Origin of the sequence: Pseudomonas sp. AB6 (assembly GCF_034314105.1) — a bacterium.
Lineage (GTDB): Bacteria > Pseudomonadota > Gammaproteobacteria > Pseudomonadales > Pseudomonadaceae > Aquipseudomonas.
Window position 1 is genome coordinate 717,501 of record NZ_JAVIWJ010000001.1, and the last position, 57,509, is coordinate 775,009.

Sequence of the window (57,509 nt, forward strand, 5' to 3'; positions counted from 1 at the left end):
CCTCATGTATCACTGTAGGGGGTAGAGCACTGTTTCGGCTAGGGGATCATCCCGATTTACCAACCCGATGCAAACTCCGAATACCTACAAGTGCCGAGCATGGGAGACACACGGCGGGTGCTAACGTCCGTCGTGAAAAGGGAAACAACCCAGACCGTCAGCTAAGGTCCCAAAGTCATGGTTAAGTGGGAAACGATGTGGGAAGGCTTAGACAGCTAGGAGGTTGGCTTAGAAGCAGCCACCCTTTAAAGAAAGCGTAATAGCTCACTAGTCGAGTCGGCCTGCGCGGAAGATGTAACGGGGCTCAAACCATGCACCGAAGCTACGGGTATCACTTAGGTGATGCGGTAGAGGAGCGTTCTGTAAGCCTGTGAAGGTGAGTTGAGAAGCTTGCTGGAGGTATCAGAAGTGCGAATGCTGACATGAGTAACGATAATGGGTGTGAAAAACACCCACGCCGAAAGACCAAGGTTTCCTGCGCAACGTTAATCGACGCAGGGTTAGTCGGTCCCTAAGGCGAGGCTGAAAAGCGTAGTCGATGGAAAACAGGTTAATATTCCTGTACTTCTGGTTATTGCGATGGAGGGACGGAGAAGGCTAGGCCAGCTTGGCGTTGGTAGTCCAAGTTTAAGGTGGTAGGCTGGAATCTTAGGTAAATCCGGGATTCTAAGGCCGAGAGCTGATGACGAGTGTGCTTAGGCACATGAAGTGGTTGATGCCATGCTTCCAAGAAAAGCTTCTAAGCTTCAGGTAACCAGGAACCGTACCCCAAACCGACACAGGTGGTTGGGTAGAGAATACCAAGGCGCTTGAGAGAACTCGGGTGAAGGAACTAGGCAAAATGGCACCGTAACTTCGGGAGAAGGTGCGCCGGTGAGGGTGAAGCATTTACTGCGTAAGCCCACGCCGGTCGAAGATACCAGGCCGCTGCGACTGTTTATTAAAAACACAGCACTCTGCAAACACGAAAGTGGACGTATAGGGTGTGACGCCTGCCCGGTGCCGGAAGGTTAATTGATGGGGTTAGCTAACGCGAAGCTCTTGATCGAAGCCCCGGTAAACGGCGGCCGTAACTATAACGGTCCTAAGGTAGCGAAATTCCTTGTCGGGTAAGTTCCGACCTGCACGAATGGCGTAACGATGGCGGCGCTGTCTCCACCCGAGACTCAGTGAAATTGAAATCGCTGTGAAGATGCAGTGTATCCGCGGCTAGACGGAAAGACCCCGTGAACCTTTACTATAGCTTTGCACTGGACTTTGAATTTGCTTGTGTAGGATAGGTGGGAGGCTTTGAAGCGTGGACGCCAGTCTGCGTGGAGCCAACCTTGAAATACCACCCTGGCAACTTTGAGGTTCTAACTCAGGTCCGTTATCCGGATCGAGGACAGTGTATGGTGGGTAGTTTGACTGGGGCGGTCTCCTCCTAAAGAGTAACGGAGGAGTACGAAGGTGCGCTCAGACCGGTCGGAAATCGGTCGTAGAGTATAAAGGCAAAAGCGCGCTTGACTGCGAGACAGACACGTCGAGCAGGTACGAAAGTAGGTCTTAGTGATCCGGTGGTTCTGTATGGAAGGGCCATCGCTCAACGGATAAAAGGTACTCCGGGGATAACAGGCTGATACCGCCCAAGAGTTCATATCGACGGCGGTGTTTGGCACCTCGATGTCGGCTCATCACATCCTGGGGCTGAAGCCGGTCCCAAGGGTATGGCTGTTCGCCATTTAAAGTGGTACGCGAGCTGGGTTTAGAACGTCGTGAGACAGTTCGGTCCCTATCTGCCGTGGACGTTTGAGATTTGAGAGGGGCTGCTCCTAGTACGAGAGGACCGGAGTGGACGAACCTCTGGTGTTCCGGTTGTCACGCCAGTGGCATTGCCGGGTAGCTATGTTCGGAATAGATAACCGCTGAAAGCATCTAAGCGGGAAACTAGCCTCAAGATGAGATCTCACTGGGACCTTGAGTCCCCTGAAGGGCCGTCGAAGACTACGACGTTGATAGGTGGGGTGTGTAAGTGCTGTGAGGCATTGAGCTAACCCATACTAATTGCCCGTGAGGCTTGACCATATAACACCCAAGCAATTTGCGATGAAGCAGATTGAGGTGTGTGAAGACGACACAACCGAAAATTGGCAAACCCACAGATCTATCACATCCCCATTCGCTGAACCGGGCGTCCTGAAAGGGATACGCGGGTCGGCTACCGAATTTCTTGACGACCATAGAGCATTGGAACCACCTGATCCCATCCCGAACTCAGTAGTGAAACGATGCATCGCCGATGGTAGTGTGGGGTTTCCCCATGTGAGAGTAGGTCATCGTCAAGATTAAATTCCAGAACCCCTGATCGCTTACGCGTTCAGGGGTTTTGTTTGTGCGCAGAAATAAACCGAGGCAGATCCAATCCATAAAAAAACCACCATAAAGGTGGTTTTTGACTGCTTCCGAATTCAGTCGCCCCGATATTCGCAGCCACTGGTACACGTCTCGTGAATACGAATGGCCGAGAGTTCTGGGAGTAGAGGCTTCAGCTGCTCCCAGATCCATTTAGCCAACACTTCGCTGGTTGGATTTTCAAGACCCGGAATGTCATTTAGATAATTGTGATCGAGACGATCGTACAGCGGTTTAAATATCGCTTTGATTTCGGAAAAGTCGCGAATCCAACCGGTATGAGGATCAACCTTGCCAGCCAGATAGACAGCGACGCGGAATGAGTGTCCATGCAGACGGCCGCACTTATGACCTTCTGGTACATGAGGCAGGCGATGTGCGGATTCAAACGTAAACTCTTTAAAAATTTCCACAATGCATTGAGCTCTAAAAAGGCATTCGCCAGGGCGAAAAAAGATTAGTAGTCTAGCAGCAATGCTTTACTAGAAGGCTAAGCAATGAGTCACGGCTTGATGTCCGAAAAAGGGCTAACCCCCGCGCTCAAAAGGCGGTCTCGTGCGCGAATTATTAATGTATGGGCCGTAAATCTGTAGTTGCGGGCCTCACCCTCGGCTGGTCGTATAGTGACCATTTATATTTTTTTGTACCCATAAATAGCGTTTCTTGACGACCCTGCAGTTGAAGCTCAACTTTTTAACGCTGGGGCCGCTAACTAGACGAATGTATTGACTAAAACGCTTGACCTTAAATAAGAGTTGAAACTTATGCGTCTCAATTTGAAGACCAAAGTGCTGTCGCTGGCTGTGCTGCCCGTGCTCATTTTCGCGCTAGTCATAAGCGTGACCACCGTCATTATGTTGCAGGATCAAGCCAAAAGAGAAGTTGACGATACCCGCGAGCGACTTCTTAACGACGCAAAGGCAAATTTGCAGAATTTCGTCGCGGTAGCGCTGGGTGCAGTCAAGCCCCTTTACGACGCCTCCGCGCAAGGCGATAAGGTGGCCCGCGCACAGGTCGTGAAAATGCTCTCGGCAATTTCTTACGGCAAGGATGGCTACTTTTTTGGCTATGATTCGGAAGCCGTACGCCTGTTCAAAGGCAGCAGCTCTGATGACATAGGTAAAAGCTTCAAAGACGTTCGTGATGCCAACGGCGTCTACTACAACCGAGACTTAGTGGCGGTTGGCAAAGCCGGTACGCATTACTTGCAGTACTCCTCATCAATGCCCGGTAAATCCCATGAATCCATGCCAAAGTTGGGCTACACCGAGTACCTGCCTAAATGGGATATGGTGGTCGGCTCATCGGTCAGTTTGGCGGGTATCGACGCCCAAGTGGCGCTTGTCGAGAAGAACGTTGATGATCGCATGCACAGCATGTTGATAAGTATCGTTGGCATTGCCCTGTTAGTACTGCTCATCATTGCCATCGTCGGCGGCCTATTGGCCGGTACGATTGTACGGCCAATAGGCCTGATGAAAGCCAATCTTGACGACATTGCCTCGGGTGAGGGAGACCTGACTCGTCGACTAAGCGTTTCAAGTGACGATGAGTTAGGGAAATTAGCAGGTTCTTTCAACCGTTTCGTCGACAAAATTCATGGCTTAGTGTGCCAAATTGCTGAAATGACCGATCAGTTATCAGGACTGGTAACGGAAGTATCAGACCAAGCTCATCGCTCAGAAAAAGCAATGGACCGTCAACGTCAGGAAACTGATCAAGTAGCCACCGCCATCAATGAAATGTCTGCGGCCGCACACGAGGTAGCAAAAAGCGCTCAAGGGGCCGCTATTGCCGCTCAGCAAACTGATGCGGAGGGGCAGGCAGCAAAGCGCGTTGTGGATGGCAGTATCAAGCAAATTCATGCGCTGGTTAAAGACATCCGCAGCAGTGGCACGTCCCTCGATAGTCTGCAGAATGATGTCTCTTCGATCGTGAATGTGTTGGGCGTCATTCGCTCTATCGCCGACCAAACCAATTTATTGGCACTTAACGCGGCCATTGAGGCGGCACGGGCAGGAGAGGCCGGACGGGGGTTTGCGGTCGTTGCTGACGAAGTGCGGGCACTGGCCAGTCGCACCCAGCAGAGCACACAAGAAATTCAGACCATGATTGATCGTCTGCAAACCGGCACAAAAGGGGCGGTTGAGGCCATGCGTCGTTCCAGTGAAGCGGGTGATGGCACTTCCGCGCAGGCTAATGAAGCGGGTGTTTCGCTGGACACCATTGCGACGCTGATCGGCACCATCAACTCGATGAACGCGCAGATTGCTAGCGCCGCTGATGAGCAAACCGCTGTGGCCGAAGAAATCAACCGCAGTGTGCACCAGATCGCTGAGGCGGTAGACAGCGTTGCTGACCAGACCCAACAAAGTGCACAAACGTCCCGTAATCTTGCAGACCTCGGACAACGACTTGGTAAGCTCGTCGGCCAATTTCGTATTTGATTTTATTTGGGTAGCGCCGCAATGGTTCTACCCATGCCTTATTGGTTATTTTGTGTCGTTTCTCCTACCGTCCAGGGACAGTACAAAGCTACGGCACTCGCTCGAAGATTGGCTGACTAAACAGTAAGTCGCATTTGTGCGGAGTCTTACTGACATGGATCGGACATGAACGAAACCACGCTGCAACACAAAACCTTCCTGGTGCTGATGGTAGTAGTCACCATCGCTTTTATTTGGATTTTGATGCCGTTTTATGGTGCGGTCTTTTGGGCTGTGATTCTCGGCATCATCTTCGCGCCTCTGCAACGACGGTTGCTGATGAAGTTTGGCTGGCAACGCAACCTGACATCGCTGTGTACCTTGACCGTATGCCTGCTAATCGCAATTTTGCCGGTCATCATTATCAGCACCTTGCTGGTTCAAGAAGGAGCCATGGTTTATAACAACATCGAGAGTGGGCAATTGGACATTGCCAAATACCTGGCGCATTTCAAAGACGCGTTGCCGCCGTACTTCAGGCACTTGCTCGACCGGGTTGGAATGGGTGACCTTAATAGCTTGCGGGATAAAATCGTCAAGGTATCCATGGAAGGTAGCCAATACTTGGCGACCCAGGCATTCAGCTTCGGTCAGGGCACGTTCAACTTTGTGATCAGCTTTTTCATCATGCTGTACTTGCTGTTTTTCTTCCTGCGCGACGGGCATGACCTGGTCCGTAGAATTCGTCTGGCTATCCCACTGGCAGAGCCGCAAAAGCGCCGGTTACAACTCAAGTTCAATCGGGTTGTGCGGGCTACGGTGAAAGGTAACGTCGTCATGGCGGTGGTTCAGGGGGTGTTAGGTGGACTCATCTTCTGGGTCCTCGATATTCCCAGCGCCTTGCTGTGGGCCGTGTTGATGGCCTTTCTTTCATTATTGCCAGCGGTGGGGGCGGGTATCGTCTGGGCGCCAGTGGCTGCTTACTTCTTGCTCAGCGGCCTGATTTGGCAGGGGGTGGTGCTTACGTTGTTTGGTATATTCGTCATCGGCTTGGTGGACACCGTATTGCGCCCGATTCTGGTGGGTAAGGACACGCGGATGCCGGACTACTTGATCCTGATTTCGACTCTAGGCGGTATGGCGGTCTTCGGGATTAACGGGTTTGTTATAGGGCCGATGGTTGCCGCTTTGTTCATGTCTACGTGGGCTCTGTTCACCGAGGCGAAACAAACCGTGCGTCTGCCCGGATAGCGTTCCAGCAGCCAATAAAAAGCCCTGCATTGCAGGGCATTTTTTGTAGGTGCGTCCCAATCAGCTAAGCAGTTGCAAGCCGGCGTGATGCACCATGTCCAGCAACGGTTGTGGGTACACGCCGAGGATGAACGCCAACACCGCGATTACCAGCAGCATCACGCCGCCAGTACGTTGTGCCCAGTTGAACGGGGCATCGTGACGGTGCAGGGTAGGTTCCACCAGAAACAGCGTGACCATCACTCGCAGGTAATAGAACAGGCCGATGGCGCTACCAATCACTAGCGTACCGGTCAACCACCACAGGTGCGATTCGACACCGGTGGCGATGATGTAGAACTTACCAATGAAGCCAACCGTCAGTGGGATACCCGCCAGCGACAGCATCATTACGGTCATCACTGCCGTCAGGTACGGACGCCGCCAGAACAGACCACGGAATTCGAACAGCGCGTCGGCATCGCGACCGCTGTAAGGCGAGGACATCAACGTCACGACACCGAAAGCGCCCAAGGTCGTAATGACATACGTCACCAGGTAAACACCTATGGCTTCGACAGCAATGCCCTTGCTGGCCACCAACGCGATCATCAGATAACCGAAGTGAGCGATGGACGAGTAGCCCAGCAGTCGCTTGAGGTTGGTCTGAGTCAACGCCAGTAAGTTACCGATCAGGATCGACGCAACGGCAATCACCGCCATCACCGTGTACAGCACACCGCTGCCGGCCGCCGGTGAGATCTGGAACAGACGGACCAGCACCGCGAACACCGCAACTTTACTCGCGGTTGCCAGGAACGCCGCTACCGGGGCAGGGGCACCTTCGTACACGTCCGGGGTCCACAAGTGGAACGGCACCAGCGACAGTTTGAACGCCAAGCCGATCAACATCATCGCCAAGCCCATCTGGGCGATCGGGCTAGGCAGACCGGTAGCCGCCAACGCGTGGCCGATACCGCTGAAGCTCAACGAACCCGCTTCGGCATACAACAGCGCCATGCCGAACAGCAGAAACGCAGAACCGGCAGCCGACAACACCATGTACTTGATGCCGCCTTCGAGAGAACGCTTGTTGAAGAAGGCGTAAGCGACCAAACCGTAAACCGGTACCGACAGCAGTTCGAGGCCGATAAACAAGCTTGCCAAGTGTTGCGCGCTGACCAATACCAAGCCACCGGCCGCAGCCATCAGGATCAGCAGGTAAAGTTCTTCTCGGTTACCCGGATAACCTGTGGACTTCTCGCCCAGATAAGCATGAGCCAAAGTGACACAGGCCAGCGTAGACGCCAGGATTAGGGCCATGTAAAGGCAAGCAAAATTATCGATCTGCAACAGCGGCGTGACCGCCAGCGGCGCTACTTTCAGTGCCGGGTAAATTGAAAGCAGCGCAAGATTGAGGCCACCCACGGTGAGCAGAAAGGTCTGCGAGTGATTGCGACGCCATGCGATGCCCAACATCACCACAACGGCGGTGAGGCTGGTAATCAGCAGCGGCGCAAGCGCAATAAAGTGTTGAATCGTAAGGTCCATAGCGCTCTTACCGTGCCGAAGCAAGTTGAGTGAAGGCGATGCCAAGCCATTGCTGCACGCCATGCATCGTGGCAGCAGAGGTGTCGAGGAACGGTTGTGGGTATACGCCGATGTATACCAGCAATGCCGCTAAGCCGAGCACCATGAGCAGCTCGCGTGCGTCCATACCGTGCAAGACTTCTTCCGACTTGGAAGGGCCGAAATAGGCACGGTGGATCATGATCAACGAGTAGACCGAACCGAACACCAGGCCCGCCGTTGCTATGCCGGTGATCCAAGGGGAGTGGACGAAAGTGCCGATCAGAATGAGGAACTCCCCGACAAAATTACCGGTACCGGGCAGGCCGAGCGACGCGGCAGCGAAGAACAGGCTGATAGCCGGCAAGTAAGCTATGCGCGACCAGATACCCCCCATTTCACGCATGTCACGGGTGTGCAGACGTTCGTACAACTGGCCGCTGAGAATAAACAAGGCGGCTGCCGAAACACCGTGAGCAAGCATCTGAATCACGGCGCCTTGCAGCGCCTGCTGGCTGCCGGAATAAATCCCGATCAGTACGAAACCCATATGCGACACGCTGGAGAACGCAATCAGGCGCTTGATATCGGTTTGGGCGAACGCAAGGAACGCGCCATAGAAGATACCGATCAGGCCCAGCGTCATGGCAATGGGGGCAAACTCTGCCGAAGCATTGGGAAACAGCGGCAGAGCGAAGCGCAGTAGGCCATAGGCTGCCGTCTTCAACAGAATACCGGCAAGGTCAACAGAACCTGCGGTCGGAGCCTGTGCGTGGGCATCCGGCAGCCAGGAGTGGAACGGCACCACCGGCAGTTTCACCGCAAACGCGACGAAGAAGCCCAGCATCAGGATGTATTCAGTGCCCGGTGCCAGTTTGGTTTTCAACAATTGGGTGTAATCAAAGGTGATCACCCCGGTACTGTTGAAGTGGACCATCACCAAGCCGAGGATCGCCACCAACATGATCAAGCCGCTGGCCTGAGTGAAGATGAAGAACTTGGTCGCTGCGTAGATTCGGGTTTTCTTGCCGTCTGACGAACTATGACCCCAAAGCGCGATGAGGAAATACATCGGCACCAGCATCATTTCCCAGAAGAAGAAGAACATGAACAGGTCGATAGCGAGGAATACGCCAATCACACCGCCCAGAATCCACATCAGGTTGAGGTGGAAGAAACCGACGTTACGTTGGATCTCCTTCCACGAACACAGCACCGACAAGATACCGAGCATGCCGGTCAACAGCACCATCAGCAGCGACAAGCCATCGAGCGCCAAATGCACGCTGATGCCGAAGCGGGCGATCCACTGCTGCTTGAATTCAACTGCCCACGTAGGATCGACGCCGGGCGCCGGGGCAAAATGGAAGTCACCGGTGCCCCACAGCCAAAGGCCGAGAGCAAGTTCCAGAGACATGGTCAGTAGCGCGATCCAACGTGGCAGGGTGGCGCCGAAGCGCTCACCTTGCCAACACAGCAGGCCACCGATAAAGGGGATCAGGATTAGCCAAGGCAGAATCATGACGGGCTCATTTCCTTTCGCAAATTCGCAAGGTTCATATCAGACCGCAACCAGCACGATGGCGCCGAGCACCAATACAGCGCCTGCAGCCATTGAAGCAGCGTACCAACGCAATTGACCGGTCTCGGTGCGGCTCATGGCGGTGTTGCCGCCTTTAACCACTCGCGGGATCAAGCCAATCATGTGGTCGAGCGGGTCTTTGCGCAGCACGTGGCTGATCATCAGATACGGCTTGACGAAGAGTTTGTCGTATAACCAATCGAAGCCCCATGCGGCGAACCACCAGGCTGACAGGAAACGCCCCAGCTCGCTTTTAGCAACGGCCGTTGCAATGCGGCGCTTGCCGAGGAACAGCATCGCCGCCAGCAGAATACCGGCCAGGGCGATGGCGCCCGAGGCGATTTCCAAACTGTCTTTGGCAGCGCCACCGGCATGCCCAACGCTTTGCGGCAGCACGCTGGCCAGCGGTGGAGTGATAAGCGCGCCGACGAAGGTCGACAGCACAATCAGCACCGACAGCGGCAACCAATGCGCAATGCCTTTACCAGCGTGCGCTTCAGTTTTCGCTTCACCGTGGAAGGCAATAAAGATCAGACGGAAGGTGTACAGCGACGTCATAAACGCCCCGAACAAACCGGCATACAGGAGCCCGTGATTACCGCTGGCGAACGCTTCCCAAAGAATTTCATCCTTGGAGTAGAAGCCCGCGGTGATCAGAGGCAGAGCCGACAACGCGGCGCCGCCCACGATAAAACTGGTGTAAGCCAGCGGCAGCTTTTTCCACAGACCGCCCATCTTGAAGATGTTTTGTTCGTGGTGGCAGGCAACGATCACCGAGCCGGACGCAAGGAATAGCAGCGCCTTGAAGAACGCGTGGGTCATCAGGTGGAAAATCGCACCCTCCCAAGCACCAACGCCCAACGCCAGGAACATGTAGCCGATTTGGCTCATGGTCGAGTACGCCAGGATACGTTTGATGTCGGTTTGGACCAGCGCCGCAAAACTCGCCAACACCAGCGTGACACCACCAACGATACCGACCAAGTGCAGAACGTTCGGTGCCAGCTCGAACAGACCGTGGGTCCGGGCTATCAGATAAACACCGGCAGTCACCATGGTTGCCGCGTGGATCAACGCAGAAACCGGGGTCGGGCCTGCCATCGCATCCGCCAGCCAGGTTTGCAACGGCAGTTGTGCGGATTTACCCACTGCACCGCCGAGCAGCATCAAGGTGGCAAATACGATCCAGAAATCGCCAGTGGTGAAGTGCTGTGGTGCACGGACCAGCAGTTCCTGAATATTCAAGGTTCCCAATTGCTGGAACAGGATGAACAAACCGATGGCCATGAAGACGTCGCCGATTCGGGTCACGATAAAAGCTTTTAGAGCGGCATTACCGTTGTTACGGTTGCTGTAGTAGAACCCGATCAACAGATAGCTGCACAGTCCTACGCCTTCCCAGCCCAGATACAGGAACATCAGGTTATCGCCGAGGATCAGGAACAGCATGCTGGCGATAAACAGGTTGGTGTAAGCGAAGAAGCGCGAGTAACCGGCCTCACCGCGCATGTACCAGGACGCGAACACGTGAATCAGGAATCCAACGCCAACCACCACGCCCAACATGGTGACCGCCAGGCCATCCAGGTACAGGGCGAAGTTGGGTTCCAGACCATCCACCGACATCCAGCGCCACAGTACGTAGGTGACATGGCCACCCTCAGGCGGTGAAACGTTGAACTGGAAGATGACCCAGGCGGCAACAATAGCCGACAAGCCGATAGAGCCAACGCCAATCAGCGCGGCCAGATTTTCGGAGATTTTCCCGCGAGAAAACGACAGCAGCAGGAAACCAATGAGGGGGAATACGAATGTCAGAAAGAGAAGGTTCATCCGCGCATCTCGCTGGCAGCGTCGATATCGAGAGTGTGGAAGCGGCGATACAACTGCATCAGGATCGCCAGACCAATACTGGCCTCGGCGGCCGCAAGGCTGATCACCAGAATGAACATGATCTGTCCATCCGGCTGTGCCCAACGGCTGCCGGCGACGACGAAGGCCAGCGCTGACGCGTTCATCATGATCTCCAGGCTCATCAGCACGAAGAGAATGTTGCGCCGCACCATCAGGCCGACCAGGCCAAGGCAGAACAGGATGCCGGCAACCGCCAGACCATGCTCTAGAGGTATTGCATTCATGGCTTAGCTCCTTCGCTCTCACTGCGGCCAAGATGGAATGCCGTCACCGCTGCTGCGAGCAGCAGCATGGAGGCCAGTTCAACCACCAGCAGGTAAGGACCGAACAGGCTAATGCCCACGGCTTTGGCGTCTACAGTGGTGTGCCCGATGGCGGCGCCGGTGGAATTGTTGAACAGCACATACAGCAATTCAGCCAACAACAAAACGCCGAGAATAACCGGCCCCGTCCAGATGCCGGGCTTGAGCCAGACACGTTCTTGCTGCACCGAGGCAGGCCCCAGGTTCAGCATCATCACCACAAACACGAACAGGACCATGATGGCGCCAGCGTAAGCGATAACTTCCAAAACCCCGGCAAACGGCGCGCCGAGGCTGAAAAACGTCATTGCCACGGCAATCAGCGAAATGATCAGGTAGAGCAGGGCGTGCACCGGGTTAGTGTTGGTGATCACCCGAAGGGTGGACACAACAGCGACGCCGGACGCGAAATAGAAAGCGAATTCCATCTTTCTTCCTTAAGGCAGCAAGCTCTTCACGTTGATCGGCTGGGCTTCATTCTGCGCGGAGCCTTTAGGCTTACCGGCGATGGCCATACCGGCAACGCGATAGAAGTTGTAATCAGGGTTTTTACCAGGGCCGGAGATCAATAAATCTTCCTTCTCGTAAACCAGATCCTGACGTTTGAACTCGGCCATTTCGAAATCCGGTGTCAGCTGGATCGCAGTGGTCGGGCAGGCTTCCTCGCAGAGGCCACAGAAAATGCAGCGCGAGAAGTTGATGCGGAAAAACTCCGGATACCAGCGACCGTCGTCGGTCTCGGCTTTTTGCAACGATATACAGCCGACCGGACAAGCCACGGCGCACAGGTTGCACGCTACACAACGTTCTTCGCCGTCAGGGTCGCGGGTCAGGACGATACGGCCACGGTAGCGGGGCGGCAGGTACACCGGTTCTTCCGGGTATTGCAATGTGTCGCGCTTGCGGAATGCATGTGAGAACACCATCACCAGGCTGCGAAGCTGGGTGTAGGTGCCATGCACGATGCCAATTAGATACTTGAGCATGGGTTATATCCTCACTGAACCGCGCCAGCGGGCGTGTTTAACAACACGATCGCAGCGGTCACCAACAAATTGATCAGGGTCAGCGGCAGGCAGAATTTCCAGCTGAAATCCATCACCTGGTCATACCGTGGGCGCGGAATAGAAGCACGCAACAGAATGAACAGCATGATGAAGAACCCGGTCTTCAAGGCGAACCAAATAAAAGACAGCGAAGGCAGAATGTTGAACGGACCATGCCAGCCGCCGAAGAACAGGGTCACCAACAATGCCGAGATCAGCACAATGCCGATGTACTCACCGACAAAGAACATGCCCCACTTCATACCTGCATATTCGATGTGGTAACCGTCGGCCAGTTCCTGTTCGGCTTCCGGTTGGTCGAACGGGTGACGGTGAGTCACGGCGACGCCAGCGATGAAGAAGGTACAGAAGCCAAAGAACTGCGGAATGATGAACCACAGGTGTTGGGCTTGGTACTGGACAATATCGCCCATGTTGAACGAGCCGACCTGCACCACGATACCCATCAACGACAGGCCCATGAATACTTCATAGGACACCGTCTGGGCCGAAGCCCTTAGGCTGCCGAGCAAGGCAAACTTGTTATTGCTCGACCAGCCAGCAAACAACACCGCGTAGACGGACAGACCGGCCATGGCGAAGAAGAACAGGATGCCGATGTTCAGGTCAGCAATGACCCAGCTTTCGGTGACCGGGATAATCGCGAAGGCGATCAACAAGGCACTCATGGCCACTACCGGGGCCAAGGTGAAAATCACCTTGTCGGCGAACGGCGGTGTCCAGTCTTCCTTGAAGAACATCTTGATCATGTCGGCAGCGATTTGGAACGCACCGAATGGGCCTACTCGGTTCGGACCGTAACGGTCTTGCCAAAGGGCGAGCAAACGACGCTCGACCCAGCTCAGCAGTGCGCCACTGACCACCACGGCCAACAGAATCACAATGGCTTTGACGACCGCGATGATCGAGTCGATCACGACAGGGGTAAACCAAGTCATAGTGCTGCCTCCTGCAGACCATCAACGGTTTTGCCAAACAGCGCTGGCGGAATCCCGGCGAGACCCGAAGGCAGCGCCACCAGACCGGCGCCCAACTCTTCGCTGATCCGCAGGGGCAAGCGTAGGGTCTTACCCTCGATATTCACGCTCAGCAGCGCGCCTTCATTGACACCCAGACGATCAGCTTCCGACTTGGCGAGCGCGACGTAGGCGGCGGGAATGCGTTCCTGAACAGGTGCGGCCTTGGACGAGGTTTCGTCGCTGCCGAACAGGTGATAGAACGGCACCACTTGCCACGTTCCGCGAGCCGGCGAAAACGCACCGGGTACGCTGGCGAACCAGGACAAATTGTCGCCTTGGGTTTCGATCAAGCGCGCACCAGGGTCACCGGCGCGCAAGTGGCCACCAACTTCGTCCTGAAACTTGTTCCACGCTTGTGGCGAGTTCCAACCCGGCGACCAGGCGAACGGCACCTGTTGGCGAGGTTCAACCGAGCCCGAATAGCCTTCCATCGAGAACGAGAACGCGGTGTCTTTGTCCTGCGAGGTGCGCGGTTCATGCACGCTGATGTTCGCGCGCATGGCGGTGCGGCCGCTGTAACGCAACGGTTCGCGAGCCAGTTTCAAGCCTTTGATGCGGAACGATGCGGACGGTGCTGCGTTGATGATTCCGGCCAACTGGGAAGTGCTGGCAGCAACTGCGGCGGTGACGTGATCAAGCAGAGTCCAGTCAATCGGCTTGTTCAGCAGTGTCGAGCGCAGGGCGTGCAACCAGCGCCAGCCTTCATGAATCAGGATGCCAGCGTCTAGGTAGGTTGGGTCATACACTTGGAAGAAGCGCTGGGCGCGGCCTTCCTGGCTAACCAACGTACCGTCGCCTTCGGCAAAGCTGGCCGCCGGTAAGACTAGATCAGCGCGATCGCTGGTTGGGGTTTTCTGGTGATCAGCAACGATCAGTACCTTAGTGGCCTTGAACGCAGCGTCCACCGTAGGGGCGTCGACACGGGTAAACAGGTCATTTTCCAACACCACCATGGCGTCGGCTTTACCGCAAATCACCGCCTGCAATGCGTCGTCGAGGGACCCGCCGCCGAGCATTGCCAGGCCAAGGCTGTTGGCTTCCGGCACGATCAGGCTGATCGAACCTTGCTTGTCTTGCAGCTTCAAGGCTTTGGCAATGTTTGCCGCCGCTTCGATCAACGCGATCGAGCCCAAGGAGCTTCCGGAAATGATCAACGGACGCTTGGCGGCGAGTAGCGCCGTGGCGATACGCTGGGCCAGTTCAAGGGCATCGCTGTCCAAGCCTTCAACCGCTGGCGCACTGGCGTCAATGGCATGGGCGACGGCGAAACCGATACGGGCCAGATCGTCCGGCGCTGCGTGGACGCATTCTTCGGCAACATCATCGAGACGGGTCTCGGCAAGGCTGGCAATAAACAGCGGGTTCAGCGCGTGCTGACCGATGTTCTTAACCGCAGCGTCGAGCCACGGCTGGACTTTCATCGCCGCGGCCATGTCTTCAGATTTGCCTTTGACCGCTTGACGCAGGCCCAACGCCATTCGGGCTGCGGTTTGGGTCAAGTCTTCGCCGAGAACGAAAATTGCATCGTGATCTTCGATGTCGCGCATAGTCGGGATCGGTAGCGGGCTGTCTTTCAAAACCTTGGCGATCAGTTGAATACGCGTCAGCTCGCCGGCTTCGATACCCGAGTAGAAATGCTCCGCACCGACCAGTTCGAGAAGCGCGTAGTTGCTTTCGAGGCTGGCACGCGGTGAACCGATGCCCACGATATTGCGACCGCGTAGCAAATCAGCGGCCTTATCGAGGGCGGCATCGAGGCCCAACTTGACCATGCCATCAGCCAACAGCGGCTGGCGCGGACGGTCTTCGCGGTTAACGTAGCCATAACCGAAGCGGCCACGGTCACACAGGAAATACTGGTTTACCGAACCGTTGTAGCGGTTTTCGATACGACGAATTTCGCCATAACGTTCACCGGGGCTGATGTTGCAACCGCTCGAACAGCCGTGGCAAATGCTCGGCGAGAACTGCATGTCCCATTTACGGTTGTAACGCTCGGAGTGAGTCTTATCGGTGAACACACCGGTCGGGCAAACCTCGGTGAGGTTGCCGGAGAACTCGCTTTCCAGCGCGCCGTCTTCAACGCGACCGAAGTACACGTTGTCGTGGGCACCGAATACTCCGAGGTCAGTGCCGCCGGCGTAGTCTTTATAGAAGCGGACGCAACGGTAGCAGGCGATGCAGCGGTTCATCTCGTGAGCGATGAACGGGCCGAGTTCCTGGTTCTGGTGCGTGCGCTTGGTAAAGCGATAGCGACGTTCGTTGTGTCCCGTCATTACTGTCATGTCTTGCAGGTGACAGTGACCGCCTTCTTCGCAGACTGGGCAGTCGTGCGGATGGTTGGTCATTAGCCATTCGACGACGCTGGCGCGAAACATTTTCGCTTCCTGGTCGTCGATGGAAATCCAGCTGCCGTCGGTGGCGGGGGTCATGCAGGACATGACGATACGACCACGGGTGTCGTTCTCGTCGGTGAACTGCTTGACTGCGCATTGGCGACAAGCGCCAACGCTGCCAAGGGCGGGGTGCCAGCAGAAATAGGGAATATCGAGGCCCAGCGACAGACATGCCTGTAACAGGTTGTCTGCGCCATCGACCTCGAGCGCTTTGCCGTCTACGTGGATAGTGGCCATGGTTCAAAGTTCTTCGTTGGCCCGGTGTCAGCGGGCGTGGCTAATGGAATCTCGGTGCTACCCGTATCAAACAGCCCGTCAGGACGTCATCGGGTACGAGGTCGGCGGCTTTATGGGCTGCCGACCTTTTCTATCTTGTTATGCGCCAACCACTGTCGGACTGATCACCTGAGTCAGGCTGCCCGCACGTGCTGGCGCGATACCGGCTTCGAATTCCGACCGGAAATACTTGATGGCTGCGCCCAGCGGTTCCACGGCGCCCGGTGCGTGGGCACAGAAGGTTTTGCCAGGGCCGAGGAAGTTGACCAAGCCCAACAGCGTTTCGATATCGCCCGGTTGACCTTCGCCGTTTTCGATGGCGCGCAAAATCTTTACGCTCCATGGCAAACCATCACGGCATGGGGTGCAGAAGCCGCAAGACTCTTGGGAGAAGAACTCTTCCAGGTTGCGCATCAGCGATACCATGTTGACCGTGTCATCAACGGCCATCGCCAGACCAGTGCCCATCCGCGTGCCGACTTTGGCGACGCCACCGGCATAAAACAGGCAGTCCAGATGCTCAGGTAGCAGGAACCCCGTACCGGCGCCGCCTGGTTGCCAGCACTTGAGCTTAAAGCCGTCGCGCATGCCGCCCGCGTAATCTTCGAACAACTCACGAGCCGGCAAGCCGAAAGGCAGTTCCCACAGGCCAGGGTTCTTTACTTTGCCGGAGAAGCCCATGAGTTTGGTGCCCATGTCTTCACTGCCTGGGCGCGCGATCGCCTTGTACCAATCGTTGCCGTTGGCGACGATGGCCGGGACGTTACACAGGGTTTCGACGTTGTTCACACAGGTCGGCTTGCCCCACACGCCAACGGCAGCGGGGAAGGGCGGCTTGGAGCGTGGGTTGGCGCGACGGCCTTCCAGGGAGTTGATCAGTGCGGTTTCTTCGCCGCAGATGTAACGCCCGGCGCCGGTGTGGACGATCAGTTCGAAATCGAACCCGGTGCCCAGAATGTTTTTGCCAAGGAAACCAGCCGCTTCGGCTTCTTTTACTGCACGGCGCAGGTGCACCGCTGCAGTAGTGTATTCGCCGCGCAAGAAGATGTAGCCGCGATAGGCTTTCAACGCCCGGGCGCTGATCAGCATGCCTTCGATCAGCAGATGGGGCAGTTGCTCCATCAACATCCGGTCTTTCCAGGTGTTAGGTTCCATTTCATCCGCGTTGCATAGCAAGTAACGGATATTCATGGAATCGTCTTTTGGCATCAGGCCCCACTTTACGCCGGTGGGAAAGCCCGCACCGCCGCGACCCTTAAGGCCGGATTCCTTCACCGCTTGAACGATTTCGTCCGGCGATAGCTCGGCGAACACTTTGCGGGCGGCAGCGTAGCCGTCCTTGCGCTGGTATTCATCCAGCCACACCGGCTCGCCGTCGTCGCGCAAGCGCCAGGTCAGCGGGTGAGTTTCCGGCGCACGCGCAATTGTGTTGGCGGGGCCGAAGGAAGTGATGGTCATAGGTAACCCTCCAACATTTTGGCCACGCCGCCAGGTTGCACGTTGCCAAATGTATCGTCATCGACCATCACGGCCGGGGCCTTGTCGCAATTGCCCAGGCAGCAGACAGGCAGCAAGGTGAAGCGGTCGTCGGCCGTGGTTTGTCCTGGAACAATGCCCAGCGAAGACTGGATCTCACTCAGCACCGACTCGTGGCCAGCGATGAAGCAGACCATGCTGTTGCACACACGGATTATGTGGCGTCCTACCGGTTGGCGGAAGATCTGACTGTAGAACGTCGCCACGCCCTCAACGTCGCTGGCAGGAATGCCAAGGAGTTCACCGATGGCATAGATAGCGCCGTCCGGCACCCAGCCACGCTCCTTTTGAACAATTTTCAACGCTTCGATAGACGCCGCTCGCGGGTCTTCGTAGTGATGCATCTCGTGCTCGATGGCCGAGCGCTCGGTTTCGCTCAGGGCGAAACGGTCTGTCTGGATCAGCGTGCTATTCATGCTTAGCGGTCCACGTCGGCCATAACGAAATCGATACTACCCAGATACGCAATCAAGTCCGCGACCATGCTGCCTTTGATCACCGAAGGGATCTGCTGCAGGTGCGGAAAGCTTGGGGTGCGAATTCGGGTACGGTAGCTCATGGTGCCGCCGTCGCTCGTCAGGTAATAACTGTTGATACCCTTGGTCGCTTCAATCATCTGGAACGCTTCGTTGGCCGGCATTACCGGCCCCCACGAAACTTGCAGGAAGTGCGTGATCAAGGTTTCGATGTGCTGCAAAGTGCGCTCTTTGGGCGGCGGCGTCGTCAGCGGGTGATCCGCTTTGTACGGGCCTTCCGGCATATTGCGCAGGCATTGGCCGATGATTTTGAGGCTTTGGCGCATCTCTTCAACGCGCACGATGCAGCGGTCGTAGGCATCGCCATTGGCCGCGAGCGGAACTTCAAACTCGAAGTTTTCGTAGCCTGAATACGGACGCGCCTTACGCAGGTCGAAGTCCAGGCCCGTCGCACGAAGGCTCGGGCCGGTAACGCCCCACTCCAGCGCTTCTTTGGTGTTGTAGGCCGCAACGTTCACCGTACGACCCTTCAAAATGCTGTTGTCCAGCGCGGCTTTTTGATACTCGTCCAGACGCTTTGGCATCCAGTCGATGAAGTCCTTGACCAGCTTTTCCCAGCCACGAGGCAAGTCGTGGGCGACGCCGCCGATGCGAAACCAGGCCGGGTGCAGACGGAAGCCGGTGATAGCTTCGATTACGGTGTACGCCCGTTGACGGTCGGTGAAGGTAAAGAACACCGGGGTCATTGCTCCTACGTCCTGGATGTAAGTCCCGAGGAACAGCAGGTGACTGGTGATACGGAAGAACTCGACCATCATGATGCGAATGACGTCGACTTTTTCTGGCACCTTAATGCCGGCCAGCTTTTCGACTGAGAGTACATACGGGAGGTTGTTCATAACCCCGCCGAGATAGTCGATGCGGTCCGTGTATGGAATGTAGCTGTGCCAGGACTGGCGCTCGGCCATTTTCTCGGCACCCCGGTGGTGGTAACCGACGTCCGGAACGCAGTCGACGATTTCTTCACCGTCCAGTTGCAGGATGATGCGGAACGCGCCGTGGGCAGAAGGGTGGTTCGGTCCGAGGTTGAGGAACATGTAGTCCTCGTTCGCGCCCGAACGCTTCATGCCCCAGTCTTCAGGGCGGAAGCGTGCGGCTTCTTCTTCAAGCTGTTGTTTAGCCAGGTTCAGGCTGAACGGGTCGAATTCAGTGGCGCGTGCCGGGAAGTCTTTGCGCAGCGGGTGACCTTCCCAGGTCGGCGGCATCATGATTCGAGTCAAGTGTGGATGGCCCGCAAAGTCGATGCCGAACATGTCCCACACTTCGCGCTCGTACCAGTTGGCGTTTGGCCATATGCCGGTGATCGTCGGCAGTCTGAGGTCGCTCTCAGACAAGGCGACCTTGATCATCACGTCACTATTACGTTCGATCGACAGCAGGTGGTAGAACACGCTGAAGTCGGCAGCCGGCAAGCCGCGCCGGTGAGTGCGCAGGCGTTCATCCATGCCATGCAGGTCGTACAGCATGACGTAGGGCTTAGGCAGCTTGCGCAGGAAGGTCATCACTTCAACCAGCTTCGCACGGTCAACCCAGAGCACCGGCATACCGGTGCGCGTAGGCTGGACGGTAAACGTCTCCGGGCCAAAGCGGGTGTTCAATTCAACGACGACGTCTTGGTCGTCAGCCTTGTAAGGCGGGATGTACAGAGCGGTGTCTGCAGTCATAGGTCTCGATCGCTTTCGGTCAACGTACAGAATGAACCCAGGTTCTTTTCTCTTTTGTAAAAAGAAAGAACCGAATCAGACTTCGTCGGGGCTGCGCAGGTTGGTGACCTGAATACGCTGTTCGCGGCGCTGTTCCTTTTGCGACGGCATCTCGGCGCGGTATACGCCTTGATCACCGACAACCCAAGAAAGCGGACGACGCTCCTGTCCAATAGATTCCTGCAGCAGCATCAAGCCTTGCAGAAATGCCTCTGGACGGGGTGGGCAGCCAGGCACGTAGACATCCACGGGAAGGAATTTATCCACCCCCTGGACTACAGAATAGATGTCGTACATACCACCGGAGTTGGCGCACGAGCCCATGGAGATAACCCACTTGGGTTCGAGCATTTGCTCGTAGAGGCGCTGAATGATCGGCGCCATCTTGATAAAGCAAGTCCCGGCAATAACCATGAAGTCCGCTTGACGCGGTGATGCCCGAATAACTTCGGCGCCGAAGCGTGCGATGTCATGGGGCGCCGTGAAAGCGGTGGTCATTTCCACATAACAGCACGACAGGCCGAAATTGTACGGCCACAGGGAGTTTTTTCGACCCCAGTTGACGGCACCGTTGAGCACGTCTTCGAGCTTGCCCATGTAAATGTTTTTGTGGACTTGATCTTCTAGCGGGTCGGCAACGATTTCTCGCTCGCCGATTGGATAGTCCTCGTTAGGAGCATCCGGATCGATCTTTGTAAGAGTGTATTGCATCGCCAAAGCCTCATTGTTTCAGCTTCGCTTGCCGAATACGGCGACCTTCAGGAGCCCAATCAAGTGCTCCAACCCGCCATAGGTAGACAAGACCTGCCAACAGAATTGCTATGAAAACGAGAGCTTCAACGAATCCGGTCCAGCCGCTTTCGCGGACGGACACAGACCAGGCAAAGAGAAAAAGGGCTTCGATGTCGAAGATCACGAAGAGCATCGCGACCAGATAGAATTTTGCCGAAAGCCGCAGCCGGGCACCACCAGTAGGCAGCATGCCTGATTCGAACGGTTCGTTTTTGCTGCGGCCCCAGGCTTTGCTGCCCAAGAGGCTAGATACACCGAGCATGAAGGCACAAAGGCCTACTACACCCAAAAGGAAAATGGCGAAGCCCCAGTTATGGGCAATCAGACCTGTCGATTCGGGCATGCTGTAATCCTTAACAGAGAGCAAAGGTCTCTGAGCTTGAGTAACAAAGCAGTGACGATATGTCGCAGCAAATCAATCCGGGTGATTTTATGGGTAAACGGGTGCCAAGTAAAATTATCTAGCTCAAAAATATTCATTTGGTTAACCGGCCGAACACGCTTAAACCCCCGCAGGGCCAGGCTCCACGGGCATTACACGGAATTTCGCCAATAATGATTCTTTCGTAGGGTAATAAACATTCGTTTTATTGATGATAATTAATATCATCCGTGGACTGTTTTCGTAACCTATCGATGTTCGATGCGATTAATTAGATTTAAAACATCTATCAGTCACGTGGAGTCAACTTGCTTGCAAAGAAGCCATCGTGATGTGTAATTTTGCAGCCGGCCGCAATTGCGTGTTTCTCTAGGCGCTATCTGCTGCGCGATAGCGCAGATACGAAAAAGCCGCCCCAAGTGGGGCGGCTTTTTCAGTGCTGCGGGTTGCGATGAAGATTTAGTGGAACTGTTCTTCTTCGGTCGAGCCGGTCAGTGCGGTCACGGAGGACGAGCCACCTTGGATCACAGTGGTCATGTCGTCGAAATAGCCAGTACCGACCTCCTGCTGGTGAGCCACGAAGGTGTAACCCTTGGAAGCGTCAGCGAACTCTTGCTCTTGCAGTTTCACGTAGGCAGTCATGTCGTTGCGGGCGTAGTCGTGCGCCAGGTTGAACATGCTGTGCCACATGTTGTGAATACCCGCCAGCGTGATGAACTGGTGCTTGTAGCCCATGGCTGAAAGTTCGCGTTGGAACTTGGCGATGGTTGCGTCGTCCAGATTTTTCTTCCAGTTGAAAGACGGCGAGCAGTTGTAGGAAAGCAGTTGGTCCGGGTATTCCTTTTTGATCGCTTCAGCAAAGCGACGAGCTTCTGCCAGATCCGGTTTGGCGGTTTCACACCAAATCAGATCGGCGTATGGCGCGTAAGCCAAACCGCGAGCAATAGCTTGGTCCAGGCCGGCCCGGACTTTGTAGAAACCTTCCTGAGTACGTTCGCCGGTCACGAATGGCACGTCGTACGGATCGCAGTCGGAAGTCAGCAAGTCAGCTGCGTTAGCGTCGGTACGGGCCAGAATGATGGTCGGTACGCCAGCAACGTCAGCGGCCAAGCGAGCAGCGGTCAGCTTCTGCACGGCTTCTTGGGTTGGCACTAATACTTTGCCGCCCATATGGCCGCATTTTTTGACTGATGCCAATTGATCTTCAAAGTGAACGCCGGCAGCGCCTGCTTCGATCATGCTTTTCATCAATTCGTAAGCGTTCAGCACACCGCCGAAACCGGCCTCGGCGTCAGCAACAATAGGTGCGAAGTAGTCAATGTAACCTTCGTCGCCCGGAGTTTTGCCCGCTTTCCATTGAATCTGGTCGGCACGGCGGAACGAGTTGTTGATGCGCTTGACCACGGTTGGAACCGAGTCAACCGGGTACAGCGATTGGTCAGGGTACATGGACTCGGCGGAGTTGTTATCGGCAGCTACTTGCCAGCCAGACAAGTAGATCGCCTGAATACCGGCCTTGACTTGTTGCACCGCTTGGCCGCCGGTCAGGGCGCCCATGCAGTTGACGAAATCTTTGTCAGGGCGGAAAGACGGGTGAGCACCTTGGGTGACCAGATTCCAGAGCTTTTCGGCACCCAGCTTGGCGAATGTATGTTCAGGCTGGACAGAGCCACGCAGGCGGACGACGTCAGCGGCAGAATAATTGCGCGTCACGTTTTTCCAGCGTGGGTTTTCAGCCCAATCTTTTTCAAGGGCTGCAATTTGCTGTTCGCGTGTCAGTGCCATGGAGATAAGCCTCGTCGCATAGTCTTGAGTGAAAAATCCTGCTCCGCCAATACGGCCTTATTCAATAATGCGCGTCATGGGCTACTCGCTAATCAGAAGCGTGGCAGTCAAGCCAGTTTCAGTCGGGGCTATGACGAATGAACGATGAGTGCAAAGAGAGCAAGACAGCGGAATAAAAGGCTCAACTGAAAGTCGCAGTTCGGCTCGTGGATGCCTTGTTGTGATCATCAGAACGCAGTGCCGATCTACCGAATTAAGCTTCCGTCCCTCGGGACAACCTCGTTCTCAGTCACAACCTCGTCAAACAGCCTTGTGGGCGGTACAGACACGAATCGGCTCATGTTGGATAAGTCAGAGCGGCGATTCGAAGGCTCGTGGCAGAGCCTCTGATTAGCGGGAGCGGGGCAATCATGCCTCCTCAGATTTGACTCGTCAAATGTTTTGTAGTGCTTTTTTAAAAGCACTACATATTTGCGTTGATGCGACCATGCGGTCAATTTTTGGGCATGAGGTTTTGCGCTTAGTCAAGAACGTCCACTTTGACCCGCAAGCTCATGTCGCTGCGGCCCTGGGTGCTATAGCTCTGGGCTGAGCCTTGTTGATTGGCTTGCGATTGGTCGCTAACACCGGCGAGGGTTATCCACTCTCCCAAACGTCCTGTGACGGTTGTGTCAGTACTTTGAACATTCACTACATCGGGGTGTTCCTGGCTCATCCGGTCGTGATTGGTGCTGATACTCAGGTGTACGGTGTCGCCGGTCAGGCTAGCGGTGACGTAAAAGCCTTGAGTCACGTTGCGGTACTGAGTGTCGCTTTGTGCATAGCCGTAAGAGTCGGTGCGTGTAGTGGTCAAGGGCACTGATTGTCCAACTTGAATCAGTGCCGGCGTGCCTTCGCTGGCTTGAATTTGCTGCACACCGCCGTCACGGCTGTCAGTACTGCGATTAATGATCCGAGTCCGATTGGCGCGTTGGCTGTCTTGATTGTTGTTGTCGCTGGTGTCGACGCTGATTAATAACCGCTTGGGCGCTTTGTCTAGCTGTCCTAGCAGGGTACGCAACTCTTCGATCTTGCCTGGTTCAGCGTTGACGATCAGTTTATTGCCGTAAGCGCTGACGGTTCCGTCTTTACCTAGAAAAGACTTCGCCACCGGTAGCAAATCGTCGCTGGTACGATAGTTCAGAGGTACGACTTCTGTCGCGGCCAAGGAGTCGAAGCTCCAAACCAACAATAGTGACGTCAATAGGATGCGTAGGAACATGTCCGTGTCTCCGCAATAGGCGCATTAAAGCCTGAGTTTGACACTTTGTCGGCGCGGATGGGACCAAGTTGAATCGCAGACAATAAAACGCCCCGGTCATGACGAAAAAACGGGGCGTTTAGAAACTCTTAGGGCGGTTTTTTCGCGGCGTCTTATGCGCCCCGCACCATGTCGACGTGCGGAATTCCAGCTTCAAGAAACTCACCGCTGACAATGGTAAAACCCAAACGCTCGTAGAAGCGTGTGGCCTGTACCTGAGCAATCAACTTTTGTTGTTTCAGTCCGTGGTTTTCCGCTTCGCCGATTACCGCCTTCATTATTGCGTCGCCCACTTTCAAGCCGCGCCAATCCTTAAGCACCGATAGGCGACCAATTTCGCCGTCGGGCAACAACCGCGCAGTTCCAATCGGAAAATCACCTTCATACGCCAGAAAATGAACGGCACTGGCGTCTTCGGCATCCCATTCCAATTCAGGCGGCACGCATTGCTCGGCGATGAACACGGCTTCCCGAATGCGCCGTATGTCGGCGTTATCTTTCTGCCAATCGGCGACACGTACGTGGATTTTATTCATCAGCAAACCCCAGACTTCCTTGTTTAACCAGCTCGCAGAGCAGGTTGCGTCCATATTCATCAGCCAACCATGGGCCGAGGTTTTCTGTGTGTAAGGCGTCAGCGGCGCAGATCAATTTCAGAAAGTCGCGCAAATTACCCGGCAACAGGCGGCTTTGGCCGCTGGCAAACAGCAACAGATCGTCATCTACCTCGGACCAAGCCAAGCGCGCGCTCGGATTGCGAATCAGCACAGCACCTTGTTCCAGGCTGCTGAACAGATCGTCTTCGTCCAATTCTGGGCCGACAACCATTTCCGGGTAGCGTGGCTCGGTCATGAACTGGCCGAACCAGGTCAGCAATAAGCGTTCATCGCTCATGTGCTCTGCCAGCAGGCTTTTGAGACGGTCAAGGGAGTCGTGCTGAATTTGATGCGGGTCGCTGACCGGCTGCGCATCGGCGTCGGAGTAACGGTCTTCATCCGGCAGGAACTGGCTCAAGAAATCGGTAAAGTGAGTCAGCACTTCGGCGGCGCTAGGTGCGCGGAAACCGACGGAGTAGGTCAGGCAGTCATCAACGGCTACACCGCAATGGGCCAGACGGGGTGGCAGATAAAGCATGTCGCCAGGTTCCAGTACCCACTCGTCGGTGGCATGGAAGTCCTTGAGAATGCGCAGGTCGGCATGATCCAGCAGCGGGCTATCGGAATCGCACATTTGGCCGATTTTCCAGTTGCGCTGGCCGTGACCTTGAAGCAAAAACACATCGTAATTATCGAAATGCGGGCCAACGCTGCCACCGGGGGCGGCGAAGCTGATCATCACGTCGTCGATGCGCCAGCTCGGCAAGAAACGGAAGTTTTCCAGAAGTTCAGCGACGTCGGGTACGAACTGATCCACCGCTTGTACCAGCAGGGTCCAGTCACGCTCAGGCAATTTGCTGAATTCATCTTCAGCAAACGGACCACGGCGCATTTCCCAAGGGCGTTCGCCATTTTCGATGATCAGGCGCGACTCAACTTCTTCTTCCAAGGCCAGGCCAGCCAGTTCGTCCGGGTCTATCGGACTTTGGAAATCCGGAAGAGCCTGGCGGATCAGCAGTGGTTTTTTCTGCCAGTAGTCGCGCAGAAAGACGCGAGCGCTGATGCCGCCCAGAAGTTGAAGAGGAATATCAGGATTCATGTGTAAGCCCTTGAAATGAAAACGCCCGGCACAGCCGGGCGTGCAAATTTTGTTGCGTATCAGATCCGTGTAGCTTGGGTCACTGCACTGCCGATGTAATTGGCAGGAGTAAGCTTTTTCAGCTCAGCCTTGGCTTCGGCGGGCATTTCCAAGCCGTCGATAAAAGTCTGAAGTGCTTCGGGGCTGATGCCCTTGCCGCGCGTCAATTCTTTTAGTTTTTCATACGGGTTTTCGATGTTGTAGCGACGCATGACCGTTTGGATCGGCTCGGCCAACACTTCCCAGCACGCATCCAGATCCGCCGCGATTTTCGCCGCGTTGAGTTCCAGTTTGCTGATGCCTTTGAGGCTGGCTTCGTAGGCGATGATGCTGTGTGCAAAGCCTACACCCAGATTGCGCAGGACAGTGGAGTCTGTGAGGTCGCGCTGCCAGCGTGAAATAGGCAACTTGCTGGCCAAGTGCTGAAACAGCGCATTGGCGATACCCAGGTTGCCTTCGGAGTTTTCGAAGTCGATGGGGTTGACCTTGTGCGGCATGGTCGACGAGCCAATTTCGCCGGCGATGGTGCGCTGCTTGAAATAGCCCAGGGAAATATAGCCCCAGATGTCGCGGTCAAAGTCGATGAGGATGGTATTGAAGCGCGCAATCGCGTCGAACAGCTCGGCGATGTAATCGTGTGGTTCGATTTGCGTGGTGTACGGGTTGAAGCCCAGACCCAGTTCGTCTTCGATGAAGGCGCGCGCGTTTTCTTCCCAGTCAATATTCGGGTAAGCAGAGAGGTGGGCATTGTAGTTGCCGACAGCGCCGTTGATCTTGCCAAGCAGCGGAACCGCAACGATTTGAGCGATTTGGCGTTCCAGACGGTACACCACGTTCGCGAGCTCTTTGCCCAATGTAGTGGGGGAGGCCGGTTGACCGTGAGTTCTCGACAGCATCGGCACGTTGGCAAAGCGGATCGCCAGTTCGCGAATGGCCCCGGCGATTTCATGCATCAGCGGCAACAGTACGTTATCGCGCCCTTCGCGCAGCATCAGCGCGTGGGACAGATTGTTGATGTCCTCGCTGGTGCAGGCGAAGTGGATGAACTCACTGACGTTGGCCAGTTCAGGCAGCTTGGCCGCTTGTTCCTTGAGCAGGTATTCAATGGCTTTTACGTCGTGATTGGTCGTGCGTTCGATCTCTTTGACACGCTCAGCGTGGACGAGGGAAAACTCCTCGGCCAAGGTGTTGAGGATCGCGTTCGCTTCGGCGGAAAACGCCGGGACTTCAGTCACTTGTGGATGAGCAGCCAAGCGCTGGAGCCAGCGAACTTCGACCATGACGCGAAAACGGATCAGACCGTATTCACTAAAAATCGGGCGCAGGGCCTGGGTTTTGCCGGCGTAGCGGCCATCAACAGGGGAAACCGCAGTGAGCGAAGAAAGCTGCATGGGGTATTCTCAAACAGTCGGGCGACGAAATGGGGCGCGTATCATACATGAAAAGCTGATCAGCCCGTTTCGATCTGACCAGCGTATGGCGCGCAATGATTAACAACGACGGCGTTAAAAGGGATGAGTCAGCCGCGTAACATCGGATAAAGCTCTTTCAATAATTTGCGACGGCTGACCACCAACTGCCAGCGATGACCGCCCAACTGTCGCCACAAGCGCGCGGAGCGAATGCCTGCCAGCAACAAGGCACGGATTTTCGACGCGTTGTTTGGTTGCTGCAAATTACGCATGTCACCGTGGACCTGTATACGTTGGCGCAAGGTGCTCAGAGTGTCCTGATATAACGCTCCGCTAGCGGCGATCACGTTTTCGTGAACCGGTCCGAAGTGTTCGACCTGGGATTTGATCTGCGGTATACGTTTGCCGATGACTTCGAGCAGGTCATCGCGCTTGGCCAGCTTGCGCTCCAGCCCGAGCATGGAGAGGGCATAGCGCAGAGGTTCTCGCTGCAAGGCCGTGGGATCGCGCTCAAGTGCACTCACCAACGAGCGATAACCTTCGCGCAGGTTCAAGTCATCGCCGCCGTAGACGTCCATTGTGTCTTTTGGGTCCATGACCAACAGGCTGCCTAGCATGCAGCCCAGTGCCGCCTCACTGACTTGTCCGGTCTTGGCTATTTTGTCGACCAGTACTGCTGCTTGAAATACACCGCCTAAGGCGATCAGTTGTTCATGTGTTGGAGTCATCAGCGCTTGTCCTTGCTATGCCACGGTTCGGCGAGTTCGATGACGCCGCCGCCCAAGCAGATTTCGCCGTCGTAAAACACCACGGATTGACCGGGTGTCACGGCGCGCTGAGGTTCGTTAAAGGTGGCCCGATAGCCCGCCGCTGTTTGCTCCAGGGTGCATTGCTGATCGCTTTGGCGATAACGCACTTTGGCGGTCAACCGTCGGGGGGTGCTCAGATCAATCGGATTGACCCAATAGATGTCAGAGGCCACCAGTGCCTGGGAGAACAACCAAGGATGGTCATTGCCTTGGCCAACGATCAACTCGTTGTTTTCCAGGTCTTTGATCAGCACGTACCAGGGATCATCGCTGGCGTCTTTCAAACCGCCGATGCCGAGGCCTTGGCGCTGGCCGATGGTGTGGTACATCAAGCCGTGGTGGCGGCCTATGACTTCACCTTCGGTGGTTTTGATTTCCCCCGGTTGGGCCGGCAGGTACTGCTTGAGGAAGTCACTGAAGCGACGCTCACCGATAAAACAGATACCGGTGGAGTCTTTCTTCTTGGCCGTGGCCAAATCGTGCTTTTCGGCAATGGCGCGCACCGCAGGCTTTTCCAGCTCCCCGACCGGGAACAGAGTCTTGGCGATCTGTTCGCCGCCTACGGCATGCAGGAAATAGCTCTGGTCTTTGTTTGCGTCCAGGCCTTTAAGCAGCTCGGTACGGCCGTCTACATCGCGGCGACGCACGTAGTGTCCGGTGGCGATCAAATCTGCACCGAGCATCAGGGCGTAGTCGAGAAACGCCTTGAACTTGATTTCGCGGTTGCACAGGATGTCTGGGTTAGGGGTACGCCCTGCTTTGTATTCGGCCAGGAAGTGCTCGAACACGTTGTCCCAGTATTCGACGGCAAAGTTGGCTGTGTGCAGCTTGATGCCAATTTTGTCGCAAACAGCCTGGGCGTCCGCGAGGTCTTCTCGGGCAGTGCAATAGTCGGTTCCGTCGTCTTCTTCCCAGTTCTTCATGAACAGGCCTTCCACTTGATACCCCTGCTCAATCAGCAGAACGGCAGAAACGGAAGAGTCGACGCCGCCGGACATGCCGACGATAACGCGCGTTTTTGCTGGATCGTGCAGGGCTTGATCACGCATAGGGATTCGATGTGTGTCTGTAAAAAGGACGCGATTCTAACAGGCTGTCCGCGCCAAGGCTAAACCGGTGATCAATCACGTATCAGCTCCAGGTCATGAAGCGGCCCGGCGAGATAATCGTCGATGCAGCGCATGACCAATTCGCTGCGCCAATTCTCAGGTTGAGAGAACAGTTCATCGCGGCTGAGCCAGAGGGCTTGGACGATGCCGGTGTCCAACAGGCGCTCCAGGTGATGCAAAACCGGTTTGGCGGCAAAGCACACACGCTGGTAAGTCACCCCGTTGCTGGGCGCAGTGTACAAATAAATGCCAACGACGCCTGTCAGTTCAACGTCCCAGCCAGTTTCTTCAAGGGTTTCGCGCACGGCGGCCTGGCGCAAGGTTTCGTTGGGATCAAGATGCCCTGCGGGCTGGTTGAGTACGTTTCGATTTCCCTTGAATTCCTCGACCAGCAAAAACCGGCCTTGAATTTCAACGATAGTTGCCACGGTAATATGGGGGTGCCAATCCATTTGAATGTTCGCCCTCTATAGAAAGAGAATAACGCAGAGACAGAAACCCCGGCACACGGCCGGGGTCTCTGACAGGTCTGACGCTAAAGCGCCCGGCCGGTTGCGCCTTAAAGTGCGGCGATCGCCGCGTTCAAGGTTTTGCTTGGGCGCATGACTGCGCTCGCCAACTCAGGATCAAAGCGATAGTAACCGACGATGTCCACTGGCTTGCCCTGAACGGCGTTCAATTCGGCAACGATGGTTGCCTCATTGTCTGCCAGGGTTTTAGCCAATTTGCTGAACGGTGCTTGCAAGCTGGCGTCTTCAGTTTGAGCTGCCAACGCCTGAGCCCAGTACATCGCCAGGTAGAAGTGGCTGCCGCGGTTGTCGATGTTGCCGACTTTGCGCGAAGGCGACTTGTTGTTGTCCAGGAACTTGCCAGTTGCCTGGTCAAGTGTGCTGGCCAATACCTTGGCTTTCGAATTGTGGTAAGTGACGCCCAAGTGTTCAAGCGACGCAGCCAGGGCCAGGAATTCACCCAGAGAATCCCAGCGCAGGAAGTTTTCTTCCAGCAGTTGCTGAACGTGCTTCGGTGCTGATCCGCCCGCGCCGGTTTCGAACAGGCCACCGCCGGCCATCAAGGGTACGATCGACAGCATTTTCGCGCTGGTGCCCAGTTCCATGATCGGGAACAGGTCAGTCAGGTAGTCGCGAAGCACGTTGCCAGTCACCGAAATGGTGTCTTGGCCCAAGCGAGTACGTGCCAGGGTGAATTTCATCGCGTCGTCGGGCGACATGATGCGAATGTCGAGGCCAGAGGTGTCGTGGTCTTTCAGGTACTTTTGGACCTTCTCGATCACCACACCGTCGTGGGCGCGCAACGGGTCAAGCCAGAAGATGGCCGGTGTGTTGCTGGCGCGGGCGCGGTTGACAGCCAGTTTGACCCAGTCTTGGATCGGTGCGTCTTTGGCCTGGCACATGCGCCAGATATCACCCGTTTCAACGTTCTGTTCAAGCAGTAGACGGCCTTTGTCGTCAGTAATACGCACAACGCCGTTGGCCTGAATTTCAAATGTCTTGTCGTGCGAACCGTACTCTTCGGCTTTTTGTGCCATCAGGCCCACGTTAGGCACGCTGCCCATTGTAGTCGGGTCGAAAGCGCCGTGTTTTTTGCAGTCTTCAATTACGGCTTGGTAAATCGTCGCGTAGCAACGGTCCGGAATAACGGCCTTGGTGTCTTGAAGGATGCCAGCGGTGTTCCACATTTTGCCAGAGTCACGAATCATTGCAGGCATCGAAGCATCGACGATGACGTCGCTTGGGACGTGCAGGTTGGTGATGCCCTTGTCGGAGTTGACCATCGCCAAAGGAGGGCGAGTGGCGTAAACCGCCTGGATGTCCGCTTCGATTTCAACTTGTTTTTCGGCTGGCAAGGCTTTGATGCGCGAGTACAGATCGCCAATGCCGTTGTTCAAATTAAAGCCGATATCTTTCAGTACTGCCGCGTGTTTGTTCAGCGCATCTTTGTAGTACTCGGCCACGATGATGCCGAACATGATTGGATCCGAGACCTTCATCATGGTGGCTTTCAAGTGAACCGAAAGCAAAACGCCCTGCTTTTTAGCGTCTTCGATTTCAATTGCAACGAATTTGCTCAAGGCTTTTTTGCTCAAGGTTGAGCAATCGATGATCTCGCCCGCTTTCACGGTGGTTTTTTCTTTCAGAACGGTAATAACGCCGCCCTGAGCGATCAATTCGATTTTAACGCTGCCTGCGCTGTCGATCAGGGCAGCTTTTTCGCTGCCGTAGAAATCGCCGTTATTCATGTAAGCAACGTGTGACTTCGAATCTGCGCTCCATGCACCCATTTTGTGCGGGTGCTTGCGAGCGTAATTCTTGACCGAAAGAGGCGCACGACGGTCAGAATTGCCTTCGCGCAGCACTGGGTTTACAGCGCTGCCTTTAATTTTGTCGTAGCGTGACTTAACTTCTTTATCAGCGTCGCTAGTCGGTGCTTCCGGGTAATCCGGGATATCAAAACCGCTGGCTTGTAATTCTTTGATGGCTGCGATTAATTGAGGGGCCGAGGCGCTGATGTTAGGCAGCTTGATGATGTTGGCTTCTGGGGTATTCGCCAGACTGCCGAGCTCAGCAAGATGGTTCGGCACCTTCTGGTCGGCACTAAGGCTCTCAGGGAAGCTTGTAAGTATTCGGCCTGCGAGAGAGATATCACGCGTTTCAACGTCGATATCAGCAAAGGCAGTGAACGCTTCGATGATGGGGAGCAAGGAGTAAGTGGCGAGTGCAGGAGCTTCGTCGGTAAAGGTGTAGATGATTTTCGAGCGGATGGACATTTTTGGTAACTCTCTTCTTTGCTGAGCGTGCACAAAATCTCGAGATGCGCAGGGTAGGCGCTTTCGTCCAAAGTCATCAATGAGGCGAAAGTCGAGGGGCGTCACGGTGATGAGGAATGCATCCATACGGCATCGAACGATTGAGCTAAGGTTAAGCTCGGCCTGTTAGAAGCATGGGAGTGCTGATCCAGAGGCTCCGTCCTCAGTGACTTGTTGGTCACCGGCCGCAGTATACCACCGGTTTTAGGCATTAATACGCAGGTAGTGGCCTGTGGCGGGATCATTAAGCGGGTATTGACGGCTTGATCCTAGAGTTCCAGTCAAGTTTCAGGTGGGTTACGCTCAGCCGTAACCAGGATGTTAACTTAAGCGTGGAGTCCCATATGGAATACAAGAAGATTCAGGTTCCCAAAGTCGGCGAAAAGATCACGGTCAATCCAGATCATTCCTTGAATGTGCCGAACAACCCGATTATTCCTTTTATTGAAGGTGATGGTATCGGTGTCGACATCAGTCCGGTGATGATCAAAGTAGTAGATGCGGCCGTTAATAAGGCATATAGCGGTGAGCGGAAAATCTCTTGGATGGAGGTGTACGCCGGAGAGAAGGCGACCCAAGTTTACGATCAAGACACCTGGCTACCTCAAGAAACCTTGGACGCCGTAAAAGAGTACGTCGTCTCTATTAAGGGACCGCTGACCACACCTGTCGGCGGTGGTATTCGCTCTCTGAACGTTGCTCTACGTCAGCAACTGGATCTTTATGTGTGTCTAAGGCCAGTGCGCTGGTTCGAAGGCGTGCCGAGCCCGGTGAAAAAACCCGGCGAAGTCGACATGACCATCTTCCGTGAAAACTCCGAAGATATTTATGCTGGGATCGAATGGAAAGCAGGCTCGCCTGAAGCCGTCAAAATCATCAAATTCCTGAAAGAAGAAATGGGCGTTACTAAAATTCGATTCGAAGAAAACTGTGGTATTGGCGTCAAACCTGTTTCGCTGCAAGGCACTAAGCGCCTGGTGCGCAAAGCTTTGCAATACGTGGTCGATAACGATCGTGACTCCCTGACGATTGTGCACAAAGGCAACATCATGAAATTCACCGAAGGTGCCTTCAAGGAATGGGCCTATGAAGTGGCGGCCGAAGAGTTTGGCGCTACCCTGCTCGACGGTGGCCCTTGGATGCAGTTCAAAAATCCAAAAACCGGCAAAAACGTAGTCGTCAAAGATGCGATTGCGGACGCCATGCTTCAGCAGATTTTGCTCCGCCCAGCTGAATATGATGTGATCGCGACGCTTAATTTGAACGGAGACTATTTGTCCGACGCCCTGGCAGCAGAAGTCGGCGGCATTGGTATCGCGCCGGGCGCCAATTTGTCCGACACCATCGCGATGTTTGAAGCCACTCACGGTACGGCACCCAAATATGCCGGCAAAGATCAGGTCAATCCAGGCTCGCTGATTCTTTCCGCTGAAATGATGTTGCGTCACATGGGGTGGATCGAGGCTGCGGACTTGATCATTAAAGGCACCAATGGCGCCATTTCTGCCAAAACCGTGACTTACGACTTCGAGCGCCTGATGGACGGCGCCACGCTGCTGTCTTCTTCAGCCTTCGGCGACGCGCTGATCTCGCACATGTAGCGTCAGTTCAGAACGCAAAAACCGGCCAGTTCAGGTGATGAACTGGCCGGTTTTTTTGGCTTTTTTTCGCTAAGGTCTTGAATTCGACGTTTCAGGCACTTACATCTGAGGTTGTCTTGGTCTCACTGGGAGCAGCCACCGGTTGCTCCGATTGAATCTCGCTCGCGGCCATTATATTGACCGCATGCAGTCCTTTGGGGCCCTGAATGATTTCGAAAACCACGGGTTGGCCTGCTTTCAGCGTCTTGTAGCCGTCCATCGTGATTGCTGAATAGTGGGCAAACAAGTCTTCGGTCTTGTCGTTTTCATTGATGAAACCATAGCCTTTGGCATTGTTGAACCACTTGACCTTACCGTGCTTGACAGAGTTGCTACTGCTAACTATTGCCATTTTCTCATCCCTCTGCAAAGGACTCCGTCTGGAGTATGATCCACCTCATCCGCCGGACCGAAAAGAATTTGGTTGACTGCACGGACCCTTTTTACCCAATGTGGGTTCTATTGTTTGTAACACTGTTTTGCCGATAGTCAAGGTCATGCGGCAGTCCGTTGAAAAACCGACCTACCTGCGGCTTAATTAATGAATCCGTCCACCTACGAACCCTTCTTTCCATGCATGCAATCAGCCAGATTCGACTAACATTCAATCAGGATCGTCCACAAACACATGACGACGACGCCGCTGGAGTGGCGCTGAAAGAAGCTAAGCCAGCATTGCAGGCGCCACCAATGTACAAGGTGGTTTTATTTAATGATGATTACACCCCGATGGATTTCGTCGTCGAAGTACTCGAGGTATTTTTCAACCTGAATCGTGAGCTGGCGACCAAGGTCATGCTGGCCGTCCATACGGAGGGACGGGCAGTATGTGGATTGTTCACCCGCGACATCGCCGAGACCAAGGCAATGCAGGTGAACCAATACGCCAGGGAAAGCCAGCATCCGCTACTCTGTGAGATCGAGAAGGACGGTTAACGCCGACCACTTGGGTATGAGGTGAAGCTATGTTAAACCGTGAGCTCGAAGTCACCCTTAATTTAGCCTTCAAGGAGGCTCGCTCGAAGCGTCATGAATTCATGACAGTTGAGCATCTCCTTTTGGCTCTATTGGATAATGAGGCTGCCGCCACCGTTCTGCGTGCCTGCGGCGCAAACCTCGATAAGCTCAAGCATGATTTGCAGGAGTTTATCGACTCCACGACCCCATTGATCCCTGTCCATGACGAAGATCGCGAAACCCAACCAACACTTGGGTTCCAACGCGTATTACAACGGGCAGTCTTCCATGTGCAAAGCTCCGGCAAGCGTGAAGTGACTGGCGCTAACGTGCTGGTCGCTATCTTCAGCGAACAAGAAAGCCAGGCAGTATTTCTGCTCAAGCAGCAGACTGTTGCCCGGATCGATGTTGTCAATTACATCGCTCATGGCATCTCCAAAGTGCCGGGGCATGGCGATCACTCTGAAGGTGAGCAAGATATGCAGGACGACGAGGGCGGTGAGTCTTCTTCCTCTGGCAATCCTCTGGATGCCTATGCCAGCAACTTGAATGAATTGGCTCGTCAGGGTCGTATTGATCCGTTGGTTGGCCGTGAAATGGAAGTCGAGCGTGTCGCGCAGATCCTCGCCCGACGTCGCAAAAACAATCCATTGCTGGTGGGTGAGGCCGGTGTCGGTAAAACCGCCATTGCTGAAGGCTTGGCCAAGCGCATCGTTGACAACCAAGTGCCTGACTTGCTCGCTAATAGCGTGGTTTATTCCCTCGACCTCGGCGCTTTGCTGGCGGGGACTAAATACCGTGGCGACTTCGAGAAGCGCTTCAAAGCGTTGCTCAACGAGCTGAAAAAGCGCCCTCAGGCGATCCTGTTTATCGATGAAATTCATACCATCATCGGTGCCGGGGCCGCGTCCGGTGGCGTGATGGATGCGTCCAACTTGCTAAAGCCGTTATTGTCTTCGGGCGATATCCGTTGCATCGGGTCGACGACTTTTCAAGAATTTCGTGGCATTTTCGAAAAAGATCGCGCGTTGGCCCGGCGTTTCCAGAAAGTCGATGTGTCGGAACCTTCGGTTGAAGACACCATTGGCATTCTGAGAGGCCTCAAGGGGCGTTTCGAGCAGCATCACGGTATCGAATACAGCGATGAAGCATTGCGCGCCGCAGCCGAACTGGCGTCGCGTTACATCAATGATCGTCACATGCCGGACAAAGCCATCGATGTTATCGACGAAGCTGGGGCGTACCAGCGCCTGCAGCCGATCGAGAAACGGGTGAAGCGTATTGAAGTGCCTCAGGTCGAAGACATCGTGGCCAAAATCGCACGTATTCCACCCAAGCACGTCAACAGCTCCGATAAAGAGCTTTTACGTAATCTAGAGCGTGATTTAAAGCTGACTGTATTTGGTCAGGATGCCGCGATCGATGCGCTGTCGACCGCGATTAAGCTATCACGTGCCGGCTTGAAGTCTCCGGACAAGCCAGTGGGCTCTTTTCTATTCGCAGGCCCCACAGGCGTCGGTAAGACCGAAGCTGCCCGTCAGTTGGCCAAGGCGTTGGGTATCGAGTTGGTTCGCTTCGATATGTCCGAATATATGGAACGTCACACCGTTTCGCGCTTGATCGGTGCTCCACCGGGCTACGTAGGTTTTGATCAGGGCGGTTTGCTGACCGAAGCAATCACCAAGCAGCCGCATTGTGTTCTGCTGCTTGATGAAATCGAGAAAGCGCACCCCGAAGTCTTTAATCTTCTGCTGCAGGTTATGGATCACGGTACGCTGACTGATAACAACGGACGTAAAGCGGATTTCCGCAACGTTATCGTTATCATGACAACCAACGCTGGCGCTGAAACTGCGGCGCGGGCATCCATCGGGTTTACGCACCAAGATCACTCATCCGATGCAATGGAAGTGATCAAGAAAAGCTTCACTCCCGAGTTCCGCAACCGGCTGGATACCATCATCCAATTTACTCGCCTCAGCCATGAGGTGATTAAAAGTGTGGTGGACAAATTCCTTACCGAACTGCAGGCGCAGCTGGAAGACAAGCGTGTATTGCTTGAAGTGACCGATGCTGCCAGAACCTGGCTTGCAGAAGGTGGCTACGATGCGCAAATGGGTGCGCGACCAATGGCTCGTTTGATTCAAGATAAAATCAAGCGTCCGCTGGCTGAAGAAATTCTGTTTGGCGAATTGGCCGAGCATGGCGGTGTAGTACATATCGACGTCAAGGATGGAGAAATGACCTTCGACTTCGAGACCACGGCAGAAATGGCGTAAAGCCGGAAAAAAGCCCTGCATTTCGTCGAAAGATGGGTGCGGGGCTTTTTTGTGGGCGTCGGTTTTTCTGGTTTGGGATGCCGCAGAGTCTGAGCCTCGCCGGGTGCCCGATTGAGCGGTCCCTCAGAAGCCGGCCACACAAAAACGCCCGGCGTAAGCCGAGCGTTTTTGTTAAGACCTGTTAGCGGGCGCGGTAAGTGATACGCCCTTTGCTCAAGTCATAGGGCGTCAACTCGACGCGCACCTTGTCGCCAGTAAGAATACGGATGTAATTCTTACGCATTTTGCCGGAAATATGCGCGGTGACGATGTGCCCGTTTTCCAACTCCACGCGGAACATGGTGTTGGGCAGGGTATCTACGACCGTGCCTTCCAGTTCAAAAGCTTCTTCTTTCGCCATGCAGTAAAAGCCCTCGGTATCCAATGAGTGGCCTGGTGCAACTGCGCCAGGCAAAAGCGGCGTGCATTGTGCCCGAAAAATGGGGTTAAAAATAGGGGTCTAGCTAAGCGTTCAATAAAGAGTGACCCAACGTTGATTAGTCAGCAGCTCGATGGGGCGATATTGTGTTTTGTAATTCATCTTTTTACAGTTCTTAATCCAGTACCCTAGATAAACCGCATGCAGCTGCAGCCGGGCTGCCTCTTCGATTTGCCAAAGGATGGCATAGCGCCCCAGACTGCGGTGATCTTCGGCCGGTTCGTAAAAGGTGTACACCGCTGACAGTCCGTTCGGCAGAAGGTCTGTAACGGCTACCGCCAACAAGCGATCATCAAGGCGAAATTCATAAAACGTCGAGAACGGTAGATCGCGGATCAAAAAGGTAGAAAACTGATCGCGATTAGGAGGATACATGTCGCCGTCGGCGTGTCGCTGCTCAATGTAGCGTTGATAGAGGTCGAAGTACTCTTCACTAAAATGGGGTTTTGCCGCACGGACGTGCAAATCAGCATTTCGTTTAAATATGCGTTTTTGCTGGCGGTCTGGAGCGAACAGTCCGACAGGGATGCGCGCAGGTACGCAGGCGCTGCAGTTTTGGCAGTGAGGTCGATACAGGTGATCGCCGCTCCGGCGAAATCCCATGTCGGAAAGATCGGCATACACCTGAACATCCATAGGCTGGCTAGGGTCCAGAAATAACGTCGTCGCTTGTTCCTCAGGCAAATAGCTGCAGGAATGGGGTTGAGTGGCATAAAACTTAAGCCGCGCCAGCTCGGTCATGGATCAACCCTCGGATAAAATCTTTATTAAGTGTATGTCAGGCTACGGAACTCGCCTAGGTAACCAGTCGGCGATTGTGGGCATATCCAAGTGGGCGCGAAGGTAATCAGCAAACGTCTGGCGTGCTATTGATCTGGCGCCAAAGCTATGGAGGTGCTGGGTAGGCATCTGGCAGTCAATCAAAACGAATCCCCACGCGGTTAACCGTTCGACTAGCGTCGCAAAGCCAACTTTAGAGGCGTTATCCGCCACGCTAAACATGGACTCGCCGAAAAAAAGTTGACCCATCGCCAAGCCGTAAAGTCCGCCGACGAGCAGGCCGTTTTCCCAAACTTCTACGCTATGGGCGAAGCCGCGCCGATGCAGTTCAAGGTAGGCCGATTGCATGGAGTCGGTAATCCATGTTCCGTCCGCGTAAGTGCGTGGTGCGGCGCAGGCTTGAATCACCGCAGTAAAGTTCTGATCAAAGGTCACTTGAAAATTCCCCTGACGCATGACTTTACCCAAGCTTCGGGACAGGTGTATTTCTTGCGGAAACAGAACCGTGCGCGGGTCCGGCGACCACCATAAAATCGGCTGGCCTGCCTGGAACCACGGAAAGCAGCCATGCCGATATGCTTGAATCAATCGGTCGGGAGAAAGATCGCCGCCGGCTGCCAATAAGCCATTGGGCTCGCGCATGGCTTTTTCCAGCGGAGGAAATGTCAGGGTGTTTCGCTGTAACCAAGTCAACATGGCGTAAGAACTTTGCGCAAGGGGAGGGCGGAATCGCTCGACGTTTGCAACTCTGGGTTGCAGGCGTGGTCGTAGACGGTCCCGTTAAAGAAACATGTTTCGAATTCTTGCGATGAGCCGCTGTTTCTAAACGTTTCGTGGATCAGATGAGTGCTGAGTTTAGGTTTACTGGTGCGTATTGAAAGCATCTCATAACCCTTTGTCACAAAAGACAATGCGTGCTCAAATTGCGCTGTTTGTTGAATAGGTGAAGCTATGCTAACTCATGCCAGTGGAACGTGGCATCGGTCGCGCAAACCCGTACAATGCTGTTCGTATGATGTGGCTAAAGATTTTCAGAGTGAATTGGAAGTGAACGGTGCCGTGGGTGTATTACTTCTTGGCGCTGGAAATTGGATTTTATAGTCAATCATTAGATGTTCGCGCCGAGGCGCAGGAAAAAAAGCGTTTGAAGAAATCCACCGTAGTAACCAATCCCCTACCGCTGTGGCGTCAGCAGTTGCACTACCGACTTAAGGAAGGTGCGCTGATTGCCATTGGCGCTCTGTGCCTGTACCTGATGATGGCGTTATTGACCTATGACCAGAGCGACCCCGGCTGGAGTCATACCAGTAATTCGCTGCAGGTACAAAACGCTGCGGGCCGCGCAGGTGCATTCTCGGCCGACATCCTGTTTATGGTGTTGGGCTATTTCGCTTACATATTCCCGCTGTTGCTGGCGATTAAAACCTATCAGATCTTCCGTCAGCGGCATGAACCGTGGCTGTGGAGTGGCTGGTTGTTTTCCTGGCGGTTGATCGGCTTGGTATTTTTGGTGTTGTCCGGCGCAGCATTGGCCCATATCCATTTTCATTTTACGGCGGGGCTGCCTGCGTCAAGTGGCGGGGCGCTAGGAGAAAGTCTGGGCGACCTTGCAAAAAATGCACTGAATATTCAGGGCAGTACGTTGTTGTTCATCGCGCTGTTTTTGTTCGGCCTGACCGTATTCACGGACCTTTCATGGTTCAAGGTGATGGATGTTACCGGCAAGATCACCCTTGATCTGTTCGAATTGTTTCAAAGCGCGGCCAATCGCTGGTGGTCATCGCGCAATGATCGCAAGCAAATGGTTGCTCAACTGCGTGAGGTCGACAGCCGCGTAAACGAAGTAGTCGCCCCGGTAACCGCTGATCGCCGCGAGCAAGTTAAGGCCAAAGAGCGGTTGATCGAGCGGGAACAAGCCCTCAGCAAGCACATGACCGACCGCGAGAAGCACGTGCCAGCCGTCATTACCCCCGCACCGGCGAAGGCCCTGGAGCCGAGTAAGCGCGTGCAGAAAGAGAAACAAACGCCATTGTTCATCGACAGCGCGGTAGAAGGCACCCTGCCGCCCATTTCTATCCTCGACCCGGCGGAGGTCAAGAAGCTCAACTATTCCCCCGAGTCATTGGCCGCCGTTGGCCATCTGCTGGAAATCAAACTCAAAGAGTTTGGTGTGGAAGTCACCGTTGACTCCATTCACCCAGGCCCGGTGATCACGCGCTACGAAATTCAGCCTGCTGCGGGAGTCAAGGTCAGTCGTATTTCAAACTTGGCCAAGGATTTGGCGCGTTCACTGGCTGTGACCAGCGTGCGTGTGGTTGAAGTGATTCCTGGCAAAACTACGGTTGGTATCGAGATTCCCAACGAAGACCGTCAGGTGGTGCGCTTTTCTGAAGTACTGTCGTCGCCTGAATACGATGACGCCAAGTCTCCCGTTACCTTGGCGCTGGGGCATGATATCGGCGGTCGCCCGGTTATCACCGATTTGGCAAAAATGCCGCACTTATTGGTGGCCGGCACTACAGGTTCCGGTAAATCAGTGGGGGTCAACGCCATGATCCTGTCGATCCTGTTCAAGTCAGGCCCGGAAGACGCCAAGCTGATCATGATCGACCCGAAAATGCTTGAACTGTCGATCTACGAAGGCATTCCGCATCTGTTGTGCCCGGTGGTTACCGACATGAAGGACGCCGCAAATGCCCTGCGTTGGAGCGTTGCCGAGATGGAGCGGCGTTACAAGCTTATGGCGAATATGGGTGTGCGAAATCTCGCTGGCTTCAACCGCAAGGTGAAGGACGCAGAAGAGGCGGGCACACCGCTTTCAGATCCGATGTACAAACGCGAAAGCATTCACGATATAGCGCCTTTGCTAAAAACCCTTCCAACCATCGTGGTGGTGGTGGATGAATTCGCCGACATGATGATGATTGTCGGTAAAAAGGTCGAAGAGCTTATTGCGCGTATTGCCCAGAAAGCCCGAGCGGCCGGTATTCACTTGATTCTTGCGACCCAACGTCCGTCGGTGGACGTTATCACCGGCCTGATCAAAGCCAACATTCCTACCCGTATGGCGTTCCAGGTATCGAGCAAGATCGATTCCCGGACCATCATTGATCAGGGCGGCGCTGAACAGCTGTTGGGCAACGGCGACATGCTTTACATGCCGCCTGGCACTAGTTTGCCGATTCGGGTGCATGGCGCCTATGTTTCCGACGAAGAAGTACACCGCGTCGTAGAGGCGTGGAAACTACGAGGTACACCCGATTACAACGAAGATATTCTGGCAGGCGTTGAAGAGCCTGGCAGCGGCTTTGACGGTGGCAGTAGTGAAGGCAGCGACGACAGCGAAAGCGATGCGCTGTACGACGAAGCAGTACGTTTCGTCTTGGAAAGCCGCCGCGCTTCCATTTCTGCCGTTCAGCGCAAACTGAAAATTGGCTACAACCGTGCGGCGCGTATGATCGAAACCATGGAGCAGGCTGGGGTTGTGACGTCCATGAATACCAATGGCTCGCGCGAAGTGCTCGCGCCGGCCCCGATGCGCGACTAACCCGGACGGCGTGGTTCTGCATCGTTCGGACTATCACTGAATTCAATGAGGAATCCCATGCGCCTTATTCGCATGTTGTTTGTATCTGCACTGGCTTTTTCTGCGGTTTCGGCTCACGCCGATAGCAAGGACGTTACGCGCCTGACGCAGTTGCTTGAAACGTCGAAAACCCTATCTGCACGCTTCTCTCAGCTGACGCTAGACGGCAGTGGCACCCAGTTGCAGGAGACCGCCGGTGACATGGCACTGCAGCGCCCTGGCCTGTTCTACTGGCACACCGATGCGCCCCAAGAGCAATTGATGGTTTCCAACGGCAAAAAAGTCTCACTGTGGGATCCGGATTTGCAACAAGTGACCATCAAGACCTTGGATCAGCGCCTGACTCAAACCCCTGCGTTGCTGCTTTCCGGTGATGTGTCGAAAATCAGCGAAAGCTTCGATATCAGCGCTAAAGAAGCGGGTGGCGTGATTGATTTTATCCTCAAGCCCAAGACCAAGGACACGCTGTTCGACAGCCTGCGGCTGTCGTTCCGTAACGGCATGATCAATGACATGCAACTGGTCGACAGCGTCGGTCAGCGCACCAATATCTTGTTCACTGGCGTCAAGGCCAACCAATCGATTCCGGCGAGCAAGTTTGTGTTCGACATCCCGAAAGGCGCTGACGTCATTCAGGAATAAGAGGTTTCAAGCGCAGCCCATGGACTTGTTTCGAAGCGATCCGATTGCTCAACCCTTGGCTGCACGCCTGCGCGCGGCCAATCTTGATGAGTACGTCGGCCAAGAACACTTGCTGGCTCCCGGCAAGCCTCTGCGTGAGGCGCTGGAGCAGGGCGCGCTTCATTCGATGATTTTCTGGGGGCCACCAGGCGTGGGTAAAACCACGTTGGCGCGGCTGCTGGCGAAAGTCTCTGATGCGCACTTCGAGACAGTCTCGGCGGTCTTGGCTGGGGTGAAGGAAATTCGCCAGGCTGTTGAAATCGCTAAACAACAGGCCGGGCAATACGGGCGGCGCACCATCCTGTTCGTCGACGAAGTGCACCGTTTTAACAAGTCACAACAGGACGCGTTTCTGCCCTATGTTGAAGACGGTACGCTGATTTTTATTGGCGCTACCACCGAAAATCCATCCTTCGAATTGAACAACGCCTTATTGTCGCGCGCCCGAGTCTACGTGCTTAAAAGCCTGGACGAAGCGGCGCTGCACAAACTGGTTCAGCGCGCCCTGACCGAAGAGCGCGGTTTAGCCAAACATCAGCTGTCGCTGAGCGATGAAGGTTTCAAGATGCTGTTGGCCGCCGCCGACGGTGATGGCCGGCGCTTGCTCAATCTGCTGGAAAACGCCTCAGACCTGGCCGAAGACGGCGCCGAAATCAGCGTCGAGCTGCTGCAAAGCTTGCTCGGCGACAGCCGTCGTCGTTTCGATAAAGGCGGCGAAGCGTTCTACGATCAGATTTCGGCGCTGCATAAATCGATTCGTGGCTCAAACCCGGATGCTGCGTTGTATTGGTTCGCGCGCATGATCGATGGCGGCTGCGACCCGTTGTACCTGGCCCGGCGCGTGGTGCGCATGGCCAGTGAAGATATCGGCAATGCCGACCCGCGCGCGCTGACCCTTTGCTTGTCGGCGTGGGACGTGCAAGAGCGCTTGGGCAGCCCTGAAGGAGAGTTGGCCGTGGCCCAGGCCATCGTTTATCTCGCGTGTGCGCCAAAAAGCAACGCCGTGTACATGGGCTTCAAGGCCGCGATGCGTGAAGCCACTGAGCACGGCTCGCTGGAAGTCCCGCTGCATTTGCGTAACGCACCGACCAAACTGATGAAACAGCTCGGTTATGGCGAGGAGTATCGGTATGCCCACGATGAACCTGATGCCTATGCCGCTGGCGAAGACTACTTTCCAGACGACCTTGAGCCGCGTCAGTACTACCAGCCCGTCCCGCGAGGTCTTGAGTTGAAGATCGGAGAAAAGCTCAACCATCTGGCGACGCTAGACAAAGCCAGCCCGCGCAAACGGAGAAAGTAGTGATTCAAATGATTCTTGCGGTGTCCGTAGCCGGCATCGCTGGTACATTATTGCGCTTCGCTACGGGCAACTGGGTCAATGCTAACTGGCCACGCCACTTTTACGCGGCGACAATGGCCGTTAACTTGGTCGGCTGCCTTATCATTGGCATTCTGTACGGGCTGTTCTTGACCCGTCCTGAAGTACCCATCGAGATTCGTGCTGGCCTGATTGTCGGCTTTGTAGGTGGTCTGACGACCTTTTCATCCTTTTCACTGGATACGCTGCGCTTGCTTGAAAGCGGGCAAGTGCCACTGGCCCTGGGCTATGCGGGTATTAGCGTATTCGGCGGGCTACTTGCCACTTGGGCAGGCCTGTCCCTGACCAAACTTTGATAGACGAGAGAACGATATGCTCGATTCAAAACTGTTACGTACCCAACTTCAGGACGTAGCGGATCGCCTGGCGTCCCGTGGTTTCACCCTGGATATCGCCCGCATCGAAGCGCTGGAAGCCCAGCGCAAGACCGTCCAGACCCGTACTGAACAGTTGCAGTCCGAGCGTAATGCCCGATCCAAATCTATCGGCCAGGCTAAACAGCGGGGCGAAGACATCGCTCCACTAATGGCCGATGTGGACCGCATGGCCGATGAACTGGCTGCCGGCAAAATCGAACTGGACGCGATTCAGGTAGATCTGGATTCGATGTTACTGAGCATGCCGAACCTGCCGCACGAATCGGTGCCGTTGGGCGCTGACGAAAACGACAACGTCGAAGTTCGTCGTTGGGGCACTCCAACTGCTTTCGATTTCGAGATTCAGGATCACGTCGCGCTGGGCGAAAAATTCGGTTGGCTGGACTTTGAAACCGCGGCCAAGCTTTCTGGCGCACGTTTTGCGTTGTTACGTGGCCCGATTGCCCGTATGCACCGCGCGCTGGCGCAGTTCATGATCAATCTGCACGTTACCGACCACGGCTACGAAGAGGCTTACACGCCTTATCTGGTGCAGGCGCCTGCGTTGCAGGGCACCGGCCAATTGCCGAAATTCGAAGAAGATCTGTTCAAAATCACCCGCGAAGGTGAGGCCGATCTGTACCTGATTCCGACGGCGGAAGTGTCGCTGACCAATATCGTGTCTGGCGAGATTTTGGACCCCAAGCTGCTGCCGATGAAATTCGTCGCACACACCCCGTGCTTCCGCAGCGAAGCTGGCGCCTCGGGCCGCGACACCCGGGGAATGATCCGTCAGCACCAATTCGACAAGGTCGAGATGGTTCAGATCGTTCAGCCCGATCAATCGCAAGCTGCCTTGGAAAGCTTGACTGGTAACGCTGAACGCGTGTTGCAACTGCTGGAATTGCCATACCGCGTGCTGGCGCTGTGCACCGGCGACATGGGCTTTAGTGCAGTCAAGACTTACGACCTTGAAGTCTGGATTCCTAGCCAAGACAAATACCGTGAAATTTCGTCGTGTTCAAACTGCGGTGATTTTCAGGCACGACGCATGCAGGCACGCTGGCGCAACCCGGAAACCGGCAAGCCGGAACTTGTTCATACATTGAACGGTTCGGGTCTGGCTGTCGGTAGGACGCTGGTTGCCGTGCTGGAAAACTACCAACAGGCCGACGGTTCGATTCGGGTACCTGAGGTACTTAAGCCTTACATGGGTGGCCTTGAGGTCATCGGCTAAATGGAATTTCTACCGCTGTTTCATAACCTGCATGGCAGTCGCGTGCTGGTGGTGGGCGGGGGTGAAATTGCGTTACGCAAATCCCGCCTGCTCGCTGATGCCGGTGCAGTGTTACGGGTGGTTGCACCTGAAATAGAGGTGCAACTGCGCGAGTTGGTAGAGGGTGGCGGCGGCGAAGTGATTGTCCGTGGTTACGTTGAGAGTGATCTCGACGGCTGCGTGTTAATCATCGCAGCCACCGACGACGAGCCGCTCAACGCCCAGGTCTCCCGTGACTCCAAACGGCGTTGTGTGCCGGTCAATGTGGTGGATTCGCCAGCGTTATGCAGCGTGATTTTCCCGGCCATCGTTGATCGCTCGCCGTTGGTGATCGCGGTCTCCAGCGGTGGGGATGCGCCGGTTCTGGCGCGGTTGATTCGCGCCAAGCTGGAAACCTGGATTCCATCGACCTACGGTCAATTGGCTGGCCTCGCTGCGCGGTTTCGCAGTCAGGTAAAAAACCTGCTCCCGGATGTTCAGCAGCGTCGGGCGTTCTGGGAAGAGGTGTTTCAAGGGCCGATTGCTGATCGGCAGTTGGCCGGGCAAGGTGCAGAAGCCGAGCGTTTATTAGTTGCCAAGATCAACGGCGAAGTACCCAGCGCGGTGGGCGAGGTGTATCTGGTCGGTGCGGGTCCGGGCGATCCGGACTTGTTGACCTTTCGTGCCCTGCGATTGATGCAGCAAGCCGACGTGGTGCTGTACGACCGCTTGGTTGCGCCGGCGATTCTTGAGTTGTGCCGACGCGACGCCGAGCGGGTGTACGTGGGTAAACAGCGTGCCGATCACACATTGCCGCAAGACGAGATCAATCAGCAGCTGGTTGAACTGGCCAAACAAGGCAAGCGTGTTTTGCGCCTCAAGGGCGGCGATCCGTTTATTTTCGGACGCGGCGGCGAAGAAATCGAAGAGTTGGCGGCCCACGGCATACCGTTCCAAGTGGTGCCAGGCATTACCGCCGCCAGTGGTTGCGCGGCCTACGCCGGTATTCCGCTGACCCACCGTGATTATGCGCAGTCTGTGCGCTTCGTCACTGGGCACCTTAAAGACGGCAGCACCGACTTGCGTTGGAACGACTTGGTGGCACCGGCACAGACGTTGGTGTTTTACATGGGGCTGGTTGGGTTGCCGATTATCTGTGAGCAACTGATCAAGCATGGTCGCAGCGCCGACACTCCTGCCGCGCTGATCCAGCAAGGCACCACATCGAATCAGCGGGTGTTTACTGGCACGCTGGCGAACCTTCCGCAATTAGTGGCCGAGCATGAAGTTCATGCGCCGACACTGGTTATCGTGGGAGAGGTTGTTCAGCTGCGGGAAAAACTGAAATGGTTTGAAGGCGCTCAGTCGAAAATTTAACGATTGCGCGAAGACTCTGGTCACCCATTTCCGGTGATCAGGGTCTTTACCTCAACTGTTTAAGCGCCTGACCAAATGCCGCTGCCTTCAAGGCGTGCGCGATCATGGTTTGTGTGCAAGTTCAACGCTGGGCCTTTTGGCACGATCCCGGTGGGGTTGATGGTCTTGTGGCTCCCGTAGTAATGATTCTTGATGTGTTTGAAGTCCACGGTCTCAGCAACGCCCTCCCACTGATACAACTCCCGTAGCCAATTGCTCAGGTTCGGGTAGTCGGTAATGCGTCGTAAGTTGCATTTGAAGTGACCGTAATACACCGCATCAAAGCGAACGATGGTTGTGAACAGGCGTACATCGGCTTCAGTCAGATGCGCGCCAGCCAGATAGCGTTTTTGGCCCAGAAGCATTTCCAGGGTGTCCAATTCCGCGAACACCTCATCAAATGCTTGCTCATAAGCGCCTTGCGACGTTGCAAAGCCTGCGCGGTAAACGCCGTTGTTCACCGAGGGATAGATATGATTGTTTAGCTCGTCGATGTTGGCGCGCAGTGATTTCGGGTACAAGTCCAATCGATTGCCGGTCAATCCGTCAAACGCCGAATTAAACATGCGGATAATTTCCGAGGATTCATTGCTCACGATTCGCTGCTGTTGTTTGTCCCACAGCACCGGGACCGTTACCCGACCGGTGTAGTTGATGTCGTCTGCGGTGTAACGCTGATGGATAAACTCGAAACCGTCCAACTTGTCGCCGCTGGAGCCAAGGGTCTGGTCGAAGGTCCAGCCATTTTCCAGCATCAGCCAACTGACCACGGACACGTCAATCAAGCTTTCGAGGCCTTTTAGCTTGCGCACGATCAGTGTGCGATGTGCCCACGGGCAAGCGAGGGAAACGTACAAATGATAGCGACCGGCTTGCGCGGGGAAACCGCCTTCACCGCTAGGGCCGGCACTGCCATCTGAAGTGATCCAATTGCGACGTTGCGCTTCTTCGCGCTGAAACGCGCCGTCTTTGCTGCTTTGATGCCACTGGTCATGCCAGCGTCCGTCGATCAGAAGGCCCATGACAATCTCCTAAGCTGTTTTGCGTTGGAGATCAGTCTAAAGGCAATGCTTTGAGCAAATAATACAAAGCATCGACGGTTATGATCGGTTAAATCGATCGATCTCGGGCGTCCCAATATTTCTGAGCCAGCACGAATGCTTCATCCCGCGGTGTTCCAAGACCCCGTAAAGCCAGGGCGATGGTTGAAATCAGCGCGAGCTGCGGATAGCTGTCTTCAATCTCCCCGCGCCATAACGCCGTTAACTGTAAGGGGTCAAGGGTGGCCGGTTTGACGTGGCGTCGTGGTGCCAGTGCAGGCCATTCTTCATCCCAGCTTTGGCCACCAGTGGTGCCATACAGATGGCTGATGGTGTCGGGGTTCATTTCAACTTCACCGCCATCGCCTTTAATGACGATGGTGTTATCCCCCAACAGACCGCTGGCTTCGCGGTGCATCCCTTGGTAGCCGGGGTGGAAAATGCTTTGCAAGCCACAGCGTGCATCCAGTGGGTTGAGCACCCGCGCCAGCGAGTGAATCGGCGAACGCAGGCCCAACGTGTTGCGCAGGTCGATCATGCGCTGTAATTGCGGCGCCCAATCTCCCAGTGGAATAAACGCCAGGTTGTACTGCTCAAGCGCGGTCCCGACCGCTTGCCAATTGCGGCACAGCGGGATGCCCAGCAGGTCGAGCAACTGCTCGCTGTATAACCGCCCTGCGGTATGTGCGCCTCCACCGTGAAGCAATACCCGGACTCCGTTTTGTGCCAGGCATTTAGCCGCGAGCAGGTACCACGGCAGGTGACGTTTCTTGCCAGCGTAGGTTGGCCAGTCGATATCCACCTTGAGTGCCGGCGCGTGCAAGCGTTCGCGCACCGCTTCGGTGAAGCCTGCGAGTTCTTCCGCGCTTTCTTCTTTGTGACGCAATAGCATCAAGAAGGCACCAAGCTGAGTATCTTCGACTTTATCGTCGAGGAGCATGCCCATGGCTTCCCGGGCTTCTTCACGGGTCATGTCGCGGGCGCCACGTTTGCCTTTGCCGAGAATACGCACGAACGGGGCAAACGGGTGTTCGGCGGGGGTTTCAAGGGTCAGCGGGGCAAAGTCGGTCATATGCAATTCGTCGGTTTGGGCAGGCCCGCCAGCTTGGCGGCGAGTTTGGCGGGAGTGCCATTGAACAGGCGATTGAGGTGCATGCTGTTGCCCTTTTCAGGACCGAGCTTCAACGCCGTGTATTTGATCAGCGGGCGGGTGGCGGGTGATAGCTGGAACTCCGCATAAAACGCCCGCAGTAAGTGGAGAATTTCCCAATGATCGGTGTTAAGGGCAATGCCCTCTTGCTCGGCGATGGTAGTTGCCACTTCGCTGGACCAGTCATTGAGGTCTACAAGGAAACCATCCTTGTCCAACGCCACATGGTGTTCGGCGATCTGCAACTGTTTCATAGCCAGGTATTCACCTTGTCGAAGCGGATCGACAGCGCAACGAAGCCAGGATAATCGACGCTTTCGGCCCAGAGCGGTAACGCCAGATTCCGCGCAAGGAGGTCTTCTTCCAGCACAAACAGCTTGAGTGAAGCGCGGCGGGTCTCAAGCGCCTTGAATGGCGCAGAGTCCTGACTCAGCCCATAGGTTGCGTCGCCACACAGCAAAATGGCGTCCTTGGTGCCCAACAGCCGCAGGCAGCTCGTCAAGCGGCTGTCGGTAAACGGCGAGTGAGATAACACATGCAAAGTCGACATCAGAGCGTGATCACTTGGTCGTAGCGGTCAATGGTCGCCGACAGTTCCGGGCCGTGCAGCAGCGTCAGGTTTTCGATCGTCAACTCGTCGGGAAGTACGCCGCGCTCCGCGAGGCTGTCGCCACACGCGTAAATATCGTCGATGCCAAACAGCGAAAGGGCCTTCAAGTTGGCGGTCAGGTCTTTCTGCTGGAGTTGGGCGGCTTGTTGATTGGGTATCAGCTGAAACACACCGTCATCCATGAAGAGAAGGCCAATCGGCAAATCGAATGCGCCGCCTGCCAACACGATGTCCAGCGCTTCCCGCGCACCGGGGCCGGACCATGGCGCCTGACGGCTAATAACCAATAGTGATTTAGGCATTTCACGGTCCTCCGAAGCAGATCAGTCGGTCAGCTTCTTGCACTGCATCGTGCAGCTGGCCAAGCCCTGACAATGCCCACTGAGCTGGCAAGTTGGCGGCCGGTCGCTCGTAGCGTTGCGCTTCTTCTTCATTCAATACGCCGCGACGCAAGGCGGCGGCGATGCAGACCACGCCATCAAGTTGATGCTCGGTCACGAACTCGCGCCATAGGCGCGGCAGGTCGAGTTCATCCTGAGGCGTGACGATATTGCCCGATGCGCTGTGCACGCCGTCTTGATAGAAGAACAACCGTACAATCTCATGACCACCGGCCAGCGCCGCCTGAGCAAACAGCAAGGCGCGGCGGGAAGAGGGCACGTGGGCCGCAGAGAATAAGGCGATGGCAAACTTCATGTGTCAGCTCGGTCAACAAATCTGTGGCCATGATAAAGAGTTTGCGAACGGCAGGCAGCAAAAAGCCCGCTCGGCGGGCTTTTTGTTGGAGCTAAGCTTACTGAAGGTCAGCAGTGCATCAGTTTTTGCTGCTGCCCATCAGGCCAAATATTTGCAGTAGGCTGATGAACAGGTTGTAGATCGATACATACAGGCTGATGGTTGCCATGATGTAGTTACGTTCGCCGCCCTGAATGATGGCGCTGGTCTGAAACAGGATGCACACCGACGAGAACAGCACGAAGCCGGCGCTGATCGCCAATTGCAGACCGCTGATGTGGAAGAACATGCTCGCCAACGTGGCACCCAGCAGAACGAAGAAACCAGCGGTGATGAAGCCACCGAGGAAGCTCATGTCCTTGCGGGTGATCAATACGTAAGCAGACAAGCCGCCGAACACCAGGGCAGTCATCGCAAACGCCGAACTAACCACCTCAGCGCCGCCCTGCATACCCAGGTAACGATTGAGGATCGGGCCGAGCAGGTACCCCATGAAACCGGTCAAAGCGAAGGTCGAAACCAAGCCCCATGCCGAGTCACGTAATTTGTTGGTGAGGAAAAAGAGGCCATAAAAGCCGATCAGCACGACGAACACGTTAGGGTAAGGCACGTGATTCTGCTGAGCGATATAAGCCATCAGACCGCTGAAGGCGAGAGTGATAGCCAGAAGACCGTAGGTATTGCGCAGGACGCGGCTAATCTCTAGCTGATCGGCCTGCACGCCGTTGTTGACTGCGTAATCCTGTTCGCGCATGGCGAGACTCCCGGTGGTTGAAATGTTAAGACGCAAAGATCATAACAGAGGCATCGCTGCTGGCTAGCATCAGAGTTTGACAGTGTGTTTCATTCGGGTATTATGGCGCCCGCAACAGCAACGGAGGTGTGGCCGAGCGGTCTAAGGTAGCAGTCTTGAAGCCGCCGACCGTAACAGGTCGATGAGTCCTTATATCAGGTACTTCTCAGCTGCACGCCTGCGTTAAGCTACAGGTAATACGGGAAATTGGCAGAGCGGTTGAATGCACCGGTCTTGAAAACCGGCGAACGTTAATAGCGTTCCCAGGGTTCGAATCCCTGGTTTCCCGCCAAACATCAAAAAAATAAAGGGCTTAGAGATAATCTAAGCCCTTTTTTTGCCTGGAATTCGGGTGCTTCAAGTAGTTGACCCTACCAACGGCGGCACATAGGGCATTTAAATATCCCCTGAGGCAAGCGCATCGCGGGCGAAGCGGATTCGAAAGGCAATGCTTTAGCGGCCAATCCCATCTTATTTATCGAAAGAAATGTCGACATTGATCATGTGGTCGGCCATTTCGGAAAACATACGTTGCAGCTTCGCATTTAGGCCCGAGTCGTCTACCTGCTCGTTGATCGCCCGATGCATGCACAACATCCATTCATCGCGTTCGACAATACCGACCGCGTAGGGCGCATGTCGCATGCGCAGACGCGGGTGGCCACGCTCCTGCCGGAACAGTGGTGGCCCTCCAAGCCACCCGCTCAAAAATTTAAAAAGGCTGTCCGCGCTGCCCTTGAGACTTGGTGGGTGCATCCGACGCACTATTCGCGCCTCGGATAGCACTTCCATCAGCTCATAAAAACGGTCGACCAATTTATGGATACCTGCCTCACCCCCTAACTGGAGGTAAGCACTGGCGTTGTTCTCATGCTGGGAATTTAATAGTTCAGTCATGTCATCACTATTCAAAGTAAGAACTTTATCCAGCCGGCGAGGGCAAGCGCTGCAAGGCAGGTCCATCCTGAAAATAACCATCGCCAGACCGGCGCGCGCGGGACAAATCCCACCCCGTTTACAAAAGCCACGCTCATGGCTGCGAACAGCGCAGTTGCAAGAGCGTGGTCAGCTTTTCCATCTGCGGCTGCGATCAGAGGCGGATAAAGGGTGCAAGCCAGCATGATCGCCACGGCGATAATCAAACTCAGCACGTGTATGCGTGAGGTAGGTGGGACGTTAGCGACGTGGGTCATCGTGACTCTGCCTCATCGCTGTCTGTCCTGGCGCGACCAGCTTCGTTCTCGCCCCACATCGCGTTCAATATCGCCAGTAGCAATGCAAAACCGACTCCCAGCATCCAGGCGAAATACCACATAATTTTTTACTCCTTTGCTGGCACTAGTAGGCTGAGTGGTCGTTGGCTTTAATGTGCGCGATGGTCACCTTGCCCCGCATGACGCGATACGCCCATGAGGTATAAAGGATGATCAGTGGCATGAAAATCAATGCCGCCCAGAACATGATGGCAAGGCTAAGGTGGCTGGAAACGCTGTCCCAAACGGTCAGACTTGCAGCGGGCATTGACGATGACGGCATGATGAATGGAAACATTGAAACGCCTGCGGTGCTGATGACACCGGCGACAGCAAGCGATGACGCCACAAATGCTGAGAGAGTGCGGCGAACCATCAGCAGCATGGCTGCGCTCGCTGCGCCAGCCAAGCCCATCAAAGGTAACAGCCACAACAAAGGGTAGTGGCTATAGTTGGTCATCCAGGCACCCGCTTCGCGTACTACTGATTTACCGAGGATGTCGGGCAGTCCAGCCGTGTCAACCACTGAGGTAATGCGATAGCCATCGATCGACTGTAGCCAAATTCCGGCGATTACAAATGAGCAAGCCAGCACGATGGCCGCACCCACCGCACCCTTTACAGCCCTGGTCTGGATAACACCTTCAGTACGGTGTGCCAGATAGCTTGCGCCTTGCAGAGTAATCATTGCGCTACTGACAACGCCCGACAACAGTGCGAAGGGATTCAGCAACTGCCAGAAGCTGCCAGTGTAGGTTGATACCAAATAATCGTTGAACTGGAACGGTACTCCTTGCAGCAAATTCCCGAACGCGATCCCGAATACAAGTGGGGGTACTGTACCCCCCACGAATAGACCCCAATCCCAAGTGTTGCGCCACGTTGAATTTTGAATCTTGCTGCGATAATCGAAGCCGACGGGGCGGAAAAACAACGCCCAAAGAACCAGTATCATCGCCCAGTAAAAACCGCTGAACGCCGTTGCATAAACCACTGGCCATGCTGCAAATAACGCGCCGCCAGCAGTGATGAACCAGACCTGATTCCCATCCCAGTGTGGGCCGACAGTGTTTATAACGACGCGCCTCTCCATATCATTGCGGCCAACGAACGGCAGTAATGTACCGACCCCCATATCGTGGCCGTCCATAATGGCGAAGCCAATCAGCAGTACGCCTACCAGCGCCCACCAGATAATTTTCAGGGTGAAATAATCAAGCATGATGGCTTTCCTTCAAATTGGCGTCGTAGACATACCGGCCAGTTCCGAGACTGCCTGGACCTTGACGGGCGAACTTGACCATCAAGAACATCTCTACCACCAGCAGCGTGGTGTAGAAGACAATGAATCCTGCTAACGACCCGTATAAATTGTTGACGCCAAGCGTTGAGACACTCATGTGGGTTGGTAACACACCGTAGATAGTCCATGGCTGGCGGCCGTATTCGGCAACGAACCAGCCAAGTTCGCAGGAGATCCAAGGCGCTGGCAGCATGCAGAGCGCTAAACGCAATAACCAGCGGCGTTGCGTGCAGGTCGACTTCAACGTGCTCCAGAACGACAGCCCAAATAGCAGCAGCATCGCAAACCCTAGACCTACCATGATCCGAAATGCCCAAAACATAGGTGTAACGCGAGGCACGGTATCGTTGACGGCTTTATCTATGATGTCCGGTGTGGCCTGATTGACATCCTCGACATACTTCTTAAGCAGCAGGCCGAAACCGAGGTCTGCCTTATATTCTTCGAACACCTGCAGTGCAGCTGGATCACCGCGATGCTTGCGCAATGTTTCCAGCGCATTGACTGCAGTAATGCCGCGCAGGATGCGAGCCCGGTTTTTTTCCTTGATCTCATGGATACCAGGGATTTGCTTACTTACCGATCGGGTGCCAATCAACCCCATCAACCACGGCACTTCAACTTCCCAGTTATTCTTCGACTCGCCTTCGTTGATGCTGGCCAATAATGTCAGTCCGGCGGGTGCTGGTTTTGTTTCCCACATGGCCTCCATGGCCGCCATCTTAGTTTGCTGTGCCTCGCCCACCGTATAACCAGACTCATCACCCAAGACGATAACGCTTAACACTGACGCCAAGCCGAAGGCTGCCGCAACCCGAAAGCTTCGCTTTGCAAACTCGACATCTCGATTCTTAAGCAGATACCAACTTGAAATAGACAGCACAAACATTGAACCGGTGACGTATCCGGCCGAGACGGTATGCACAAACTTGGCCTGTGCAACTGGATTGAAAACCACTGCCCAGAAGTCAACCATCTCCATGCGCATGGTTAGATAGCTGAATTCAGAACCCACCGGATTTTGCATCCAGCCGTTGGCAATCAAAATCCACAGCGCTGAAAGGTTGGTCCCGATGGCCATTAGCAGGGTGACCAGAAAGTGGTGCTCCTTTTTTAATCGGTCCCAGCCAAAAAAGAATAAACCAATCATTGTTGATTCGAGGAAGAACGCCATCATGCCCTCGATCGCCAGCGGAGCACCGAAGATGTCGCCTACGTAGTGTGAGTAGTACGCCCAGTTGGTCCCGAACTGAAACTCCAGTGTAATACCGGTAGTCACGCCTAACGCAAAGTTGATACCGAACAGCTTGCCCCAGAATCGTGTCATGTCTTTCCAGATGACATTACCCGTCATCACGTAGACGCTTTCCATAATGACCAGCAGCCACACCATGCCAACGGTGAGAGGTACAAATAGAAAGTGGTACAGCGCTGTGGCTGCAAACTGCAGCCGTGACAATTCCACCAGATGTTCTGAAATCACTTGCTTGCCCCTTGAGTCGAGGTGGGTACGCCGAACCTTTCGCTGATGGTGTTCGAGTCAACGCTCACGCGCGATTCTCGGATGAACAGCCACCAAAGCACTGTTAGCACCACCAACTTGATTAGCACTGCTATTAGCAGATGGCGCCGTAGTCGTTTGTCGGAATTGGTCATGACTATGCAGTTAGCACGCGTCATGCCAAGAGGGAAATGTGATTTTTATCGTTTAATAACAATAACTTAAATGTTTCAGTATAAAGACCGGAGATACCTTGGCAGATTGAGATGCTGCCAATCTGCCATTGCGGCAGTGATTGGCAGCCATAGGCTGTCGTATAGTTAGGCCAGTCCTTGCTCTTTCAGTCGCCGATACAACGTACGTTCGCTAATGCCCAAATGCTTTGCAAGTTCGCTGCGGGTGCCTCTGAATGTGGCCAGTACATGTTTCAGCGTGCCGCTGTCGAAAGGAGCGGGAACAGAAACTTGGGCAGGTATCGAAGCTGACGCCACCGGTAGATGTACCGTGCGGATTACGCCGTCGTCGGCGAATAGACTGGCTCTCTCCAGCACGTTGCGTAGCTCGCGAATATTGCCCGGCCAGGCAAAGTGCTGCAGTTGCACAAGGGCATCAATGTCGATGGTCAGCCTGCGCCTACCAGGGCCTACCCGTTGCAGAAATGAATGAGTGAGCAAGCCAATGTCTTCGATTCGGTGGCGCAACGGCGGCAACTGAATCGGAAAAGCGCTGATGCGGTAGTACAAGTCCTGCCGGAACTCGCCTTTCTCCATCATTTTTTCCAGAGGCTTGTGAGTTGCTGCAATCAATCTAAAGTTAGCGTGCAAGGTCTCGACGCTGCCAACGCGGCGATAAGTGCCGGACTCGATCAAACGTAACAATTTCACCTGCATCGCCAGTGGAACGTCGCCTATCTCATCGAGAAATAACGTGCCGCCCTGAGCTGTTTCAACTAAGCCAGGCTTGCGAGTGGTGGCACCGGTGAACGCGCCTTTTTCATGTCCGAACAGTTCGCTTTCAAAGAGCGTTTCAGTCAGTCCCGAGCAATCGACCACCACAAACGGTCCAGCTGTGCGCTCGCTGGTTTCATGTACGGCGCGGGCGAATAGCTCCTTACCTGTGCCGGACTCTCCCAATAACAGTACCGGCAACATTGACGGTGCTACTCGCTGAAGTTCCGACAGGGCAAGGTTGAAAGCAGGTGACGATCCGACCAACCCCTCATTGCTGGGTCGCGCCGATGCGCTGCGGACCAGCTTAAGGCGTTCCACATAAGCGGTGATGACTCCCTTTACATCTAGAATCGGGCGTAGTTCGACTTCGACATGCTCGGGACCGCGTGGTGTGTGGTGAATGTGCAAAACTCGATCTGGGCCGCGCAACTCTTGCGCTTTTTTCATCGGACAATGCTCGCCGGCCTGATCGCAGGGAACATCGTAATGGTGCGAAATCTGATAGCACTTGTGGCCGATGAAGGGTTTATCAATGCTCCCGAACTGACGCAGATACGCGGTATTGGCAGCCAGGATGTTGTAGTCCGGATCAAGCACGATCATTGGATCTGCCTCGTGTTCAAGAAACGAGACAAGTGACTGTACTTGGTGCGGGTGTGGACCGTTTTGGGGAGGCCGGCTATTGGTCATCATGGCTCCAAGGGGATTGGCTCATACTGTTGTGGCAGTGCCACCTATGTCAACAAGCTGCCAATGGCAGTTTGTTAGAACTGCTGGAATACAGAGTTATCCCAATAAATAAATAAATATTTCAATAAAATCAATTAGATGAATTTACTACGAGCACTATTCCTAGTTGGCAGCTTTATTGCAATTGTCAGCCCTTGGTGCGAGCGACTCGGAAAGAGCCCCCCTAAGGAGACTGATCATGACCGCAAAACTTCACGTTGAAGGATTCTTCGATACTGCCACCCGTACTGTCAGCTATCTTGTGCTGGATCTACCTACTCGCCACTGCGCCTTAGTGGACAGCGTACTTAATTACGACTGTAAGTCAGGCCACACGGCTACTACGTCTGCAGATAAGTTGATTGCAAGGGTGGTCGAGCTAAATGCGAAGGTTAAATGGATACTTGAGACCCATGTGCATGCGGACCACCTTACGGCTGCGCCTTACCTAAAAGAAAAGCTCGGTGGCAAAACAGGTATTGGCAACCAAGTTGCGGCCGTGCAAGAAGTCTTTGGCGCTTTGTTCAACACAGGTAAGGAAA

53 protein-coding genes, 1 tRNA gene and 2 rRNA genes (2 of these 56 cut by a window edge) are annotated in these 57,509 nt (G+C 54.9%); 15 read left to right on the plus strand and 41 right to left on the minus strand.

The window, feature by feature from the left end; translation table 11 throughout:
• Window positions 1–2,064 (plus strand): 23S ribosomal RNA (locus tag RGW60_RS03320) (it extends 827 nt beyond the left edge of the window).
• A gap of 144 nt (window positions 2,065–2,208) precedes the next feature.
• A 5S ribosomal RNA gene (gene rrf, locus RGW60_RS03325) occupies window positions 2,209–2,324 on the plus strand.
• Between the two features lie 123 nt (window positions 2,325–2,447).
• Here the strand turns inward: rrf and queD are convergent.
• On the minus strand, window positions 2,448–2,804 hold the full coding sequence (gene queD, locus RGW60_RS03330) for a 6-carboxytetrahydropterin synthase QueD (RefSeq protein WP_322202125.1): 357 nt from the start codon (window positions 2,802–2,804) through the stop codon (window positions 2,448–2,450).
• Window positions 2,805–3,155: 351 nt separating this feature from the next.
• Here queD and RGW60_RS03335 point away from each other — a divergent pair, with 351 nt between their 5' ends.
• Together RGW60_RS03335 and RGW60_RS03340 are read left to right on the plus strand one after the other, a co-directional pair.
• On the plus strand, window positions 3,156–4,838 hold the full coding sequence (locus RGW60_RS03335) for a methyl-accepting chemotaxis protein (protein WP_322202127.1): 1,683 nt from the start codon (window positions 3,156–3,158) through the stop codon (window positions 4,836–4,838).
• A 165-nt stretch (window positions 4,839–5,003) separates the two neighbouring features.
• Window positions 5,004–6,068 (plus strand): AI-2E family transporter, encoded by a 1,065-nt coding sequence (locus tag RGW60_RS03340; protein WP_322202129.1) that lies wholly within the window; start codon window positions 5,004–5,006, stop codon window positions 6,066–6,068.
• 60 nt (window positions 6,069–6,128) lie between these two features.
• On the opposite strand, the gene nuoN is transcribed toward RGW60_RS03340, so the two are convergent.
• From nuoN to RGW60_RS03450, 22 genes are all read right to left on the minus strand, one after another.
• Window positions 6,129–7,598, minus strand: coding sequence for an NADH-quinone oxidoreductase subunit NuoN (gene nuoN / locus RGW60_RS03345; protein ID WP_322202131.1), 1,470 nt, complete (start codon window positions 7,596–7,598; stop codon window positions 6,129–6,131).
• A gap of 7 nt (window positions 7,599–7,605) precedes the next feature.
• On the minus strand, window positions 7,606–9,138 hold the full coding sequence (gene nuoM / locus RGW60_RS03350) for an NADH-quinone oxidoreductase subunit M (protein WP_322202133.1): 1,533 nt from the start codon (window positions 9,136–9,138) through the stop codon (window positions 7,606–7,608).
• 39 nt (window positions 9,139–9,177) lie between these two features.
• Entirely contained in the window at window positions 9,178–11,031 is a 1,854-nt protein-coding gene (gene nuoL, locus RGW60_RS03355) for an NADH-quinone oxidoreductase subunit L (RefSeq protein WP_322202135.1), read from the minus strand.
• Window positions 11,028–11,336 carry an NADH-quinone oxidoreductase subunit NuoK gene (gene nuoK / locus RGW60_RS03360; RefSeq protein ID WP_219064405.1) on the minus strand — a complete coding sequence of 103 codons (309 nt, stop codon included), beginning with the start codon at window positions 11,334–11,336 and terminating at the stop codon, window positions 11,028–11,030. Before nuoK ends, nuoL begins: the two co-directional genes overlap by 4 nt.
• Window positions 11,333–11,842, minus strand: coding sequence for an NADH-quinone oxidoreductase subunit J (gene nuoJ / locus RGW60_RS03365; RefSeq protein ID WP_322202137.1), 510 nt, complete (start codon window positions 11,840–11,842; stop codon window positions 11,333–11,335). The genes nuoK and nuoJ overlap by 4 nt, the downstream gene beginning before the upstream one ends.
• 9 nt (window positions 11,843–11,851) lie before the next feature.
• The gene (gene nuoI / locus RGW60_RS03370) at window positions 11,852–12,400 is read right to left on the minus strand and encodes an NADH-quinone oxidoreductase subunit NuoI (RefSeq protein WP_322202139.1); all 549 of its coding nucleotides are present in this window, start codon (window positions 12,398–12,400) and stop codon (window positions 11,852–11,854) included.
• An 11-nt stretch (window positions 12,401–12,411) separates the two neighbouring features.
• On the minus strand, window positions 12,412–13,419 hold the full coding sequence (nuoH, locus tag RGW60_RS03375; protein ID WP_322202141.1) for an NADH-quinone oxidoreductase subunit NuoH: 1,008 nt from the start codon (window positions 13,417–13,419) through the stop codon (window positions 12,412–12,414).
• Complete coding sequence (gene nuoG / locus RGW60_RS03380; RefSeq protein WP_322202143.1) at window positions 13,416–16,133, minus strand: NADH-quinone oxidoreductase subunit NuoG; 2,718 nt, start codon at window positions 16,131–16,133, stop codon at window positions 13,416–13,418. Before nuoG ends, nuoH begins: the two co-directional genes overlap by 4 nt.
• A 138-nt stretch (window positions 16,134–16,271) precedes the next feature.
• Entirely contained in the window at window positions 16,272–17,630 is a 1,359-nt protein-coding gene (gene nuoF / locus RGW60_RS03385) for an NADH-quinone oxidoreductase subunit NuoF (RefSeq protein ID WP_322202145.1), read from the minus strand.
• Complete coding sequence (nuoE, locus tag RGW60_RS03390) at window positions 17,627–18,124, minus strand: NADH-quinone oxidoreductase subunit NuoE (protein WP_322165211.1); 498 nt, start codon at window positions 18,122–18,124, stop codon at window positions 17,627–17,629. The genes nuoF and nuoE overlap by 4 nt, the downstream gene beginning before the upstream one ends.
• Before the next feature lie 2 nt (window positions 18,125–18,126).
• Window positions 18,127–19,908 (minus strand): NADH-quinone oxidoreductase subunit C/D, encoded by a 1,782-nt coding sequence (gene nuoC, locus RGW60_RS03395; RefSeq protein WP_322202147.1) that lies wholly within the window; start codon window positions 19,906–19,908, stop codon window positions 18,127–18,129.
• A gap of 75 nt (window positions 19,909–19,983) precedes the next feature.
• Window positions 19,984–20,658 (minus strand): NADH-quinone oxidoreductase subunit B, encoded by a 675-nt coding sequence (locus RGW60_RS03400; RefSeq protein WP_322202149.1) that lies wholly within the window; start codon window positions 20,656–20,658, stop codon window positions 19,984–19,986.
• A 10-nt stretch (window positions 20,659–20,668) separates the two neighbouring features.
• On the minus strand, window positions 20,669–21,082 hold the full coding sequence (locus tag RGW60_RS03405; RefSeq protein ID WP_322165208.1) for an NADH-quinone oxidoreductase subunit A: 414 nt from the start codon (window positions 21,080–21,082) through the stop codon (window positions 20,669–20,671).
• Between the two features lie 498 nt (window positions 21,083–21,580).
• Window positions 21,581–22,906 (minus strand): isocitrate lyase, encoded by a 1,326-nt coding sequence (gene aceA, locus RGW60_RS03410; RefSeq protein ID WP_297840380.1) that lies wholly within the window; start codon window positions 22,904–22,906, stop codon window positions 21,581–21,583.
• A 520-nt stretch (window positions 22,907–23,426) separates the two neighbouring features.
• The gene (locus tag RGW60_RS03415) at window positions 23,427–24,167 is read right to left on the minus strand and encodes a secretin N-terminal domain-containing protein (protein WP_322202152.1); all 741 of its coding nucleotides are present in this window, start codon (window positions 24,165–24,167) and stop codon (window positions 23,427–23,429) included.
• A gap of 152 nt (window positions 24,168–24,319) precedes the next feature.
• Window positions 24,320–24,742 carry a GNAT family N-acetyltransferase gene (locus RGW60_RS03420; RefSeq protein WP_322202154.1) on the minus strand — a complete coding sequence of 141 codons (423 nt, stop codon included), beginning with the start codon at window positions 24,740–24,742 and terminating at the stop codon, window positions 24,320–24,322.
• Complete coding sequence (locus RGW60_RS03425; RefSeq protein WP_322202156.1) at window positions 24,735–25,901, minus strand: cupin domain-containing protein; 1,167 nt, start codon at window positions 25,899–25,901, stop codon at window positions 24,735–24,737. Before RGW60_RS03425 ends, RGW60_RS03420 begins: the two co-directional genes overlap by 8 nt.
• 59 nt (window positions 25,902–25,960) lie before the next feature.
• On the minus strand, window positions 25,961–27,331 hold the full coding sequence (gene purB, locus RGW60_RS03430; protein ID WP_322202158.1) for an adenylosuccinate lyase: 1,371 nt from the start codon (window positions 27,329–27,331) through the stop codon (window positions 25,961–25,963).
• 128 nt (window positions 27,332–27,459) lie between these two features.
• Complete coding sequence (gene hflD / locus RGW60_RS03435) at window positions 27,460–28,080, minus strand: high frequency lysogenization protein HflD (protein ID WP_322202160.1); 621 nt, start codon at window positions 28,078–28,080, stop codon at window positions 27,460–27,462.
• Window positions 28,080–29,210, minus strand: coding sequence for a tRNA 2-thiouridine(34) synthase MnmA (gene mnmA, locus RGW60_RS03440; RefSeq protein WP_322202162.1), 1,131 nt, complete (start codon window positions 29,208–29,210; stop codon window positions 28,080–28,082). Before mnmA ends, hflD begins: the two co-directional genes overlap by 1 nt.
• A gap of 71 nt (window positions 29,211–29,281) precedes the next feature.
• Window positions 29,282–29,722, minus strand: a complete 441-nt coding sequence (locus RGW60_RS03445) for an NUDIX hydrolase (protein WP_322202164.1) — start codon at window positions 29,720–29,722, stop codon at window positions 29,282–29,284.
• A 107-nt stretch (window positions 29,723–29,829) separates the two neighbouring features.
• Window positions 29,830–32,055 carry an NADP-dependent isocitrate dehydrogenase gene (locus RGW60_RS03450; protein WP_322202166.1) on the minus strand — a complete coding sequence of 742 codons (2,226 nt, stop codon included), beginning with the start codon at window positions 32,053–32,055 and terminating at the stop codon, window positions 29,830–29,832.
• Between the two features lie 383 nt (window positions 32,056–32,438).
• On the opposite strand from RGW60_RS03450, the gene icd reads away from it, so the two are divergent.
• Window positions 32,439–33,695, plus strand: a complete 1,257-nt coding sequence (icd, locus tag RGW60_RS03455) for an NADP-dependent isocitrate dehydrogenase (protein ID WP_322202168.1) — start codon at window positions 32,439–32,441, stop codon at window positions 33,693–33,695.
• 91 nt (window positions 33,696–33,786) lie between these two features.
• Here the strand turns inward: icd and cspD are convergent, their stop codons facing one another.
• Window positions 33,787–34,086 (minus strand): cold shock domain-containing protein CspD, encoded by a 300-nt coding sequence (gene cspD, locus RGW60_RS03460; RefSeq protein WP_322202170.1) that lies wholly within the window; start codon window positions 34,084–34,086, stop codon window positions 33,787–33,789.
• A 221-nt stretch (window positions 34,087–34,307) separates the two neighbouring features.
• Here cspD and clpS point away from each other — a divergent pair, with 221 nt between their 5' ends.
• On the plus strand, window positions 34,308–34,670 hold the full coding sequence (gene clpS, locus RGW60_RS03465) for an ATP-dependent Clp protease adapter ClpS (RefSeq protein ID WP_322202171.1): 363 nt from the start codon (window positions 34,308–34,310) through the stop codon (window positions 34,668–34,670).
• 29 nt (window positions 34,671–34,699) lie between these two features.
• A complete protein-coding gene (gene clpA / locus RGW60_RS03470) occupies window positions 34,700–36,970 on the plus strand; it encodes an ATP-dependent Clp protease ATP-binding subunit ClpA (RefSeq protein WP_322202173.1) in 2,271 nt (756 codons plus the stop codon).
• Window positions 36,971–37,151: 181 nt separating this feature from the next.
• On the opposite strand, the gene infA is transcribed toward clpA, so the two are convergent.
• From infA to aat, 3 genes are all read right to left on the minus strand, one after another.
• Window positions 37,152–37,370, minus strand: coding sequence for a translation initiation factor IF-1 (gene infA, locus RGW60_RS03475; protein WP_322178418.1), 219 nt, complete (start codon window positions 37,368–37,370; stop codon window positions 37,152–37,154).
• Window positions 37,371–37,481: 111 nt separating this feature from the next.
• A complete protein-coding gene (locus RGW60_RS03480; protein WP_322202175.1) occupies window positions 37,482–38,189 on the minus strand; it encodes an arginyltransferase in 708 nt (235 codons plus the stop codon).
• 42 nt (window positions 38,190–38,231) lie between these two features.
• Window positions 38,232–38,924, minus strand: coding sequence for a leucyl/phenylalanyl-tRNA--protein transferase (aat, locus tag RGW60_RS03485; protein WP_322202177.1), 693 nt, complete (start codon window positions 38,922–38,924; stop codon window positions 38,232–38,234).
• Window positions 38,925–39,372: 448 nt separating this feature from the next.
• Here aat and ftsK point away from each other — a divergent pair, with 448 nt between their 5' ends.
• The 6 genes from ftsK to cysG are packed head-to-tail and all read left to right on the plus strand — an operon-like array spanning window position 39,373 to window position 46,864.
• Window positions 39,373–41,775: a DNA translocase FtsK gene (gene ftsK / locus RGW60_RS03490; RefSeq protein WP_322206834.1), complete on the plus strand. Its 2,403-nt coding sequence runs from the start codon at window positions 39,373–39,375 to the stop codon at window positions 41,773–41,775.
• A 57-nt stretch (window positions 41,776–41,832) separates the two neighbouring features.
• The gene (gene lolA / locus RGW60_RS03495; protein ID WP_322202179.1) at window positions 41,833–42,456 is read left to right on the plus strand and encodes an outer membrane lipoprotein chaperone LolA; all 624 of its coding nucleotides are present in this window, start codon (window positions 41,833–41,835) and stop codon (window positions 42,454–42,456) included.
• 19 nt (window positions 42,457–42,475) lie between these two features.
• Window positions 42,476–43,798 (plus strand): replication-associated recombination protein A, encoded by a 1,323-nt coding sequence (locus RGW60_RS03500; protein WP_322202181.1) that lies wholly within the window; start codon window positions 42,476–42,478, stop codon window positions 43,796–43,798.
• A complete protein-coding gene (crcB, locus tag RGW60_RS03505; RefSeq protein WP_322202183.1) occupies window positions 43,798–44,172 on the plus strand; it encodes a fluoride efflux transporter CrcB in 375 nt (124 codons plus the stop codon). The genes RGW60_RS03500 and crcB overlap by 1 nt, the downstream gene beginning before the upstream one ends.
• A 16-nt stretch (window positions 44,173–44,188) precedes the next feature.
• On the plus strand, window positions 44,189–45,469 hold the full coding sequence (gene serS, locus RGW60_RS03510) for a serine--tRNA ligase (protein WP_322202185.1): 1,281 nt from the start codon (window positions 44,189–44,191) through the stop codon (window positions 45,467–45,469).
• Window positions 45,470–46,864, plus strand: coding sequence for a siroheme synthase CysG (cysG, locus tag RGW60_RS03515; RefSeq protein ID WP_322202187.1), 1,395 nt, complete (start codon window positions 45,470–45,472; stop codon window positions 46,862–46,864). It begins immediately after the preceding gene.
• A gap of 59 nt (window positions 46,865–46,923) precedes the next feature.
• Here the strand turns inward: cysG and RGW60_RS03520 are convergent, their stop codons facing one another.
• The 7 genes from RGW60_RS03520 to RGW60_RS03550 all read right to left on the minus strand — a co-directional run bounded on the left by RGW60_RS03520 (window position 46,924) and on the right by RGW60_RS03550 (window position 51,192).
• Window positions 46,924–47,925: a glutathione S-transferase family protein gene (locus tag RGW60_RS03520; RefSeq protein ID WP_322202189.1), complete on the minus strand. Its 1,002-nt coding sequence runs from the start codon at window positions 47,923–47,925 to the stop codon at window positions 46,924–46,926.
• A gap of 88 nt (window positions 47,926–48,013) precedes the next feature.
• Entirely contained in the window at window positions 48,014–49,015 is a 1,002-nt protein-coding gene (locus RGW60_RS03525) for a glycosyl transferase family protein (protein WP_322202191.1), read from the minus strand.
• Entirely contained in the window at window positions 49,012–49,347 is a 336-nt protein-coding gene (locus RGW60_RS03530) for a TusE/DsrC/DsvC family sulfur relay protein (RefSeq protein ID WP_322202193.1), read from the minus strand. The genes RGW60_RS03525 and RGW60_RS03530 overlap by 4 nt, the downstream gene beginning before the upstream one ends.
• Window positions 49,344–49,643: a sulfurtransferase complex subunit TusB gene (tusB, locus tag RGW60_RS03535; RefSeq protein ID WP_322202195.1), complete on the minus strand. Its 300-nt coding sequence runs from the start codon at window positions 49,641–49,643 to the stop codon at window positions 49,344–49,346. The genes RGW60_RS03530 and tusB overlap by 4 nt, the downstream gene beginning before the upstream one ends.
• The gene (gene tusC, locus RGW60_RS03540) at window positions 49,643–50,005 is read right to left on the minus strand and encodes a sulfurtransferase complex subunit TusC (RefSeq protein WP_322202197.1); all 363 of its coding nucleotides are present in this window, start codon (window positions 50,003–50,005) and stop codon (window positions 49,643–49,645) included. The genes tusB and tusC overlap by 1 nt, the downstream gene beginning before the upstream one ends.
• 1 nt (window position 50,006) lies before the next feature.
• Window positions 50,007–50,399, minus strand: coding sequence for a sulfurtransferase complex subunit TusD (gene tusD, locus RGW60_RS03545; RefSeq protein WP_322202200.1), 393 nt, complete (start codon window positions 50,397–50,399; stop codon window positions 50,007–50,009).
• A 118-nt stretch (window positions 50,400–50,517) separates the two neighbouring features.
• On the minus strand, window positions 50,518–51,192 hold the full coding sequence (locus RGW60_RS03550; RefSeq protein WP_322202202.1) for a Bax inhibitor-1/YccA family protein: 675 nt from the start codon (window positions 51,190–51,192) through the stop codon (window positions 50,518–50,520).
• A gap of 240 nt (window positions 51,193–51,432) precedes the next feature.
• On the opposite strand from RGW60_RS03550, the gene RGW60_RS03555 reads away from it, so the two are divergent.
• Window positions 51,433–51,523, plus strand: a tRNA-Ser gene (locus RGW60_RS03555).
• A gap of 179 nt (window positions 51,524–51,702) precedes the next feature.
• On the opposite strand, the gene RGW60_RS03560 is transcribed toward RGW60_RS03555, so the two are convergent.
• The 7 genes from RGW60_RS03560 to RGW60_RS03585 form a co-directional block, all read right to left on the minus strand.
• On the minus strand, window positions 51,703–52,128 hold the full coding sequence (locus RGW60_RS03560) for a group II truncated hemoglobin (protein WP_322202204.1): 426 nt from the start codon (window positions 52,126–52,128) through the stop codon (window positions 51,703–51,705).
• A gap of 11 nt (window positions 52,129–52,139) precedes the next feature.
• Complete coding sequence (locus RGW60_RS03565) at window positions 52,140–52,424, minus strand: cyd operon YbgE family protein (RefSeq protein ID WP_322202206.1); 285 nt, start codon at window positions 52,422–52,424, stop codon at window positions 52,140–52,142.
• On the minus strand, window positions 52,421–52,546 hold the full coding sequence (gene cydX, locus RGW60_RS03570) for a cytochrome bd-I oxidase subunit CydX (protein ID WP_322202208.1): 126 nt from the start codon (window positions 52,544–52,546) through the stop codon (window positions 52,421–52,423). Before cydX ends, RGW60_RS03565 begins: the two co-directional genes overlap by 4 nt.
• Window positions 52,547–52,569: 23 nt before the next feature.
• Window positions 52,570–53,706, minus strand: coding sequence for a cytochrome d ubiquinol oxidase subunit II (gene cydB / locus RGW60_RS03575; RefSeq protein ID WP_322202210.1), 1,137 nt, complete (start codon window positions 53,704–53,706; stop codon window positions 52,570–52,572).
• Window positions 53,699–55,270 carry a cytochrome ubiquinol oxidase subunit I gene (locus RGW60_RS03580; protein ID WP_322202212.1) on the minus strand — a complete coding sequence of 524 codons (1,572 nt, stop codon included), beginning with the start codon at window positions 55,268–55,270 and terminating at the stop codon, window positions 53,699–53,701. Before RGW60_RS03580 ends, cydB begins: the two co-directional genes overlap by 8 nt.
• Window positions 55,267–55,467 (minus strand): cytochrome oxidase putative small subunit CydP, encoded by a 201-nt coding sequence (cydP, locus tag RGW60_RS23650; RefSeq protein ID WP_369124906.1) that lies wholly within the window; start codon window positions 55,465–55,467, stop codon window positions 55,267–55,269. The genes RGW60_RS03580 and cydP overlap by 4 nt, the downstream gene beginning before the upstream one ends.
• A 141-nt stretch (window positions 55,468–55,608) precedes the next feature.
• Window positions 55,609–56,928: a sigma-54 interaction domain-containing protein gene (locus RGW60_RS03585; RefSeq protein WP_322202214.1), complete on the minus strand. Its 1,320-nt coding sequence runs from the start codon at window positions 56,926–56,928 to the stop codon at window positions 55,609–55,611.
• A 238-nt stretch (window positions 56,929–57,166) separates the two neighbouring features.
• Here RGW60_RS03585 and RGW60_RS03590 point away from each other — a divergent pair, with 238 nt between their 5' ends.
• Window positions 57,167–57,509 carry the 5' end (the start) of an MBL fold metallo-hydrolase gene (locus tag RGW60_RS03590; protein WP_322202216.1) on the plus strand. 536 nt of this gene lie beyond the right edge of the window, so only the first 343 of its 879 coding nucleotides appear in the window; its start codon is at window positions 57,167–57,169; the stop codon falls past the right edge of the window.

Bases quoted from the DNA above. Each gene is read 5' to 3' on its own strand.
- nuoF (WP_322202145.1), bottom strand. From the start codon at position 17,630: ATGACCATCACTTCCTTCGGCCCCGCCAACACAATTGCGCGTGCGCCG.
- RGW60_RS03520 (WP_322202189.1), bottom strand. From the start codon at position 47,925: ATGGGCCTTCTGATCGACGGACGCTGGCATGACCAGTGGCATCAAAGC.
- aceA (WP_297840380.1), bottom strand. From the start codon at position 22,906: ATGGCACTGACACGCGAACAGCAAATTGCAGCCCTTGAAAAAGATTGG.
- RGW60_RS03340 (WP_322202129.1), top strand. From the start codon at position 5,004: ATGAACGAAACCACGCTGCAACACAAAACCTTCCTGGTGCTGATGGTA.
- clpS (WP_322202171.1), top strand. From the start codon at position 34,308: ATGCATGCAATCAGCCAGATTCGACTAACATTCAATCAGGATCGTCCA.
- RGW60_RS03335 (WP_322202127.1), top strand. From the start codon at position 3,156: ATGCGTCTCAATTTGAAGACCAAAGTGCTGTCGCTGGCTGTGCTGCCC.
- tusC (WP_322202197.1), bottom strand. From the start codon at position 50,005: ATGCCTAAATCACTATTGGTTATTAGCCGTCAGGCGCCATGGTCCGGC.
- RGW60_RS03500 (WP_322202181.1), top strand. From the start codon at position 42,476: ATGGACTTGTTTCGAAGCGATCCGATTGCTCAACCCTTGGCTGCACGC.
- icd (WP_322202168.1), top strand. From the start codon at position 32,439: ATGGAATACAAGAAGATTCAGGTTCCCAAAGTCGGCGAAAAGATCACG.
- infA (WP_322178418.1), bottom strand. From the start codon at position 37,370: ATGGCGAAAGAAGAAGCTTTTGAACTGGAAGGCACGGTCGTAGATACC.
- serS (WP_322202185.1), top strand. From the start codon at position 44,189: ATGCTCGATTCAAAACTGTTACGTACCCAACTTCAGGACGTAGCGGAT.
- tusB (WP_322202195.1), bottom strand. From the start codon at position 49,643: ATGTCGACTTTGCATGTGTTATCTCACTCGCCGTTTACCGACAGCCGC.
- nuoG (WP_322202143.1), bottom strand. From the start codon at position 16,133: ATGGCCACTATCCACGTAGACGGCAAAGCGCTCGAGGTCGATGGCGCA.
- aat (WP_322202177.1), bottom strand. From the start codon at position 38,924: ATGTTGACTTGGTTACAGCGAAACACCCTGACATTTCCTCCGCTGGAA.
- lolA (WP_322202179.1), top strand. From the start codon at position 41,833: ATGCGCCTTATTCGCATGTTGTTTGTATCTGCACTGGCTTTTTCTGCG.
- RGW60_RS03560 (WP_322202204.1), bottom strand. From the start codon at position 52,128: ATGACTGAACTATTAAATTCCCAGCATGAGAACAACGCCAGTGCTTAC.
- RGW60_RS03445 (WP_322202164.1), bottom strand. From the start codon at position 29,722: ATGGATTGGCACCCCCATATTACCGTGGCAACTATCGTTGAAATTCAA.
- nuoN (WP_322202131.1), bottom strand. From the start codon at position 7,598: ATGGACCTTACGATTCAACACTTTATTGCGCTTGCGCCGCTGCTGATT.
- tusD (WP_322202200.1), bottom strand. From the start codon at position 50,399: ATGAAGTTTGCCATCGCCTTATTCTCTGCGGCCCACGTGCCCTCTTCC.
- nuoL (WP_322202135.1), bottom strand. From the start codon at position 11,031: ATGAACCTTCTCTTTCTGACATTCGTATTCCCCCTCATTGGTTTCCTG.
- cspD (WP_322202170.1), bottom strand. From the start codon at position 34,086: ATGGCAATAGTTAGCAGTAGCAACTCTGTCAAGCACGGTAAGGTCAAG.
- RGW60_RS03585 (WP_322202214.1), bottom strand. From the start codon at position 56,928: ATGACCAATAGCCGGCCTCCCCAAAACGGTCCACACCCGCACCAAGTA.
- clpA (WP_322202173.1), top strand. From the start codon at position 34,700: ATGTTAAACCGTGAGCTCGAAGTCACCCTTAATTTAGCCTTCAAGGAG.
- nuoH (WP_322202141.1), bottom strand. From the start codon at position 13,419: ATGACTTGGTTTACCCCTGTCGTGATCGACTCGATCATCGCGGTCGTC.
- RGW60_RS03525 (WP_322202191.1), bottom strand. From the start codon at position 49,015: ATGACCGACTTTGCCCCGCTGACCCTTGAAACCCCCGCCGAACACCCG.
- RGW60_RS03415 (WP_322202152.1), bottom strand. From the start codon at position 24,167: ATGTTCCTACGCATCCTATTGACGTCACTATTGTTGGTTTGGAGCTTC.
- RGW60_RS03420 (WP_322202154.1), bottom strand. From the start codon at position 24,742: ATGAATAAAATCCACGTACGTGTCGCCGATTGGCAGAAAGATAACGCC.
- nuoM (WP_322202133.1), bottom strand. From the start codon at position 9,138: ATGATTCTGCCTTGGCTAATCCTGATCCCCTTTATCGGTGGCCTGCTG.
- cydP (WP_369124906.1), bottom strand. From the start codon at position 55,467: ATGACGCGTGCTAACTGCATAGTCATGACCAATTCCGACAAACGACTA.
- hflD (WP_322202160.1), bottom strand. From the start codon at position 28,080: ATGACTCCAACACATGAACAACTGATCGCCTTAGGCGGTGTATTTCAA.
- purB (WP_322202158.1), bottom strand. From the start codon at position 27,331: ATGCAGCTTTCTTCGCTCACTGCGGTTTCCCCTGTTGATGGCCGCTAC.
- cysG (WP_322202187.1), top strand. From the start codon at position 45,470: ATGGAATTTCTACCGCTGTTTCATAACCTGCATGGCAGTCGCGTGCTG.
- cydX (WP_322202208.1), bottom strand. From the start codon at position 52,546: ATGTGGTATTTCGCCTGGATGCTGGGAGTCGGTTTTGCATTGCTACTG.
- mnmA (WP_322202162.1), bottom strand. From the start codon at position 29,210: ATGCGTGATCAAGCCCTGCACGATCCAGCAAAAACGCGCGTTATCGTC.
- RGW60_RS03550 (WP_322202202.1), bottom strand. From the start codon at position 51,192: ATGCGCGAACAGGATTACGCAGTCAACAACGGCGTGCAGGCCGATCAG.
- nuoI (WP_322202139.1), bottom strand. From the start codon at position 12,400: ATGCTCAAGTATCTAATTGGCATCGTGCATGGCACCTACACCCAGCTT.
- RGW60_RS03530 (WP_322202193.1), bottom strand. From the start codon at position 49,347: ATGAAACAGTTGCAGATCGCCGAACACCATGTGGCGTTGGACAAGGAT.
- RGW60_RS03405 (WP_322165208.1), bottom strand. From the start codon at position 21,082: ATGCCCGAATCGACAGGTCTGATTGCCCATAACTGGGGCTTCGCCATT.
- RGW60_RS03400 (WP_322202149.1), bottom strand. From the start codon at position 20,658: ATGCAATACACTCTTACAAAGATCGATCCGGATGCTCCTAACGAGGAC.
- nuoK (WP_219064405.1), bottom strand. From the start codon at position 11,336: ATGAATGCAATACCTCTAGAGCATGGTCTGGCGGTTGCCGGCATCCTG.
- RGW60_RS03480 (WP_322202175.1), bottom strand. From the start codon at position 38,189: ATGACCGAGCTGGCGCGGCTTAAGTTTTATGCCACTCAACCCCATTCC.
- RGW60_RS03425 (WP_322202156.1), bottom strand. From the start codon at position 25,901: ATGAATCCTGATATTCCTCTTCAACTTCTGGGCGGCATCAGCGCTCGC.
- nuoE (WP_322165211.1), bottom strand. From the start codon at position 18,124: ATGAATAGCACGCTGATCCAGACAGACCGTTTCGCCCTGAGCGAAACC.
- RGW60_RS03565 (WP_322202206.1), bottom strand. From the start codon at position 52,424: ATGACCCACGTCGCTAACGTCCCACCTACCTCACGCATACACGTGCTG.
- nuoC (WP_322202147.1), bottom strand. From the start codon at position 19,908: ATGACTGCAGACACCGCTCTGTACATCCCGCCTTACAAGGCTGACGAC.
- cydB (WP_322202210.1), bottom strand. From the start codon at position 53,706: ATGCTTGATTATTTCACCCTGAAAATTATCTGGTGGGCGCTGGTAGGC.
- nuoJ (WP_322202137.1), bottom strand. From the start codon at position 11,842: ATGGAATTCGCTTTCTATTTCGCGTCCGGCGTCGCTGTTGTGTCCACC.
- RGW60_RS03450 (WP_322202166.1), bottom strand. From the start codon at position 32,055: ATGTCCATCCGCTCGAAAATCATCTACACCTTTACCGACGAAGCTCCT.